The organism is Ornithinibacillus contaminans (assembly GCF_001038425.2).
Lineage (GTDB): Bacteria > Bacillota > Bacilli > Bacillales > Amphibacillaceae > Ornithinibacillus > Ornithinibacillus contaminans.
Map to the genome: position 1 here is coordinate 115,344 of NZ_LDPV02000050.1, position 57,671 is coordinate 173,014.

The 57,671-nt window shown below is 40.0% G+C and carries 62 protein-coding genes, 1 pseudogene and 1 riboswitch (1 of these 64 only partly in view); of the genes and pseudogenes, 20 read left to right on the forward strand and 43 right to left on the reverse strand.

Annotated features, from left to right (window positions below; genetic code table 11):
* Window positions 1-5: 5 nt before the first annotated feature.
* Together JF53_RS13760 and JF53_RS13765 are read right to left on the reverse strand one after the other, a co-directional pair.
* On the reverse strand, window positions 6-1,001 hold the full coding sequence (locus JF53_RS13760) for an ABC transporter ATP-binding protein (protein ID WP_047980324.1): 996 nt from the start codon (window positions 999-1,001) through the stop codon (window positions 6-8).
* Window positions 998-1,996: an ABC transporter ATP-binding protein gene (locus JF53_RS13765; RefSeq protein WP_047980323.1), complete on the reverse strand. Its 999-nt coding sequence runs from the start codon at window positions 1,994-1,996 to the stop codon at window positions 998-1,000. The genes JF53_RS13760 and JF53_RS13765 overlap by 4 nt, the downstream gene beginning before the upstream one ends.
* Before the next feature lie 259 nt (window positions 1,997-2,255).
* Here JF53_RS13765 and JF53_RS13770 point away from each other — a divergent pair, with 259 nt between their 5' ends.
* Window positions 2,256-3,503, forward strand: a complete 1,248-nt coding sequence (locus JF53_RS13770; RefSeq protein ID WP_047980322.1) for an MFS transporter — start codon at window positions 2,256-2,258, stop codon at window positions 3,501-3,503.
* Between the two features lie 164 nt (window positions 3,504-3,667).
* Here the strand turns inward: JF53_RS13770 and JF53_RS13775 are convergent, their stop codons facing one another.
* The 3 genes from JF53_RS13775 to JF53_RS13785 are packed head-to-tail and all read right to left on the reverse strand — an operon-like array spanning window position 3,668 to window position 4,727.
* Window positions 3,668-3,958 carry a hypothetical protein gene (locus tag JF53_RS13775; RefSeq protein ID WP_047980321.1) on the reverse strand — a complete coding sequence of 97 codons (291 nt, stop codon included), beginning with the start codon at window positions 3,956-3,958 and terminating at the stop codon, window positions 3,668-3,670.
* An 8-nt stretch (window positions 3,959-3,966) separates the two neighbouring features.
* Entirely contained in the window at window positions 3,967-4,350 is a 384-nt protein-coding gene (locus tag JF53_RS13780) for a hypothetical protein (protein WP_047980320.1), read from the reverse strand.
* Between the two features lie 14 nt (window positions 4,351-4,364).
* Window positions 4,365-4,727, reverse strand: a complete 363-nt coding sequence (locus JF53_RS13785) for a DUF2089 domain-containing protein (RefSeq protein WP_047980410.1) — start codon at window positions 4,725-4,727, stop codon at window positions 4,365-4,367.
* Window positions 4,728-4,929: 202 nt separating this feature from the next.
* Between JF53_RS13785 and JF53_RS13790 the strand changes: the two genes are divergently transcribed.
* Together JF53_RS13790 and JF53_RS13795 are read left to right on the forward strand one after the other, a co-directional pair.
* A complete protein-coding gene (locus tag JF53_RS13790; RefSeq protein WP_047980319.1) occupies window positions 4,930-6,744 on the forward strand; it encodes a LysM peptidoglycan-binding domain-containing protein in 1,815 nt (604 codons plus the stop codon).
* Between the two features lie 135 nt (window positions 6,745-6,879).
* Window positions 6,880-8,571 carry a methyl-accepting chemotaxis protein gene (locus JF53_RS13795; protein ID WP_047980318.1) on the forward strand — a complete coding sequence of 564 codons (1,692 nt, stop codon included), beginning with the start codon at window positions 6,880-6,882 and terminating at the stop codon, window positions 8,569-8,571.
* An 80-nt stretch (window positions 8,572-8,651) separates the two neighbouring features.
* On the opposite strand, the gene pstB is transcribed toward JF53_RS13795, so the two are convergent.
* The 4 genes from pstB to JF53_RS13815 form a co-directional block, all read right to left on the reverse strand.
* Window positions 8,652-9,452, reverse strand: coding sequence for a phosphate ABC transporter ATP-binding protein PstB (pstB, locus tag JF53_RS13800; protein ID WP_330218291.1), 801 nt, complete (start codon window positions 9,450-9,452; stop codon window positions 8,652-8,654).
* An 81-nt stretch (window positions 9,453-9,533) separates the two neighbouring features.
* Window positions 9,534-10,418 carry a phosphate ABC transporter permease PstA gene (gene pstA, locus JF53_RS13805; RefSeq protein ID WP_047980316.1) on the reverse strand — a complete coding sequence of 295 codons (885 nt, stop codon included), beginning with the start codon at window positions 10,416-10,418 and terminating at the stop codon, window positions 9,534-9,536.
* Between the two features lie 2 nt (window positions 10,419-10,420).
* Window positions 10,421-11,377 carry a phosphate ABC transporter permease subunit PstC gene (gene pstC, locus JF53_RS13810; protein WP_047980315.1) on the reverse strand — a complete coding sequence of 319 codons (957 nt, stop codon included), beginning with the start codon at window positions 11,375-11,377 and terminating at the stop codon, window positions 10,421-10,423.
* Between the two features lie 105 nt (window positions 11,378-11,482).
* Window positions 11,483-12,472, reverse strand: coding sequence for a PstS family phosphate ABC transporter substrate-binding protein (locus JF53_RS13815; RefSeq protein WP_201777911.1), 990 nt, complete (start codon window positions 12,470-12,472; stop codon window positions 11,483-11,485).
* Window positions 12,473-12,737: 265 nt separating this feature from the next.
* Here JF53_RS13815 and JF53_RS13820 point away from each other — a divergent pair, with 265 nt between their 5' ends.
* Window positions 12,738-13,316 (forward strand): YpjP family protein, encoded by a 579-nt coding sequence (locus JF53_RS13820; protein WP_047980313.1) that lies wholly within the window; start codon window positions 12,738-12,740, stop codon window positions 13,314-13,316.
* A 206-nt stretch (window positions 13,317-13,522) separates the two neighbouring features.
* Here JF53_RS13820 and JF53_RS13825 read toward each other — a convergent pair whose 3' ends face one another.
* The 5 genes from JF53_RS13825 to JF53_RS13845 form a co-directional block, all read right to left on the reverse strand.
* On the reverse strand, window positions 13,523-13,702 hold the full coding sequence (locus JF53_RS13825; protein WP_047980312.1) for an H-type small acid-soluble spore protein: 180 nt from the start codon (window positions 13,700-13,702) through the stop codon (window positions 13,523-13,525).
* A gap of 16 nt (window positions 13,703-13,718) precedes the next feature.
* Entirely contained in the window at window positions 13,719-13,907 is a 189-nt protein-coding gene (locus tag JF53_RS13830) for an H-type small acid-soluble spore protein (RefSeq protein ID WP_047980311.1), read from the reverse strand.
* 152 nt (window positions 13,908-14,059) lie between these two features.
* A complete protein-coding gene (locus JF53_RS13835; RefSeq protein ID WP_047980310.1) occupies window positions 14,060-15,202 on the reverse strand; it encodes a glycosyltransferase family 4 protein in 1,143 nt (380 codons plus the stop codon).
* A gap of 26 nt (window positions 15,203-15,228) precedes the next feature.
* Window positions 15,229-15,777, reverse strand: coding sequence for a phosphatase PAP2 family protein (locus JF53_RS13840; RefSeq protein WP_047980309.1), 549 nt, complete (start codon window positions 15,775-15,777; stop codon window positions 15,229-15,231).
* Window positions 15,778-16,023: 246 nt separating this feature from the next.
* Window positions 16,024-16,422, reverse strand: a complete 399-nt coding sequence (locus tag JF53_RS13845; RefSeq protein WP_047980308.1) for a hypothetical protein — start codon at window positions 16,420-16,422, stop codon at window positions 16,024-16,026.
* 152 nt (window positions 16,423-16,574) lie between these two features.
* Between JF53_RS13845 and JF53_RS13850 the strand changes: the two genes are divergently transcribed.
* The 3 genes from JF53_RS13850 (at window position 16,575) to JF53_RS13860 (ending at window position 19,463) form a co-directional block, all read left to right on the forward strand.
* Complete coding sequence (locus tag JF53_RS13850; RefSeq protein ID WP_047980307.1) at window positions 16,575-17,057, forward strand: GyrI-like domain-containing protein; 483 nt, start codon at window positions 16,575-16,577, stop codon at window positions 17,055-17,057.
* A 104-nt stretch (window positions 17,058-17,161) separates the two neighbouring features.
* On the forward strand, window positions 17,162-18,673 hold the full coding sequence (gene dacB, locus JF53_RS13855) for a D-alanyl-D-alanine carboxypeptidase/D-alanyl-D-alanine endopeptidase (protein ID WP_047980306.1): 1,512 nt from the start codon (window positions 17,162-17,164) through the stop codon (window positions 18,671-18,673).
* A 229-nt stretch (window positions 18,674-18,902) separates the two neighbouring features.
* Window positions 18,903-19,463, forward strand: coding sequence for an NADPH-dependent FMN reductase (locus tag JF53_RS13860; RefSeq protein ID WP_047980305.1), 561 nt, complete (start codon window positions 18,903-18,905; stop codon window positions 19,461-19,463).
* A 64-nt stretch (window positions 19,464-19,527) separates the two neighbouring features.
* Here the strand turns inward: JF53_RS13860 and JF53_RS13865 are convergent, their stop codons facing one another.
* The 11 genes from JF53_RS13865 to JF53_RS13910 all read right to left on the reverse strand — a co-directional run bounded on the left by JF53_RS13865 (window position 19,528) and on the right by JF53_RS13910 (window position 27,322).
* Complete coding sequence (locus JF53_RS13865; protein WP_047980304.1) at window positions 19,528-19,710, reverse strand: H-type small acid-soluble spore protein; 183 nt, start codon at window positions 19,708-19,710, stop codon at window positions 19,528-19,530.
* Between the two features lie 28 nt (window positions 19,711-19,738).
* Window positions 19,739-19,858, reverse strand: coding sequence for a DUF4023 family protein (locus JF53_RS17550; RefSeq protein ID WP_157052529.1), 120 nt, complete (start codon window positions 19,856-19,858; stop codon window positions 19,739-19,741).
* A gap of 193 nt (window positions 19,859-20,051) precedes the next feature.
* Window positions 20,052-20,360, reverse strand: a complete 309-nt coding sequence (locus tag JF53_RS13870) for a TFIIB-type zinc ribbon-containing protein (RefSeq protein ID WP_047980303.1) — start codon at window positions 20,358-20,360, stop codon at window positions 20,052-20,054.
* Window position 20,361: 1 nt separating this feature from the next.
* Window positions 20,362-21,609 (reverse strand): hemolysin family protein, encoded by a 1,248-nt coding sequence (locus tag JF53_RS13875; protein ID WP_047980302.1) that lies wholly within the window; start codon window positions 21,607-21,609, stop codon window positions 20,362-20,364.
* 112 nt (window positions 21,610-21,721) lie between these two features.
* On the reverse strand, window positions 21,722-22,888 hold the full coding sequence (locus JF53_RS13880) for a TraB/GumN family protein (RefSeq protein WP_047980301.1): 1,167 nt from the start codon (window positions 22,886-22,888) through the stop codon (window positions 21,722-21,724).
* Window positions 22,889-23,149: 261 nt separating this feature from the next.
* Window positions 23,150-23,566: a Spx/MgsR family RNA polymerase-binding regulatory protein gene (locus JF53_RS13885; RefSeq protein ID WP_047980300.1), complete on the reverse strand. Its 417-nt coding sequence runs from the start codon at window positions 23,564-23,566 to the stop codon at window positions 23,150-23,152.
* Window positions 23,567-23,608: 42 nt separating this feature from the next.
* Window positions 23,609-23,896, reverse strand: coding sequence for a hypothetical protein (locus JF53_RS13890; protein WP_083443639.1), 288 nt, complete (start codon window positions 23,894-23,896; stop codon window positions 23,609-23,611).
* 24 nt (window positions 23,897-23,920) lie between these two features.
* Window positions 23,921-24,352: a DUF5392 family protein gene (locus JF53_RS13895; protein WP_047980299.1), complete on the reverse strand. Its 432-nt coding sequence runs from the start codon at window positions 24,350-24,352 to the stop codon at window positions 23,921-23,923.
* 17 nt (window positions 24,353-24,369) lie between these two features.
* Window positions 24,370-25,053 carry a zinc metallopeptidase gene (locus JF53_RS13900; RefSeq protein ID WP_047980298.1) on the reverse strand — a complete coding sequence of 228 codons (684 nt, stop codon included), beginning with the start codon at window positions 25,051-25,053 and terminating at the stop codon, window positions 24,370-24,372.
* A gap of 240 nt (window positions 25,054-25,293) precedes the next feature.
* Entirely contained in the window at window positions 25,294-26,655 is a 1,362-nt protein-coding gene (locus JF53_RS13905; RefSeq protein WP_047980297.1) for a sensor histidine kinase, read from the reverse strand.
* Entirely contained in the window at window positions 26,648-27,322 is a 675-nt protein-coding gene (locus JF53_RS13910) for a response regulator transcription factor (RefSeq protein ID WP_047980296.1), read from the reverse strand. The genes JF53_RS13905 and JF53_RS13910 overlap by 8 nt, the downstream gene beginning before the upstream one ends.
* 170 nt (window positions 27,323-27,492) lie before the next feature.
* Between JF53_RS13910 and JF53_RS13915 the strand changes: the two genes are divergently transcribed.
* A complete protein-coding gene (locus tag JF53_RS13915; protein ID WP_047980295.1) occupies window positions 27,493-28,239 on the forward strand; it encodes a CAP domain-containing protein in 747 nt (248 codons plus the stop codon).
* Between the two features lie 166 nt (window positions 28,240-28,405).
* Window positions 28,406-29,470 (forward strand): helix-turn-helix domain-containing protein, encoded by a 1,065-nt coding sequence (locus JF53_RS13920; protein ID WP_053071855.1) that lies wholly within the window; start codon window positions 28,406-28,408, stop codon window positions 29,468-29,470.
* 164 nt (window positions 29,471-29,634) lie between these two features.
* Here JF53_RS13920 and JF53_RS13925 read toward each other — a convergent pair whose 3' ends face one another.
* A complete protein-coding gene (locus JF53_RS13925) occupies window positions 29,635-30,384 on the reverse strand; it encodes a class I SAM-dependent methyltransferase (RefSeq protein ID WP_047980294.1) in 750 nt (249 codons plus the stop codon).
* A gap of 138 nt (window positions 30,385-30,522) precedes the next feature.
* On the opposite strand from JF53_RS13925, the gene JF53_RS17555 reads away from it, so the two are divergent.
* The 3 genes and pseudogenes from JF53_RS17555 (at window position 30,523) to JF53_RS13930 (ending at window position 31,664) form a co-directional block, all read left to right on the forward strand.
* On the forward strand, window positions 30,523-30,696 hold the full coding sequence (locus tag JF53_RS17555) for a hypothetical protein (protein WP_157052530.1): 174 nt from the start codon (window positions 30,523-30,525) through the stop codon (window positions 30,694-30,696).
* Between the two features lie 152 nt (window positions 30,697-30,848).
* Window positions 30,849-30,959 carry a putative holin-like toxin gene (locus JF53_RS17900; protein ID WP_236686957.1) on the forward strand — a complete coding sequence of 37 codons (111 nt, stop codon included), beginning with the start codon at window positions 30,849-30,851 and terminating at the stop codon, window positions 30,957-30,959.
* Between the two features lie 220 nt (window positions 30,960-31,179).
* Window positions 31,180-31,664 (forward strand): annotated as a pseudogene (locus tag JF53_RS13930) (tetratricopeptide repeat protein).
* Window positions 31,665-31,711: 47 nt separating this feature from the next.
* Here the strand turns inward: JF53_RS13930 and JF53_RS13935 are convergent.
* From JF53_RS13935 to JF53_RS13965, 7 genes are all read right to left on the reverse strand, one after another.
* Window positions 31,712-31,909 carry a hypothetical protein gene (locus JF53_RS13935; protein ID WP_047980293.1) on the reverse strand — a complete coding sequence of 66 codons (198 nt, stop codon included), beginning with the start codon at window positions 31,907-31,909 and terminating at the stop codon, window positions 31,712-31,714.
* A 20-nt stretch (window positions 31,910-31,929) separates the two neighbouring features.
* A complete protein-coding gene (locus JF53_RS13940) occupies window positions 31,930-32,451 on the reverse strand; it encodes a GNAT family N-acetyltransferase (protein ID WP_269083307.1) in 522 nt (173 codons plus the stop codon).
* A complete protein-coding gene (locus tag JF53_RS13945) occupies window positions 32,420-33,718 on the reverse strand; it encodes an NAD(P)-binding domain-containing protein (RefSeq protein WP_047980292.1) in 1,299 nt (432 codons plus the stop codon). The genes JF53_RS13940 and JF53_RS13945 overlap by 32 nt, the downstream gene beginning before the upstream one ends.
* Window positions 33,719-33,730: 12 nt before the next feature.
* Window positions 33,731-34,093, reverse strand: a complete 363-nt coding sequence (locus tag JF53_RS13950; protein WP_047980291.1) for an ArsR/SmtB family transcription factor — start codon at window positions 34,091-34,093, stop codon at window positions 33,731-33,733.
* Between the two features lie 257 nt (window positions 34,094-34,350).
* Entirely contained in the window at window positions 34,351-35,142 is a 792-nt protein-coding gene (locus tag JF53_RS13955; protein WP_047980290.1) for a FixH family protein, read from the reverse strand.
* 13 nt (window positions 35,143-35,155) lie between these two features.
* Entirely contained in the window at window positions 35,156-35,734 is a 579-nt protein-coding gene (locus JF53_RS13960; RefSeq protein ID WP_047980289.1) for a DeoR family transcriptional regulator, read from the reverse strand.
* 101 nt (window positions 35,735-35,835) lie between these two features.
* Window positions 35,836-36,564, reverse strand: a complete 729-nt coding sequence (locus JF53_RS13965) for a cytochrome c oxidase assembly protein (protein WP_047980288.1) — start codon at window positions 36,562-36,564, stop codon at window positions 35,836-35,838.
* Between the two features lie 184 nt (window positions 36,565-36,748).
* Window positions 36,749-36,927: riboswitch (cobalamin riboswitch) on the forward strand.
* A gap of 191 nt (window positions 36,928-37,118) precedes the next feature.
* Between JF53_RS13965 and JF53_RS13970 the strand changes: the two genes are divergently transcribed.
* A complete protein-coding gene (locus tag JF53_RS13970; protein ID WP_047980287.1) occupies window positions 37,119-37,583 on the forward strand; it encodes an acyl-CoA thioesterase in 465 nt (154 codons plus the stop codon).
* A gap of 282 nt (window positions 37,584-37,865) precedes the next feature.
* Here JF53_RS13970 and JF53_RS13975 read toward each other — a convergent pair whose 3' ends face one another.
* Together JF53_RS13975 and JF53_RS13980 are read right to left on the reverse strand one after the other, a co-directional pair.
* Window positions 37,866-38,246, reverse strand: coding sequence for a hypothetical protein (locus JF53_RS13975; protein WP_047980286.1), 381 nt, complete (start codon window positions 38,244-38,246; stop codon window positions 37,866-37,868).
* A 404-nt stretch (window positions 38,247-38,650) separates the two neighbouring features.
* Window positions 38,651-40,051: a SpoVR family protein gene (locus JF53_RS13980; protein WP_047980285.1), complete on the reverse strand. Its 1,401-nt coding sequence runs from the start codon at window positions 40,049-40,051 to the stop codon at window positions 38,651-38,653.
* A gap of 156 nt (window positions 40,052-40,207) precedes the next feature.
* Between JF53_RS13980 and JF53_RS13985 the strand changes: the two genes are divergently transcribed.
* The gene (locus JF53_RS13985) at window positions 40,208-41,467 is read left to right on the forward strand and encodes a metal ABC transporter solute-binding protein, Zn/Mn family (protein ID WP_047980284.1); all 1,260 of its coding nucleotides are present in this window, start codon (window positions 40,208-40,210) and stop codon (window positions 41,465-41,467) included.
* Window positions 41,468-41,507: 40 nt separating this feature from the next.
* Here the strand turns inward: JF53_RS13985 and htpG are convergent, their stop codons facing one another.
* A complete protein-coding gene (gene htpG / locus JF53_RS13990) occupies window positions 41,508-43,394 on the reverse strand; it encodes a molecular chaperone HtpG (RefSeq protein ID WP_047980283.1) in 1,887 nt (628 codons plus the stop codon).
* Window positions 43,395-43,585: 191 nt separating this feature from the next.
* On the opposite strand from htpG, the gene JF53_RS13995 reads away from it, so the two are divergent.
* Window positions 43,586-43,942 (forward strand): hypothetical protein, encoded by a 357-nt coding sequence (locus tag JF53_RS13995; RefSeq protein WP_047980282.1) that lies wholly within the window; start codon window positions 43,586-43,588, stop codon window positions 43,940-43,942.
* 63 nt (window positions 43,943-44,005) lie between these two features.
* On the opposite strand, the gene yhbH is transcribed toward JF53_RS13995, so the two are convergent.
* Window positions 44,006-45,172 (reverse strand): sporulation protein YhbH, encoded by a 1,167-nt coding sequence (gene yhbH, locus JF53_RS14000; protein WP_047980281.1) that lies wholly within the window; start codon window positions 45,170-45,172, stop codon window positions 44,006-44,008.
* Between the two features lie 262 nt (window positions 45,173-45,434).
* Window positions 45,435-47,330, reverse strand: coding sequence for a PrkA family serine protein kinase (locus JF53_RS14005; RefSeq protein ID WP_047980280.1), 1,896 nt, complete (start codon window positions 47,328-47,330; stop codon window positions 45,435-45,437).
* 837 nt (window positions 47,331-48,167) lie between these two features.
* On the opposite strand from JF53_RS14005, the gene JF53_RS14010 reads away from it, so the two are divergent.
* From JF53_RS14010 to JF53_RS14015, 3 genes are all read left to right on the forward strand, one after another.
* A complete protein-coding gene (locus tag JF53_RS14010) occupies window positions 48,168-48,884 on the forward strand; it encodes a YebC/PmpR family DNA-binding transcriptional regulator (protein WP_047980279.1) in 717 nt (238 codons plus the stop codon).
* Window positions 48,885-49,087: 203 nt separating this feature from the next.
* On the forward strand, window positions 49,088-49,243 hold the full coding sequence (locus JF53_RS17560) for a hypothetical protein (protein WP_157052532.1): 156 nt from the start codon (window positions 49,088-49,090) through the stop codon (window positions 49,241-49,243).
* Window positions 49,244-49,444: 201 nt separating this feature from the next.
* Window positions 49,445-50,668, forward strand: a complete 1,224-nt coding sequence (locus JF53_RS14015; protein ID WP_047980278.1) for a DUF346 domain-containing protein — start codon at window positions 49,445-49,447, stop codon at window positions 50,666-50,668.
* Between the two features lie 172 nt (window positions 50,669-50,840).
* Here the strand turns inward: JF53_RS14015 and JF53_RS14020 are convergent, their stop codons facing one another.
* A complete protein-coding gene (locus JF53_RS14020; RefSeq protein ID WP_053071854.1) occupies window positions 50,841-51,614 on the reverse strand; it encodes a tyrosine-protein phosphatase in 774 nt (257 codons plus the stop codon).
* A 222-nt stretch (window positions 51,615-51,836) separates the two neighbouring features.
* Between JF53_RS14020 and JF53_RS14025 the strand changes: the two genes are divergently transcribed.
* Window positions 51,837-52,886, forward strand: a complete 1,050-nt coding sequence (locus tag JF53_RS14025; RefSeq protein WP_047980277.1) for an ATP synthase beta subunit C-terminal domain-containing protein — start codon at window positions 51,837-51,839, stop codon at window positions 52,884-52,886.
* A 35-nt stretch (window positions 52,887-52,921) separates the two neighbouring features.
* On the opposite strand, the gene JF53_RS14030 is transcribed toward JF53_RS14025, so the two are convergent.
* From JF53_RS14030 to JF53_RS14045, 4 genes are all read right to left on the reverse strand, one after another.
* On the reverse strand, window positions 52,922-53,590 hold the full coding sequence (locus JF53_RS14030) for a GNAT family N-acetyltransferase (protein WP_047980276.1): 669 nt from the start codon (window positions 53,588-53,590) through the stop codon (window positions 52,922-52,924).
* 13 nt (window positions 53,591-53,603) lie between these two features.
* Window positions 53,604-54,461: a carbon-nitrogen hydrolase family protein gene (locus tag JF53_RS14035; RefSeq protein WP_047980275.1), complete on the reverse strand. Its 858-nt coding sequence runs from the start codon at window positions 54,459-54,461 to the stop codon at window positions 53,604-53,606.
* 196 nt (window positions 54,462-54,657) lie between these two features.
* A complete protein-coding gene (gene nhaC, locus JF53_RS14040) occupies window positions 54,658-56,073 on the reverse strand; it encodes a Na+/H+ antiporter NhaC (RefSeq protein ID WP_047980274.1) in 1,416 nt (471 codons plus the stop codon).
* Window positions 56,074-56,330: 257 nt separating this feature from the next.
* Entirely contained in the window at window positions 56,331-56,981 is a 651-nt protein-coding gene (locus JF53_RS14045) for a YjbE family putative metal transport protein (protein ID WP_083443641.1), read from the reverse strand.
* 248 nt (window positions 56,982-57,229) lie between these two features.
* Between JF53_RS14045 and JF53_RS14050 the strand changes: the two genes are divergently transcribed.
* Window positions 57,230-57,671 carry the 5' portion of an amino acid permease gene (locus tag JF53_RS14050; protein WP_047980273.1) on the forward strand. 944 nt of this gene lie beyond the right edge of the window, so the window shows 442 of its 1,386 coding nt (coding positions 1-442); its start codon is at window positions 57,230-57,232; the stop codon falls past the right edge of the window.

Consider the following 57,671-nt stretch of genomic DNA (forward strand, 5'->3'; position numbering starts at 1 on the left):
GTTTTTTACGAAAGTTGTTCCTGTAAGATGACTTCTTTGACAAAGTGACATGCAGCCAGTTGTCCGCCTTCTGAAACAGGCTTTAGCTCCGGTTCTTGAAGCCGGCAAATTTCCTCAGCAAATGGGCATCGCGTATGAAATTTACACCCTGCTGGCGGATTTGCTGGAGATGGTAGGTCTCCTTTTAATATGATTCGCTCTTTTTCCAGCTGTGGATTCGTTTCCGGCACGGCGGATAAGAGTGCCTGGGTATAAGGATGTTTCGGATTACTATAAAGCTCCTTCGCTTCTCCAATCTCCACAATTTTTCCTAAATACATTACCGCGACACGATCACTGATGTGGTGAACCACACTTAAATCATGGGCAATAAACACATAGGTTAACTGAAATTCCTCCTGTAAATCCTCCATTAAATTAATCACTTGCGCTTGAATGGATACATCTAGCGCGGAAACTGGTTCATCACAGATGACTAGCTTCGGCTCTAATGCCAGTGCCCGGGCAATCCCTATCCGTTGCCGCTGACCACCACTAAACTCATGTGGATAACGATTTTTATGATAAGAGCTTAAGCCCACCACATCTAGCAAATATTCCACGCGTTGCTTTCGTTCTTTTTTTGCCATGCCGAAGATTTTCATTGGTTCGGATAAGGCTTGTTCAATCGTTTTTCGTGGATTTAACGAGGCATACGGATCTTGAAAGATAATTTGCATTTCCTTCCGAAGCCTCCGCAAGCTTTCTCCCTTATAGCTTGTGATGTTTTTACCCTCGAACCAAATTTCGCCTTCTGTTGGTTCGAGCAGCTTTAATGCTAACCTGCCAGCAGTAGACTTCCCACAACCACTCTCACCAACTAATCCAAGAGTTTCACCAGATTGCACGGCAACAGATATGCCATCAACCGCTTTTAAAACTGGCTTTTCACGGGTTAGAATCTTATCGCTTTTTAATGGAAAATGTTTTTTGACGTCTTTAAGCTCTAACAGCGTACTCATGTCGTTACCGCCTTTTTCACTTCTTCGTATAATAAACAACGTACTAAATGATTTTCATCAACTTGGATAAGGGTTGGATCTTGACTCAGACAGCTTTCCATTGCATGCTTACATCTCGGGGCAAAGCTACAACCCGCCGGCAAATTACTCAAATTAGGTGGTAGTCCTGTAATCGGGTTTAGCTTTTCTTTATTCGGTGAAATTTTCGGAATGGAGTTCATTAACCCTACTGTATAAGGATGTTTTCCATTATCAAATAACTTCTTTGTTTCGGTGAATTCTGCTGGTTTTCCAGCATACATGACCATGACACGATCACAAACCTCTGCCACTACCCCTAAATCATGCGTGATCATAATAATGGCCATATCTAGCTCCTGTTGCATTTTCTTAAACAGCTCCAATATTTGGGCTTGGATGGTGACATCTAATGCAGTAGTTGGCTCATCTGCAATTAGAAGCGATGGATTGCAGGATAGCGCCATCGCAATCATGACACGCTGCCTCATTCCACCACTGAATTCATGTGGATAATTTCGAATCCGCTTCCTAGGGTCTGGTATCCCAACCAAATTTAATAATTCGATTGCCCGTTCCTTCGCCTGTTTTTTGGTTAAATCTTCATGGGTCATGATCGTTTCCACTAATTGCTTTTCCACGGAAAAGACGGGATTTAATGAGGTCATTGGATCCTGGAATACCATTGCGATTTCCTTACCTCGTATACCACGCATTTGCTTTTGACTTTTCTGCAGCAAATCCTCACCCTTATAGAGAATTTCTCCATCCACTATCTTTCCAGGTGGTGATGGAACTAGTCCCAAAATAGACAAGGCTGTGATACTTTTGCCTGATCCGGATTCTCCTACGATCCCAAGTGTCTCCCCTGGCTTCACATCAAAATTAACGCCATCAACTGCTCGAACCACTCCAGTCTTCGTAAAAAAATGCGTATGTAAGTTCCTCACCTCTAACAGCGGCCTTACCGACTCCATTCTGTATCCCCCTTCGATGGCTTATAAAAATTACCAGATAAATACGAATTATATACATTATACATATCATTTCCAAAATTTATATTTTTTCTCTTATTTCTCAAAAGCGGTGCCTGTCACCACCCGAAATATGTCGAATCAGAGGGCTTTGGAAGACTTGTTGGTCGATTTTAGGATAGTTGTAACTTCCTATTTACAAGTAATCTATTTGATTGTACTATTGCTTAGGGACACGAAATATTAAAGGCGGAGAGACAACATGACAGTATTCATCCATGAATGGTCAGCACAATTAAAGACGTACAATACGAATATTAAGCTAGCAATCTGGGCCAATATTTATTCGCAAATTGGTTTGGGTATGTTTATGGTAATTTACAATATTTATATACAAGAACTTGGTATGAGTCATGAGGTCAATGGTCAAGTAATTGCCCTAACCTCCCTTGCAACAGCTATTATTCTCGTACCTGCAGGGATACTTAGTGACAAACTAGGAAGAAAGCGCATTATGTTCTATGGGGTTATTGCTGCGGGTATCGTTTTACTCTTACGTAGTGTTGTGGAGCTTCAATCACTTCTATTAATCGCGGGGTTTGCCACCGGGATTTTTACTGCGTTCTTACAAGTGTCGTCAATTCCATGGCTAGCGGAGAACTCGAAGCCAAAGCAACGTGTGCACTTGTTTAGTCTGCATGCTGCGATTATGACGGCAGCTAGTGTGATTGGTAGTTTGCTAGGTGGAACTTTAACCGATTTCTTTTCACTGTTTACATCAGAGCTAACCAGTATTCGGTACACGTTAATCATTGGGAGTATTTTCTATTTAGTTGCCTTTATTCCGATTCTAAAAATGGAAGAACGAGCAAAACCAAAACAAGAGACAGCGAAGAAAATACCGTTTAGAGAATTTTTTCAATCCAATAAAACCGGTTTTAAAGTCATTGCCTTATTTGCGGTAGCACAGCTTCTCATCGGATTTGGTAGTGGACTTGTTATTCCATATCTCAATCTATATTTTGCCGATCGTTTCGAAGCAACCAACTCGGTCATCGGACTAATTATTTCCTTAGGGCAAGCGGCAACTGCTGTCGCAATGTTCATTGGGCCTCTCGTCGTGAAAAAAGTAGGCGAAGTAAGGGCTGTTGTTTACTTACAGCTTTCCTCACTCCCATTTTTATTGTTGACGGCTTACACCGAAAACCTAGTCCTTGCAACGATTGGTTTTCTATTTAGACAGGCGTTAATGAATGCAGGAAATCCAATTCAATCATCGCTGATGATGTCAAAAGTGGATGACTCTGTTAAAGGGTTGGCTAATTCAATCAACCAAATGGTATTTCAATTAGGATGGGCATTTATGGGACCTATCTCAACAGCAATTGTCATGTTAAAAGGAGCTTACTGGGGATATGCACACGTCTTTACCATTACGGCAGGATTGTATTTAGTAGGATCCTTGTATTTCCTTATCGTATTTAGATCGTTGAAATCTAGCGATCAATAAGGTAGATAGGACATAAGTGACTTTATCGAAGAAAATCCGAACTAACTATAACTTTGGGGTGCATATAACTTCGTATATTCCCTACCCTAAATTAGTGCTTTAATAGCATCTAAATTTTCTTTCGTCCCTTTACTTACTCATTTCACTTATGTCCCAACCTCTTCTTATAACTTAATAGAAACCTTCGTACCGTCTGATGCTTGTAGATTCAATATTGTTGTTCCTCTATAATTCTGGAATTCTTTAATGGTAATCTTTAGAAGTGGTTTAATTAATTGCTTATTAATCGGAGGATATATTCTAGTTGTGTCCATCGTAACGTTATCCATATTTCTTGTTATTCGTTTCCATACATAATTAGAGCAAATTAAAGAACTAGCAAAATATAAGGAAAAATACGGTAATAGGATTGTTAATTTAATTGAATTCTCCAATCTAATTTTAACCTTTATCATCTAATCACCTATTCAACAAATATGGAGATTTTATCACCATTTCCAGAAGTGATATCTACAATTTGCCCCACAAGTTCTTGATCAATTGCTTCGATAATTAAATCAACATCTAGGTCCTTGACATACTTTTCTGCCTGCGGAATATTGCCAGCAATGCCATGCCCCGTCTTTAAAATGACTTGAAAAAGTCGGATTGGTAAATTAACGTTTACATTATCGTTCTCTTCTGACGTAATACGGACTTTTAGAGTCTTATCAAGATAACTCTTGGATGAAGAAGATTTAACATTTCCTTCCTTTTCCTTTAATAGGGATATTAGTTCTGCAGCCTTATCCGCATCAATCTTTCCTTGCTCCATCATGCTTAATACTTTCGCAATTTCTTCCTTCATATTCCCTTCCTCCTCTATTCTTTTAACATCGCTATTGCTTCTTCAGGAGAAATTTCTCCTCTTTCTAACATACCAACAATTTTACGCTCGTCAGTAACCTGTTTTGGCTTTGTATCATGTCCAAGGCCTTCAATAATGTCATTCAACTTGCCTCGTACAGTTGGATACGAAATACCAAGCTCCTTTTCAACCTCTTTAATGTTACCTCGGCACAATAAAAATGTTTCAATAAATTGAAGCTGTTCTTTCGATAGTAAAGATAGATTTGAAAACGAAAATTCATTTTCAATTGTTGTATCACAGTGATTACATTGTAACCTTGTGACAGTAAGTGTGTTTTGACAAACTGGACAATTCGTTAATAATGGGTGCGGCATACCAATTCCCTTTCCTTCTTTTGCTATCATTATATAATCAGTCACACGGAATGTAAACAATATTTTAAAATATTTAATGATTTAGTTGTCGTATGTCAATAAAATTAATTATCTTATTAAAATTATTAAGTTTATTTTCGCGCGAACTTCCTTACTTCTAGGTGAATATCCTATTAAAGCAGTAATTATAGGAGGAATACGTATGCAAACATTCTATACCGTACAACCCGGAGATACATTAAGTGGAATAGCAAGAAGATGGGGAATTCCCCTGAATTCCTTAATCGCTGCCAGTAATGTACAGAATCCAGATAGAATTTTTATTGGTCAACAGCTCGCCATGCCGCCTGGTATTGAACGCTACCGGGTACAGGCAGGTGATTCTCTTTATCTAATCGCAGCTAGCTACCGCGTTCCGATTTCGGTGATAATAGAAGCAAATAATTTAACTGCTCCATACACCATTTATCCTGGTCAGCTGTTAGAAGTACCCCCTGGGGTTTCCTACTATGTTGTACAGCCTGGAGATTCACTTTATCAAATAGGCTTACGGTATAATGTCACAACTGGTGGACGTGTGAATACGGAATTAATTCAGTTACTAAACAATTTAACCTCTACAACAATTTTTCCTGGAATGACCCTAGAAATTCCATATGCCCCGTTAGGCGAACAGGAAATGTTTGCTTATACCGCTGGTGATGCCAATGGCTTTGATATTTGGTTATACAACGGGGCAACTGGTGCAAATCACCTACTGACAACTGGATTAGGAGAATCCTTCTCGGTACCGTATTGGTCTCCAGATCGGGGAAGAATTGCTTTTGTCGGGAAAAATAATATTCTTTACGTTATCAATTTAGGTACAGGAGAAATCGCCAGCATCGATCAGTTTCCTAATGAAGCAGGGATTTTCTTAAACTGGTCACCAGATGGCGAGTGGCTTGCCTATTCAAAAGGAAGTACTATTACGCTCTATAACATCACGACACATGCGGCACATCAAATCAACCAGTCTGGCGCAACTGATGTACAATGGTTCCCAAATGGACGTGAACTAATTTTCCAAGCACATGATTCGAATGGGATTAGTCAATTGTATCGGATTGGTGTAGATGGAACTGGCTTACGACAGCTTACTGCTAATACGGAAGGAAATTTAAATGATGTAAGACTTTCACCAAATGGAAGCAAAGTACTCTACACGACTCCTGGTGCAAGTATCTCCATTATCCACATACTAGACCTATCTACCGGAAATACAATGGAAGTACCAGGTGGGCCATTAGCCAAAAATTACTTCCCAACTTGGTCTCCTAATTCGTCTTCCATCGCCTTTAGCGCAACTGCTTATGAAGATAGAGGCTACTATTCGCTTATTCGATTGGTAACTAACCAAGGAGGAAGGGAGCAAACCGTTGCAATTTCCAACTGTTTTTCGAGTCCTGTTGATTGGTCTCCTCATCAAACGAAACTAGCCTATCTTTCTGGATGTTCCGCTGATGCGGCAGCGAGCGAAATATGGGTTACTGATTTACGACACCCTGCACCAAGACGACTTGTAACACGCAACAATATCATGGCCGTACAATGGGCACCTACAAGCAATAGTACATCGAAAGCAACTTTCCGAAACCCTACCTTTCGCATTCAATTCCAGTACCCAGCTGATTGGATTCATATAACTCCGGAGCGCTTTGAAGGACCTGAAGGATTTTTCCAAATTAGTGCTCTCTCATCTTCCGGTTCACTTGATGACGTATGTCAAAGTGATGCTTACCATCAGTTAATGCCATATGGCTCCAACCCTACCATTACAAGAATTCAAATTCAATCACAGGAAGCATGCTTTATTTACCCATCTGACGACCAGCCACAGCTAATGAATAATCAGGCGTCCATCATTATACGGTACCCAACTCCAGTTGTAATTGGTGGTAACACCTATCAATTCTTTGTTCTTTGGGCTGATAAATACCATATTGAAGAGATTGCTTCGACTATTCAATTTCTCTAAAATTCCAGGAGGCGCAAATTCCCTACCGCCTTCTTTTTTCTATTCCCGCTCTACTCAAACTTCACACTAACTTAACAGTAGGTTTACAATCCGTTGGTATAATTTACTATATATACTATCGGTGGAGGTTAAAACTTGAAAAGCTCGGAAAAGAAAATACGTCGCAGCAAACGAAATATCAGTCTTCGGAGTCGCCTTTTAGGCATCTTTATCACACTACTTACGATTTCTATTACAGCTGTTGGAATAAGTTCCTACACGCTTGCACGAAATGCCACAATTGAATCCATTGAAAACCGTCTCGTTCGTGAAGCAGAGCTTATGGGTTACATTGCTGAAAACCTAAAATTCCTGTATGTCAGTGATGATGACTACTTTATGCAACAACTGGAAAGTAATATTCGCGCGCAAAAAGAAAAACTTGCAAGTGATGGGATAACTTCTGACTATTTCTACCTCACCGGAGATAGTGTTGCAGCATTTAATGTTAGTACTAATTCCTTACCAGAAATCCCTGAAACCCTCGTCCAAACCATTAGCGAAATGAAAAAAGGACTGCTACAGCACACAATTGATGGTGAGGAATATACGTTAAGTTTTCAAGAAGTGGAAGGTATTGATGGTATCTATGTTGTACTAGTTCCAAACGCTTCCTATATGGCTACTATCAATCAAATGGCCTACTACATAATTGGTATCATCTTGATTAGTATTAGCATTGCAACGGTTGTCGTGTTATTTTTTGTTCGCAGTATAACCAAACCACTTGGACTCTTACGGGAAAAAATGAAGCAAATACGCACTGGTGATTTGCGTGTGGATTCCAATGTGATTCAAACAAAAATACCGGAAATATCCTCATTAAGTACAAGCTATCAAGCCATGATCACCAATATGCGAGCGATGCTACATCAAATCAAGGATACAACCGCTAACTTAGAACAGACCGGTCAAGAACTACAGCAAGCTTCTAATGGAACACTTGCATCTAGCCAGGATTTAATCGATGCCATTCAAGCCGTTAAACAAGGAGCAGAACAAACAGCAAGTAGCTCAGAAGGGAGTTCAGAATCCTTTAGAGCGATGACAGTAAAGATTGATGACATGATGAAAAGCATGGAAACGATCTTTTCTAGCTCCTATGACATGAACGCCTCTGCTAAACACGGTGAGCAAAGCATGGCGGAATTAATCAATACGGTACAAACCTTCCGAGATGATTTCGACCATTTAACCAAAACAATTAAAGATGTTCAAAACTATTCTAGTTCCATTAATAAGCTAGTCGATTTGATACAAGGGATTGCCGAGCAAACGAAACTACTCTCTCTAAACGCGTCAATAGAAGCAGCACGAGCTGGTGAGGCTGGAAAGGGATTTGCGGTTGTTGCTAACGAGGTTGGAAACCTTGCTCAACAGTCATCCAGTGCAGCAGTTCAAATTACCGAGTCGATTATGAATATGGAAGCTGTTACCCATACCGCTACGAAGGAATTTGAGCAAATGTTAGACAAGACGAACACAACATTAAAAAAATCAAATGAAGCTAAAGTATCGCTTGATGATTTATTACAAGAAATTAAAGTTGTCAGCACAGAGCTTCAAGGGGTACAAGGAGAACTAACAGACCTAGAGAACATTTTACCAACGTTGGAAAAGGAATCCCTCGGCTTCCTTTCCGTGTCACAGGAAACCCTTGCCAGTGCAGAAGAAATGCTAGCTACAAGCGACAATCAATTGAAGCAAGTAGAACAGACACATGCTATCGGATTAAAATTAACCGATCTCTCCAAATCATTAACCGAAAGCACCAAACATTTAAAATAACAAACTAAAAAAGACTGTGCTCGCTGAACACAGTCTTTTTGTATCATCAATTTTTGGGGGGGGAGATGAAATTTTAATTCTTAACCGAAACGTCCAGAAATATAATCTTCTGTACGAATATCGGTTGGGTTCGTAAAAATCGTATCGGTCACATCAAATTCTACTACTTCACCGTCCAAGAAGAATGCCGTACGATCTGAGATACGAGCAGCCTGCTGCATATTATGCGTGACAATAACGATGGAATAATCCTTCTTCAATTCCTGTACTAAGTCCTCAATCTTCAAGGTAGACTTCGGATCCAGTGCAGAGGTTGGCTCATCCATTAAAATAACATCCGGCTCGATTGCTAGTGTCCGGGCAATACATAGACGTTGTTGCTGTCCACCTGAAAGTCCGTAAGCATTTTCCTTTAACCGATCCTTCACTTCATCCCAGATGTAAGCACCACGCAGACTCTTTTCTACGATCTCGTCTAGTATCTTTTTGTTACGAATACCATGAACTCTTGGGCCATAAGCAATGTTATCATAAATCGACTTCGGGAATGGATTTGGCTTTTGGAACACCATGCCCACATGAGTTCGTAAATCCTCTACTTTAAAGGATTTATCCAAAATACTTCTTCCTTTATACGTAATCTCACCGGTCGTACGTACAGTAGGAACTAATTCAACCATGCGATTTAAGGTTTTTAAATAAGTCGATTTTCCACAGCCTGATGGACCAATAATCGCCGTAACCTCTTTCTCATTAATAGCAAGGTTGATGTCCTTTAGCGCATGTGTATCTGCATACCAAAGATTTAAATCCTTTGTATCAAATACTACATCATTTGGTTGTGCTGTTGTGATTGTATCGTTGTTAGTGTTGGTTTCCATTCTTATATTCTCCTTAACTGTTAAAAGACTCATGAATATCCTCCTTCATATTAGTTAGTAACGAGGATGCCTAAACAATGATTAGAAACGTTGTTGGAATTTATTCCGGATTAAGATTGCTGCTGAATTTAGTACAAATAATAGAATGAGTAAGACTACAATCGTTGCAGCTGCAAGATTTGCATATTCGGCTACTAATGATGAATCAAGTGTCCAGTAATAAATTTGCATTGGCAGTGCGGTAAATTTATCAAAAATCCCACCTGGGAACGGAATAATCAACGCTGGTATTCCAATGACAGTAAGTGGTGCTGTTTCCCCAATCGCACGAGAAAGGGCCAAAATCGCACCAGTTAGAATACCTGGTAAAGCTGCCGGTAAAATAATGTTCTTAATCGTTTGCCATTTGGTTGCCCCCATACCGTAGGAAGCTTCACTTAGAAATTGTGGTACCGCACGAATCGCTTCCTGTGCAGCCACGATTACAATCGGCAAAATTAATAGTGATAATGTTAGTCCACCAGCTAAAATGATATTGCCCATCTCCATAGCACGAACAAAAATAGTTAAGCCTAAAATTCCGTACACAATCGATGGCACCCCAGCAAGGTTGGCAATATTGGTCTGGATAATTGCTTGCAGACGACCTTTTTTAGCATAAAGTTCTAGATAGATTGCTGTACCAATTCCCAAAATAAGCGTAACTGGTGCAACCACGACCATCATCCATAGGGTTCCAAGTACCGCTCCCATAATTCCAGCCCGATCAGCACTAGTAGATAATCTTCCAGTTAGAAAATTCCAGTCAATCCAGCCAAGACTATCGGCCACAACGCGATAAATTAATATAGCTAAGACTATTAGTCCAAATAAGGTAGCAAGAAAGAATAGTGCTTTAAGGATATTATTTTTAACAATTCGTCCCGTCATACGTTTGGAAACTTGTTCTGCATCGATATATTTCATGATTAGTATTCCTCCCTGAACTTACGAGAGACATATCTGGCAAGTAAATTCATGATTAGCGTAAATACAAACAATGTCATCGCAACCGCATATAAGCTGTAATAAATCGTGGATCCGGCCGCTGCTTCTCCACCAGATACTTCTACTATATAAGCCGTCATCGTTTGCATGGACTGGGTAATATCAAAGGTGAAATTTTTGGAACTACCACTGGCAATAGTAACAATCATGGTTTCCCCAATGGCACGAGATATCCCTAATACAAAGGAAGCAATAATACCAGATAATGCGGCTGGTATAACCACCTTGAATGTTGTTTCTAGCTTGGTAGAACCTAAGCCCAAGGCACCTTCACGCATTGCGTTTGGCACAGATGTCATGGCATCCTCTGATAGCGAAGCGATCATCGGGATAATCATAATCCCCATCACAATTCCCGGACTCAAAATATTCGTTGCTTCTACTTCTGGCCAAATTGAACGAATGAGTGGCGTCACGAATGTAAAAGCAAAAAATCCATATACAATCGTCGGAATCCCGGCAAGAATTTCTAGCATTGGTTTCAAAACTCTTCTCACTCTATCGGAAGCATATTCACTTAAATAAATTGCCGCCATAATCCCGATTGGCCCTGCCACAAGCATTGCAATTAAGGATGAGATGATAGTCCCATTAATAAGCGGCAGTACACCAAATTCTGGGTTTTGACTAAGTGGTTTTAAAACCGTCCCCGTAAAGAATTCCCAGATTGGTACTTGTTTAAAAAATTCAACTGTTTCTGATAGTAACGTTACAACAATTCCAACGGTTGTTAATATCGAAATGATAGCAAACAAGAAGAGCAATATTGGTATTACTTTCTCTGTGACACTCGTTATGCTCTTGGATTGCTTGTTTTTTTGAATCATCCCTTTAACATCAACACCGTTTTTCTCGTTTCGCTCGATGTTTGCTGCCATACGGCGCGGCACTCCTTCCAAATCTAAAAAGTCACAATAAGATGAGAGCATATACGCGCCCTCATCTTATGGTATTTTAAGTCTTTTGTTCTATGATATATTCAATTATTGAAGAGCTTTTAATTCGTCAACTAGTGCTTGCGCTTCTTCATCTGGAATTGGAGCGAAACCTGTTTCACCTGCAAAGTCATTTGCATTTTCCATCACATAGATTGCATAGTCTAATACTTGAGGTTTTTCTTTTGCTAGGTTTACGTTCAAGTACGTGAATACTGGGCGTGTGAATCCTGCATAGTCACCATCTTCAGCGATTGTGTCAAGAGATGGAATAACTGGGCCTTCACCAAAGTCAATTCCTGTTGCTTGAACTTTTTCTTTGTTAGAGTCATAGTAACCAAAGCCAAAGAATCCAATGGCATTCTTGTCTTCAGAAACTAATGTTACTAATGTTGAGTATTCTTGTTGAAGATTAATACCTTCTACTAGATCTTGCTCTTCTAAAATTGTTTCATAGAAGAATTCGTAGGTTCCATGATTTTCGTTTGGACCATACGTTTGGATTTTTTCACTTGGCCAGTCCGGATTAATGTCAGACCAGTTAGTGTATTCGCCAAGGAAGATTCCTTTTACTTGATCAACCGTTAATTCTGTAGCCCAATCATTTGCTGGGTTAGTTACGATCGTTAAACCATCTAGTGCAACTTTTAATTCTTTTACTTCTATTCCAAGTTCTTCCGCTGCTGCTTTTTCTTCATCTTTAATTAAACGAGATGCATCATTAAAATCAGTTCCATTTTCTTGTAGGAATTTTTCAAATCCTGCAGAAGTACCTGCGCGGCTTACTTCTACTGATACTCCTTGTTGTTCATTAACCATATATTCTTCTGCTAATCGTGACATTAATGGATAAACCGTACCAGATCCATCGATTACAACACTGCCTTCTAGTTCTGCTGAAGCCTCATCGCCACTTCCGTTATCTGTGTTTTCAGAAGCGTCATCCCCTGTGTTATCTTCTGCGTCATTCCCACATGCTACAAGCACTACTGCTAGCGCTGCAACGAATAGGAACATCAAGTACTTTTTGAATTTCATCAAAATTGTCCTCCCCAAAGTGCAATTTGTATTTTTTGGTTTTTGTCTTACAAGTTAAAGTATAGGAGAGGAATATTAAGTAAGTATGTTGAAATTGTAAAGGGTTTGTAAATTCTAATAGAATACAAGCACAAACTTTTTTACTATTAATACATGGTGGGGTTGTAAGTCTATTTTCCTATTAATAGCGGTATACCGAGAATATAGTAGACAACCGCAAAAAAAGTGGTAGAATTTAAACAAGTCAGAATAAGGGGTAATTCTAATGAACCTGTGGATGAGAAAATTAATCGTTGCACTTATCGCCATTTTGACCCTTGGATTATATACGCCTACTTATTTAATTCCGGACGAGGATAATAATGAGGTTGTGTCTCCAGAGGTCCGTGGACAAAGCAGCTCGACTGCGCTCATTTCAGCCGAAGAAACACTTGATGAAACGGTTGAAGAAACAGATATTCTTAGTACCTTTACGGAAAAAGCGAAGTACCAAAGCTTGACCAAATTTGGCCCAAAAATCTCCGAAAAAGTTGTAGATGAGTTCACACAAGTGATTTTACCAAATATGGAACTTGCGTTAGCTTCAATTATAGAAAACGAAGATAATACCTACCTTGCAATCACAGAGGAGCCATCGGATGGGTATGGGGAACGGATATTTAATGTAACAAATTCCCTAACCAACGAGGCAATTGCTAAATTTCACGTCAGAAGAGAAAACAGACCACTTGATGGTTACTGGTTTAACTTCCATTATCACGTGAAGGCCGATAACTTCGAGAAGCATCATACTCTAGGTGAAATCTACTGGGATAAAAACACACCACCGAAATGGATGGCATAACTAAAACATTAAGGACCTCCTGTGATTAGGAGGTTTTTTTGGTGTTATTTTTTCTGGACCAAAAATACATGATGAAGAAAGCGCTCTTTAGCGGAGGAAATGTGCGAAGACTCCTGCGGGAGAAAGGGCCTAGGCGTGGCCCCGCAAGATCATGCACCTGCGTCTACTAGTATCGCTACGAAGAAGGTTTTCTCGGTGCAAGGTTTTTACATTTGCTCATATAAATTCGTTAGCTGCACATCTATTTCTTGTTGTGGATCATCTAATGGAAAAATACGAGCGGTGTTATTTTCATTAACCTGCTGGATATAGACGGCTTTTCCATTATACGTGACATGCTTCATCTCGGGTGATTGTGCAATCTCTTCTGCACGCATTCGATGCATTCCATTCTCCTCCTTATTAAAGAATAATCGGCCCTGTCTCACTTAATCCCTCTATATCGACCTCTTGTACGTGATTCATGGCGTCAAGCGGGAAAATTTTTGCTACGTCTTCTTGAACCGCTTGTAAATAAACCGGAATACCGTGATAGGTTACATTGACAAATACATCGGCATCGATAATTTCTTTAGCGCGATTTGGTTCCATTTTTTCCTCTCCTTTTGCTTTTCTCATATACCTATTGTCATCTTTTCAATTGGTTCTATGTGTGGCGAAAAAGGGGTTATTTGAAACAAATTTCCAATTGCCAATGCCAAGGTCCAAAAAAAAGCCCAATCAAGCGCTAATTCATCGCGCTATTAGGCAAGTATTCCAATTTGCTTTTCTTCTAACGATGCCTCGTATTCCTTCAAAAGGGTTTCGAATATGGCATTCCATGATTGGTTTAGGGCATGCTGTCTTCCGTTATACCCCATTTCTTTGCGCATATGATCATTGTCCACCAGCTCGGTTATGGCTTTTGCAAATTGCTGTGTATTATTGCGTTCGCACAACAGTCCTGTCACACCATTGTTTACAATCGATCGTACTCCACCCTCATTTGCACAAACTACCGGTGTACCACTTGCAAGGGATTCTAACACCACATTGCCAAATGTTTCGGTTGCCGATGGGAATACGAATAATTCTGCAGCGGCATAGACATCTGCTAGCTCCTCTCCATTCAAAAAGCCCGCCAATGTCATCTGCTCGGGTGCTTGTCGCGCTAACGCTTCTTTTTGTGGTCCATCTCCTACAACAATCCAATGAACATTTTCTCGGATATGTGCTGGTAATTGTTCATGGATGAGCGGTAGCAGCATAACATCTTTTTCAGGGGCTATTCGGCCAACATATAATAGGATATGCTTCTTGGTGATATGGTATTGTTCGCGTATCGCTACTTGCTGATTTCGATTCGGATGGAACAGTTTGCAATCAATTCCTCTCGACCATATCGCTAAATTAGTAAATCCATGCCGTTGTAATTGTTGCATCGTTTCCTTAGACGGGACAAAAATTTTACGTAATGGGCGATGAAACCAGCGCATATAACGCCATAATAGTTTTTTCAAAAACGGTACCTCATAATAGTCCAAGTACTTGTCAAAATCCGTGTGATAGGATCCGACTACTGGAATTCCTAACTTTTTGGCATAGTACAACCCACATAAGCCCACATTAAATGGTGTTGCAACATGAATGAGATCTGGTTGGAATTGTTGCAGTTCTTCTTTCACATGCAGCATATTGGGAAAAGCCATCCGACATTCTGGATAGAGAAAAAATGGCAAACTCTTCATGGCATAAATTTCACTGGTAAAATGTTGACCAGCGCTTTTTGGTGCAAACACTCGATAGTCAATCCCTTGTGCTTCCAAATAATCAATCAAGCGTTTTAATGTCATCGCGACGCCATTTACATCTGGTGCAAAGGTATCCGTAAACAAAGCGATTTTCATGTGCATTTCCCCCTACCGTTGTTTTTTTATAAAAACAGAAACAGAAAGTTATGCTTGATGATCAAAAACGAACTAATACCTGCAAATGAACCGAGTAGACTTCCAACAAGAATGTCGGTTGGATAATGTAAGCCTAAATAAACACGAGAGATTGCTACAATTATCCCTACTGGTAATAATAGAAAGGCTGTTAACGGATTCCATAACATAAACGGTATAATGACGGAAAAAATGGCTGTTGTATGACCAGATGGGAATGAGCAATCAACTAATGGATTATCGGTGACTTGACTGTTCTGTACTACTAAATAGGGTCGTTTACGTGGATACACTTTTTTCACAACCGCAACTGGAATATGGCTCACCGTAAGAGAAGCTGCACTTGCTAATGCAGTAAACTGCATTGCACCCTTAGTGAATACTAGTAATGCTAGTACAATGGAAATCATTAAACCCGCACCACCAAGATGGGTAGCATAGCGCAAGAATGCATTTAACCGCTTGTGATCAAAATACTGATTGATACATCGAAAATAACGACAATCTAATTCATACACTTGCTGAACGTATTTCATCACAACTCCTCCATTGGGGTTAGTAGGTAATGTAAATCAAGATGGCAGATAAGCAAACCGTTACTTTCATCAGTAATTTCATGTTCGCACCTCCACATTTTCTGTCTTCCTACCCCCAGTCTAGAGCAAAAAGATTAAGGAACTACAAACAGAATGTGAATTCCATGTAAATTTCCGAGGAAAAGATAGGCGTGTTTCCTCCCAAAAAAATAAACCAGCTATGATTATAGCTAGTTTTTTACATGACTATCGGTTAAAGGTTTCCCGAACAACTATTGTTTGCGTTATTTTTTCCTTTTTCACAGCAGCAAAATCACTTTCTTCTACTAAACCTAACTTAATCGCTGATTCTAATTTTTCGGTATCCGGGATTTCTTTTTCAATAATAAACTCTCTTAAATTTAGTTCAGCGAGCTTGGCGATTGTTCCTTGGTCATCGTAGGAGGTTGTGGTGCGGATCTGACGTTGGAGCTTATAATTCCCGCGCTGAATTTCTCCTTTTTCTTGTTTTCCAAACGACGTATCCAGTAATGCATGAAACTTCTTCTTTAATTGGGTCATTTCTTCCTCTACTGCTTTCTTCTGTCTATTCAATTCATAGTATCGCTTGATTTCCTCTTCCGTTACCGCTAGCACTTGTTCCATTTCGTAACTCCTTTGCATTTTAGTTGTTTATTCATTTCTATGAAAAAGTGCACGTCTTCATGCTAGAAATGGACAAGTTGTACGGAAGAAAAGGCGCATATTTTTCAGAATTACAGAATACAAATGGTGGATAAACAGTGGAGGTGGTCGGTGTGGGTCCAAAGATTATAAAGCGAGAATCATTTCAGCTTATTGGCTATCATCTGTTCACAAACCTAAAGGAAATGGCGGAGAAAAACGTTACCGAAGAGACTATCGCTAGGCTAATGGAAGTTGCCGGTACGATAGAAAATCGTGTTAGTGATCATATCTATTTGCTACAAATTTATCCGATGATGGAGGAATTCAATCCGTTAGAGGATCGGTATAGCCAAATTATTGGATTTGTGTCCGAGAATTGCAGGGATTTACCAGATACTACTATTCGTTACCACGTAGAAGAAAATCTGTATGTTCACTGGAAACATGATGGCGCCAAAGCAGATAGCTATAAAAGCTATGACTACTTGTATAATCAGTGGATGGTAGAAAATCGCTGTATTCCATTGGGATATGAAATAGAAGTCTGGAACCCCAAACAGCAAGATGCCCCCGTGGATATTTATATCGCCATCAGCAAACTAAATGGCGTCTAACATTTCTGTTTATAGCCCTTCTTGCCATGGTAATACTACTAACAACAAAGATACATCGAATCGCATTGCAATAGATCTTTACATTATGATAAGGAGTGTTCCAAATGAAAACACATCCCTACTGGAAGCTGGGTTTTTTCGCTCTCTTAGTTGTCTTACTCGCATTCCTACTTCTCACTAACCAAGAACCGACCGCAGTTACTGCCACCAATGAACCGGCAGAAACAACAAATTTATCAAATAAGCTGACAGAAATACTAGATGACCCCTTACTTGATGGGACAACAACCGGTGTTAGCGTACGGGATGCAGATACTGGTGCGCTTTTATTTTCCCATGCTGGTGATCATCGCCTACACCCAGCATCCAATATGAAACTACTAACGACCGTCGCAGCACTTGAGAAGCTCGGACCGGATTATCAGTTCACCACCGAGGTTTTAACAGATGGCAAACTGAAGGGCAATGTGTTACAAGGCAATCTGTATTTGAAAGGAAAAGGCGATCCCACACTTCAAAAAACCGATCTTGATCGCCTAGCTGCGGATTTAAATGCAGCCGGAATTAAAACAATCAAAGGAGACTTAATTGGGGATGATTCTTGGTATGATGATGTACGACTTTCCCAAGACTTGAATTGGTCGGATGAATCGTTTTACACTGGTGCACAAGTATCAGCACTTTCCCTTTCCCCGAACGAGGATTATGATGCGGGGACAGTGATTGTTGAAGTTTATCCAGGAGAAAAGCCTGGGGAGAAGCCGATTGTAAAGCTGATACCTGAAACAGATTACGTTACCATCGCTAATAATGCGAATACCGTTAACACAAATCATAGCAAAACAATAAACATCGAGCGGGAGCATGGCTCTAATACGATTGTCATCGATGGCGAAATCCCATTGCAAGGCTCTAGAGCACGTACTTGGATAGCGGTTTGGGAGCCAACTGGTTATGTACTAGATGTATTCCAAAAGTCACTTGCCCAACATGGTATGACGTTCTACGGCAATTCCACCACTACCATCGGAAAAACGCCAGCGAAAGCTACCGTACTCACATCTCGGAATTCCATGCCATTAAGCGATTTACTCATTCCATTTATGAAACTTAGCAATAATGGACATGGGGAACTATTAACGAAGGAAATGGGCAAGGTGATTTACGGCGAAGGAAGCTGGGACAGAGGATTGCAGGTCATTAAGGATGTGGTGACTAAATTTGGAGTAAACGGAGAATCTACCCTGTTTCGTGATGGCTCTGGAATGTCTCATAAAAATTTAATTCCAGCCAACAACCTATCCTATTTGCTGTATGCAGTTCAAGAAGCCGATTGGTTTCCTGATTTTAAACAATCATTACCAGTGGCCGGTAATGCCGAGCGAATGGTGGGCGGCACATTACGAAATCGGATGACAGATGGGTTAGCTGCCAATAATGTACTAGCCAAAACAGGATCCTTAACCGGCGTCTCCTCCCTATCTGGCTATGTGACCACGAAGGATGGCAAACGACTAACATTTTCCATTTTGATAAACAACTACTTAGGCAATTCCAGTACCATCACCGCAATAGAAGATAAAATCGCAACAGTATTAGCGAATCATGAATTTTGACCGACAAGATGATCCATTTGGGTCATCTTTTTTATCCCTATCCCGTTACTTTTTGTAACTTTGTATTAAAAAACAATCAATAGTAGTTGCAAATAAAACGGAGAGATGCTACTATATTCATGTTGAATTAAATTATATTGAATTCGAGATATATTATTTCGATTTTTACGAATAGCGTGTATCTTATGAATTCAATCGACTAAGAAAAATACAGAGGAGGAAATACAATATGTTAAAAATAGGTATTGTACTAGGTAGTGTTCGTGAAGGACGTAATGGGGAAGCTGTTGCAAAATGGGTTTTAGACTTCGCAAAAAACCGTAATGATGAAGGAGTAGAATACGAGCTAGTAGATCTTGCAAACTACAACCTTCCATTCTTAGGTGCTCCTTTAGCTGAAGCACAACAAGCAGACGCACAAGCAGCAATTAAAGGCTGGTCTGAAAAAATGGCTTCATTTGATGGGTACATCTTCGTAACACCAGAATACAATCACGCTGTAGGTGGCGCGTTGAAAAACGCATTGGATTTCTTAAATCCAGAAGTAAACAACAAAGCTGCAGGTTTTGTAGGATACGGAAGTCTTGGTGGCGTTCGTGCTCACGAGAACCTTCGTTTAATCTTAGGTGAGCTACAAGTTGCAGACGTACGTACTGCAGTAACCTTCTCCCTAATGGCTGACTTTGAAAACTTCAGCGTATTCAAACCAGCTGCTTACCATGCAGATAATGCGAATGGCATGCTTGATCAAGTAATCAGCTGGAGCCGTGCATTAAAAACAGTACGTTAAGTAAACGATTAAAAATCGCAATGCTGTCGACAGCACTGCGATTTTTTTACTTTCATATTTTACTTTAAGCTCGTTCTTTTAAATTCGTAATCTCTACCTCAAACTCACGGTGAAGATTATCCAGTGGAAATACCCTAGCCCTGTTATGAATTGGATCAACTTGTTGTAAATAAACCGGGGCGTCCTTATAATTTACAGCAATCAAATCTAGCGACTGAACAATTTCCAATGCACGTTTTCTGTCCATCTATAGCCTCCTTCATGTCATTTACGATTTAGTGCCGCTTACTCGGTAGCTGTTTCGTACGATTCGCACCACTCTGTCTTCGCCGATTTTGCTCATCCTTACGCTTACGTTCATTAAAGCGCGCAACAAAGGTAGATGTATCCTCCAAGAATATTCCTCCTTTTAAAATTTTCGTTAGTATAAACCTATGAACAGGAAAATATACGTGTAACTGAGAAATATTGCTAATTTTTTATGAATGTTTGAGTATGAAGTGCTTGTATCTGCGTAACCCATCCCCTCCGAAACAGAAGCTAATAATAAAAAGATCTCTCTGCACATGTGCAAAGAGATCTTTTCCCTTAAAATAAGTCTTCAAATACGTCAAACATGGTTTTCTTTTTCTTTTTTTTGTAGCCGTAATGACCATTTTTTGAATCATAGCCCTTTTGATAGTCATTTGGTCTGTGGTCAGGGCGATTTTCGTAATGGCGGTCATGGGAGTTAACTGTTTCTTCATAATATTTCCGGTCGTCTTTGAGACCTGCAGTGATTTTTTCTAATTCACCACGGTCTAGCCAGACACCTTTACAGCTAGGACAAATATCAATCAGAACATTTCCTTTTTGTACTTCTTTCATTCGTACATCATCACATATTGGACAATTCACATTAACCCTCCTCGAGTTCAAGTACATTTTCTTTTATAATTTGAATTTGTTTCAGACTTCTACCATCAACCTCTAACACCTTAAATCTCAGGTTTTCGCGAGCAAGCACATCCCCTTGCTGTGGGAACTGCGTGAATTCCGTTAGAAGATAACCAGCTAGCACATCCTCTTCCTCTGGAATATCCGTATCAAATATGGAATTCAGGCGATGCAAGGTAATTTTCCCATCACAGATTATTTCTGTTTCGGTTAATTTTTCAACTAGCTTTTCACTTTCTAAATCCATCTCATCTTCTATTTCTAACCCGATCATCGCTTCGATGATATCTTCGTGTGTTAGAATTCCTTCCGTTCCACCATACTCATCTAAGACAATCGCTAAATGCTTACGCTCACGGGTCATCTGTCGAAAGACCATCTCAATCGAATGAAATTCAAAGAACACCATTGGATCTAAGTCACAATACGATTCCAATCGTTTCTCTGGTTCAATCGACCAGCTAAGTAAATACTTCGAATGAAACACACCAATAATATTATCGATATCATCATCATATACTGGATATCGCGTATATTGGTTCTGTATAACAATGTCCCGCACTTCTTCATAGGTTGCATTGTGGGGTACGGCTACGATATCCATCCGTGGCGTTTTTAGAACGTCCTTTACATTTAAATTCTGAAAATCAAGTACTCCCTTGATGCGATAGGATTCTTCCTGTTTGAAAGTTCCTTCTGTACCCGCAATATCCACCATTGCTCGTAAATCCTCTTTGGAAATGGAGACATTTTCTTCCTCATCTTTTGATAAAAGCTTGATGATTAAACCTGTTAAACCATTTAAAAGTAATGTAAATGGCTTGAAAATAATGGTAAAAAATCGGATGACAGGGTAAACAATATAAGCAATTTTATCTGGAAATGCCGCAGCAACTGATTTTGGCAATACTTCTGATAACACAATAATTGTTACCGTTAAGATTGCCGATGCAATCGCCACATTCACACCATAATCCAGTGCCACCATCGTTACTAATGTTGGCAGGATGATATTTGCTATATTGTTCCCAATTAAGATAGCTGTGATAAATTCACTCGGTTTCGAAACCAAGTTCAATAGATTTTCTGATTTTTTATCATTATTATTCGCTTTTGTTTGTAATTTCATCTTATTGGCAGCTGTCAATGCTGTTTCACTACCCGAAAAGAAGAAGGACACAAACAATAATAAGATGATCGCAATGATCACTAGATAGTTCCCCCTTAAAATTTTACAAAACCTTTATATTATGGTTACTTCCATTGTATAAAATATAGAACTCGATTACACGTCACAACCTTTAAAATGGGCGAAAAATTCCTCAGAGATGCTCAAAGAACATGCGAATAACATCTGCTCCGCCAACAAAGGTTCCGATCGAACTACCGATGTTGGAAAAAATAACAACAAGTAGAACACGGGTAACTTTATTGTTCCAAAATCCTTTGAAGCTATGGACGTCCTCGGATAATGTCTCAAAATCTCGTACGCTAGGTCGCTTAAAATAGGCTTGTACAAACCCAGCAAACCAACCGGCTGCAAGAAATGGCTCGAGTGACGTAATCGGTGCCGCTATAAAAGCCGTGAGTACTGCTAATGGATGCCCAAATGCAATTAAAGTTCCAAGTGCTGACAAGGATCCATTCCACAGCACCCAGCTCATAATTTGCGCAACTCCAGCCTCTGCATTGGTCATTAGTGTGTACACAATTAGTCCAATAATAAGGATTGGAATAGCCCAGCCAATTAGTTTTGGTGCTTTCGATTTAGGTGGAAGCTTTGCCAATTGTTTTAAATCGTGGTCCTTTTTGATTTGCTCTTTAATACCAGGGACATGGGCTGCACCTAACACAGCAACTACTTTATCTCCTGGCGCTTGCTTAATTTTCTGGGCTAAATATTGATCACGTTCATCAATAAGTGGTTTTTTTAACTTCGGGAAGCTCTCGGTAAACTCCTGCAGCATGGAATCAATCATGTCTTGAGACTTCATTTTTTCTAATTCTTCTTCACTAATACTTTCTTTTGTGAATATCCCAGCTATTACTTGTGTTAACAGCATCGCTTTACCCTTTAACCCAATTCCACGCCATATCCGGGAAAATGTCACTTGAATGTTTCGATCGGCCAAGACGAGATTGGCATCTATTTCTTTTGCAGAATCAATTCCTTGAATCATTTCTTGACCAGGGTTTATTCCAAATTGGCTAGCCATCCGCTTTTGAAAAGAAGAAATGGCAAGGTTCATTAATAGTAGTGTCGCTTGTTTGTTTTTGATTACCTTAAAAATATCGGTATCTCGCCACTTACTGCCTTCGGTAATAGATTTATAGCGTTGCTCGTCCAATTCCACGCAAACTGAATCAGGCTGTTCTGCTTCGATTACCGCTTTTACTTGTTCCGCACTGTTTTTCGATACATGTGCAGTACCAATTAAGATGATTTCTTTCCCATCCATCTCTAGCCTTGATATATTCTCTTCCGACATAGCGTACCTTCCTTTTTGTAAACATCTATAGGTTAATAATAAACTAGTTTGGAATAAAATAGAATAACTTTAACATTATATGCAAAACAGACTAGGACATAAGTATTTTATCAAAGGCAAAATCCGAACAAACTATAGTGTGGGTGCGAATACCCTCCTCGGGAATATACTTCGCCAGGGTAGTGCTGTTCGGTTTTCAATTAATTGATTGATATACTTATTATCCCAGCCTGTTTCTCTTGGTTATTACATAATAGCCTCTTATTTTACAATCTCTGTCATCGGAAGGTAGTTCATGCGCCATTGTAGCCACTGACGCTCTCTTGTTTTCCTCGGTAAAAATTGTCTAATGTCATCAATGTGAAAGCCTACTTGAAGTCGTTTTTCATCAACCATTATCGGACTTCTCAGTAGCCTTGGATGTTGATGAATTAATTCCAACAGCTCTTGTAATGGTAAGGAATCAATATCCACATTTAAATCTTTATACACTTTGGAACGAGTGGAAATAATCTCTTCTGTCCCATCAACTGTACGACGTAAAATTTGTTGTAATTCTTGTACGGTTAGTGGTTCTTTAAGAATATTACGTTCCACAAATTCTATATTATATTTTCGAAACCATTCTTTTGCTTTTCTAGTAGATGAACATGCTGCTCCATAAATCATAACAGTCATTGACCATTCCCCATTTCAATTCAAATTTGAAAACTTAGTGTGCTACTGTTGCACATGTTTTTTAAAGGTTTCAATAAAATGCATTGGAGAAGATTTCACAGTATAGGAGTAAACCCCTCTAATCGTATGTAGGTAAAGAAGACCTGCACCTTCTTCACCAATTTTCCGATAGGATATATCTAGTACTTTTTCGATTGGAAACTCACGGTGCTTGCTCGTGATTTTATCATCATATAGATGCAAATAGCGTTTATGCTCAATATCCATTTGTTCTATGCTTGACACCTTTCGTTCCATCTTTATATATTCCTGCTTCGCTAGCAATCCCACGAAATCCCTCCAGCTATTTCAAGCTTATTCATCATCCATAATGCGATTCTCTTCTTCTAAGAATCGAATAAAATGATTCATCGAAAGCGCTGGTTGCGCTTTTATCGACTTAATGTAACGTTCTTTTGTTGTATCTGTCACAATGTCACTTTTTGATATTCGTTTTACAATGAGCGCTTCACTTACCTTGACTAGTTCTCTTCGCTGCAGCTTCGCTTCCTTTGATAATGCGAAACCAAATGCTCCTAATATCGCATATAGAATCAGCGCAACGGTTGACTTCGTCTCTGGCATAATCACGAGCATTAACACCAAATTAATGAGTGAAAATACGATTAGCGGAAATGACCAGAACGAATACTTCGATACTTTTTTAATAAAAGGTGATAATGCTTCATTTAGCTTATCAACTTCCTTTTTTATAGAATTCGGCATATCAGTTATGGGTAAATTCATTTTCAGTCCCACCTTTTTTAATGTTGTCTTTCACGAAAAATCATAATGTATTTGATTAGCTCCAGTAGTGCAATCAAGGTGCTTGCAACATATGTTAGTGCTGCTGCATTCAGCACTTTCCCTACGCCTTTTTCTTCTTGATTGGTAATCATCCCAAGTTCCAGTAGCTTATCCTTAGCACGCCTGGATGCATCAAATTCAACTGGTAATGTCACAAGTTGAAATAACACCGCTGCAGCAAAGAGAATGATACCTATGCCAATTAGATTTGCCCACTGTAGCAAAATGCCACCAATAAGTAAGAATGGCGCTAATTGGGAGCCAATATTCGCAAACGGGACTAGTTTATGACGTAGCACTAACATCGAATAGTGATTAGCATGCTGAATGGCATGACCAACCTCATGCGCTGCAACCGCAAGTGATGCTAACGAGTTCCCGCGATAAACTGGCTCTGATAAGCGAACTACTTTGGCAGTGGGATCATAGTGATCTGATAAGGCACCTCTTCGAGTAAGTTCAATTCGAACATCGGAAAGTCCCTCATGATCCAATATTTTTCTCGCAACTTCTACACCCGTCATACCAGACGATGCGCTTAACTTAGAGCCTTTACGAAAATTCCCTTGTACTCTCGATTGTGCCCACATCGCAAGTATAAAGGCGAGTATGATTAGAAAATCCATTGGATGAAAGAACATGTTGTATTCCTCCTAGATGTTGCATGCTTCCAGTATTGTTATAAGGCTAACCATTACCATCCCATTTTTATACACCTAGTCATGGATGTTTATAGTAATACGAATTAACCTTGTGTTTTGTTGCACAAATTACTAACTATTTTTGGATAGTTTTCTTATTATAGGATTAGTATACAAATGAATTATGAACTGAATATGAACTAAAAAAGGACCACCAACAAAATATTGGTAGTCCGTACATTATTGATTTATTGGGATCTTTACGGTGAAGCAGGAGCCTTCTCCCTCTTCGCTTTCGACATCGATACTGTATCGATGTATCGTAAGGATTTTTTTCACAATCGATAAGCCTAATCCGTTTCCATCAATCGACCGGTTCCTTGAGCGATCAACCTTATAAAATCGTCCAAAGAGTTTTCCAATTGCTTCTTTAGGAATTCCAATGCCATTATCTTTCACAAGCACACGAATCCGACTGGTTGAAATTCGAAGCGCAACATCAATTGTTCCACCGTTATCGGTGTATTTTATGGCGTTTGTTAGTAAATTTAACCACACCTGTTCCATTAAATCCTTGTCTGCAAAAATTTCTACCGGTTCCAAATCAAGATTTACGGTAATATTCTTCTTATGCCACTGTGGCTCTGTTGTTAAGACCGATTTACGAAGTTGTTCATCCAGTCGATACGAAGTTGGGTGGTATGGATGGTGCTCTGAATCAAGGGAAGCAATACGTAATAAATTATCGCTAAGACGCGACATCCGCTCGATTTCCTGATAGATAATCGTTAAATATTCCTGTTGATGCTCCTTTGGAATCACATCATCCATAATAGCCTTAGTAAATCCCTTGATTGACGTTAGCGGGGATTGTATTTCATGGGAGACATTGCTCACGAAATCCGCACGCATTGCATCAATTTTTTCAATTTCAGCCGTCATATGGTTAAAGCTATCAATTAACTCGCCAACCTCGTCCTGGTTTTTCCCGGGCTTTCGTTCAACGCGCACGGAAAAATCCCCTTTCGCAATTTTTCGTGCTGCATGTGTTAATTTTCGAATCGGATTAACCAAATAAGTGGACGCTAAAAAGATAAGCAAGCTTCCAACGACTAGAACCAATACTAATGACATAAAAATTCCTTGGCGGACATCCTCGTACTCGTCCTCATAATCGATTCTGGTCAACAACACGTACTCTTCACCCATGACCACCACTGGAACTCCGACAATTCTTGCTGATTCTTGCTGTTTATCCACAAGCACGACTGGGTCTTGGAAGGAGTGTCGCATAATTTCTTCCAAGTCTGATTGATTCACCTCAATCTTTGTCCCTGCTTTTTTTTCATATAATATCTGTTCCCCATTAGTTATCATGACATCAAAGTCAACATCTTCAAAATCATTCATGAGCTTCGGGATATCTTCTGGACCAACCAGTTGAACAATTTCTGCTAATCCAATAGATATTTTCGATAATTCCTCTTTAAAGATTTCCTCCTGCTCCAAGGAAAATGGTGTTAGGATATAGGAAAAGCTAATACTGACAAGCACAACTCCGATGAATGTTCCTACAATTTTTAAATACAAGCTTTTAACCATGAATTGCCTCCAAACGATACCCTAATCCCCTAACCGTCGTAATCGTCATCTCTTCAAAGATTTCCAATTGCTCTCGCAGTCGTTTAATATGGACATCTACCGTACGTTCATCCCCCTCATAATCATATCCCCAAATCTTCTCGATTAATTGGTTGCGCGTGAATATTTTTCCTGGTGAGCTTGCGAGCACTGATAGTAATTCACATTCTTTCTTTTTCAACGAAACCATCTTGTCCTCTGCTCTAACGGTGAGCTGATCTTTATCGATTGTAATTGCACCTAATTTAATCACATTTTCTGTCCCTATGCGGTATCGCTTTAGTAGCGCCTCCACCCGCAGAATAAGTTCAACAGGGTCAAAAGGCTTTACCACATAATCATCCGTTCCCGCCCGGAATCCCTTTACTTTATCTTGTGATTCTCCTTTTGCGGTTACCATTAAAATAGGAATATCCAGAAAAGACCTGATATCCTCCGTTAATTCATACCCATCCATCTTCGGCATCATTACATCCACAATCGCTAAATCTGGTGAATACTTTTCCAATATCGTTAAGGCTTCCTCGCCATCCCCTGCTTCTAACACATTGTAATGACTATTTTCTAAGTACAGCCGTATCAATTTGCGGATATGGCTATCATCATCAACTACTAAAATAGTGGTCATGTCACACTTCACGTCCTTTATACAGTAAGCATTTCTAAAATCAGTTTAGCGTAGGAATACCCCACCGTAAATCCACAACTCTTATCTTGTCATATTTCATTAAAATAGCATCAATATTTTTCCAGATAACAACTAATACTATGAACAAATAACAGAAAGAGGTGACTTACATGAAAAACATCTTTGTAAAATTACTAGTTGCGATTTCCTTGTTACTTGTACTTGCAGCTTGTAACACAGATGATGCCAATAATGATAAGAATACAAACACAAATACAGACGATACCATTTCTAGCATCAGCACCGACCAATCTAGTGGAGATTACCCACATACACAGCCAATCAAGACACAGGATGCCAAGTATAAATTTAAAGCAGTAGAAAAAGCCCCAAATCAAGGGCAACAAAATCAAGGTAATTTCCAAATTCCGCTCGGTGATCATACACCAAATACAAACAATACACCGAATACCCAACAGGGGAAAGGTCAACAGCCTCAGCAAGGGCAGCAACAACCTCAGCAGCAAGGAGATTATTCGTTAAGCGAATTTGAAAACGATGTTGTCACATTAACCAATCAAGAAAGACAACAAGCAGGGCTATCTATTCTACAGGTTGATAACAGCTTAAGCGGTGTTGCAAGGGAAAAATCAAATGACATGCAGCAGAAAGGCTATTTCTCCCACACAAGCCCAACATACGGTTCTCCGTTTGATATGATGCGTGACTTTGGCATTACCTATCAATCCGCTGGTGAAAATATTGCGCAAGGACAACAAAGTCCTGAAGAAGTGGTCCAAGCCTGGATGAATAGCGAAGGGCACCGTGCCAATATTTTAAATGGTGATTTCACGCATATTGGTGTTGGATATGATCCAAGTGGCCACTATTGGACGCAAATGTTTATACGAAAATAGCTGCAGGAGAGCACTTCTTGAGAGGTGCTCTTTTTGTTCGGTTTCAACCAGTAGTTGAATTTAGTGAATGCCCGATTCAACCAATAGTTGATAGGCTTACGGTAATCTCCTATGCTATTCTTAATGTAACAGGGCGCACTGTTCATTCTAATGTGGAGGTTATGGTATGTTAAATACGCAATTAATCGGTTCATATATTTCTAAATTACGTAAAAGAAATGATTTAACACAAGTAGAATTAGCAGAAAAACTAAACGTCAGCCACCAAGCTGTTTCCAAGTGGGAAAAAGGTGACTCCATCCCCGATGTTGGGACATTGATTGCATTATCAGAGGAATTTAATTGCTCGGTTGATGCCATTCTTAACGGCGGCGAAGAAGACTCTACCCTAAAAAATATAGGGGCATTGGTTCACAAAGTAGCAGCTGAACAATCCGATGAAGCCGCAGAACTCCTCAATAATGGCGAGACAGATATGGAGGGATTGGTTTCCATTGCTCCTGTTTTAAAATCAAGTTCAATTGGAAAAATCACGAGAAATCTTGATGAAATTTCATGGGAATATGTCACACGACTTGCTCCTTTTCTTGATGAAGAGACCTTAGAATTATTGTTCCAAAAAATTAGTACCGATGATGCTTACTCGTGGGATCATATCGTTCAATTAGCTCCGTTTCTCAATCGGGACTCACTTCTCCAATTAATAATGGACCAAAAAGAATCCATTAGCATCGACCAGATTGCGCGGCTTGCACCGTTTCTTGGCAGAAGTAGAGTTGATGAAATAATTAACCAAACACCAGTAGAGGATATTCCTACAAAATTATTAGTTCGACTTGCTCCTTTTGTTTCTAGAGAATTGTTACACGGTCTGCTCGATAAACTAACTGATGAACTGTCACTCGAAAAATTTCTAGCGCTTGTGCCATTTCTTGGTCGGGAAACCGTTGACAAGCTGTTGAAAGAACAGGATATCACGAAAATTGATTCCAAACGCTTAACGCGACTCGCACCATTTGCAAGCAGAGAAGTCATTGGGGAAATTGCAAGCACTTTGGAAATTGACGATGCATCCTTACTGAGACTCGCTCCCTTCCTAGATCGTGAAACATTAGGTGCTATGGTGGGAAAAGCAGATTTGGAGAACATTAGCCCATCTGCCATTGCACAATTAGCACCATTTTTAGATAAAGAAGCATTAGCAAATTTAATTCGTACGATCGCTAAATAGCCGAAGAGCCAGGGGCATAAGTACTTTTGACAAGATAAAATCCGGAATTGCGCGTAGTACCTTCTTCGGGAATATACCCCGCTGAATTAGTATACTGTTCGTAATTTTATCTTTTCATTCTACTTATTTCCCAAGCTCTTCTTTTTTTCAAAAGAATACCCTCATCATTTCTTCCTCGCCTTGATAATAAATGTAACGGGAACTAGTTTTGCTTTTTCCACAGAGTACCATTTATAGCGATCTCCCTCTGGAACAACCTCTGGTAATGCGACATCATCGATAACACGTTCCATTTCAAATCCCGCTTCAATAAGTGTATTGATATACGTACTTAATTTCCGGTGGTGAATGATTACTGATTTATGCCATGCTTCATTATATTCCGGTCCTTCTGTTACATAAGACTGCTCAAAGCGATACCCCGAATCTGTTGGTTTAACACGGTCATGCATCGGATGCTCCCAACTGAAAACCAATCGTCCTCCTGGCTTTAAATAACGATGTATATGAGTCAACGTTTTAGCTAAATCGACTGTCCATCCAAGTGCATAAATAGAATAGGCAATATCAAAGTAATCAGATGGAATGCCTGGATTTACTTCCATCGGTGATTCAAATAGTGTTACTGGAGGCGACTGACTATGTAATACTTCACGGGCTGTCTCAATCTGTTTCGTGGTTAGATCTAGTCCCCAAAGCTCCTTAGCACCTTTATCTCCCATGTATTTTAATGAATGGCCGCTCCCACAGCCAATATCCAACACCTTCTTATCCTGAATTTCGCCAAACAATTTAAGTTCGTCCTCAGTCGGAGCAAATGGACCGAATTCAGGAAGTGCCGCTCTTCCGAAAAACCGTTCCGCGCTTTGCTCCCAACTTGCTTTATTCATCGATAGAATCGCTTTTGTATCCATTTCTATTCCCCCAAATAATTTGTCATGACGTTTGCTTGAATTATGAAAATTATAATTTTTATGAAGCCAAATTACAATGGGATTCTTACTACTAGTAGTACTTTAAATTATAGCAACACAAATGTGAGGAGGGGGATTTTGGGAGGATTTAATTTTGGCGATATGCTTGTACAATTAGTTTTTCTCGGCATTATTATACTAATTATACTTGTAATCATTGGACTTATCCGTTCGAGTATAGAGAGAAGAAAACAGATATGGCGGATGGAGGAAAAAATCAATTCGCTGACTAAACATGACCCTAAGGATTAGGTATAAGTTACCATTTGTACAACCTATGACTTTCTGATGATTACTGCTTAGCAATTATAGGCTACAATAATACTATGCATGGTGAGTCGTTAGGGTGGGATTTTCACTTTCCCTCTGGATACCAATTTCTATTGGTGAAAGGGGGGATGCCATTGGATTTTGTGATATCAGTTTTGATGTTGCTGTTAGCAGCAGGATCGTTTCTAATATCGTTGCTCGAGTTCATTCGGCAGTTAATTCAGGACATGATTAACAAGAAGTGAACCCCCACCCGTGACGGCTAATCACATTTTGGGTGAGGGTTCTCTGTTCATATCTACTTGTTAGATGTTCAGAGGGAATTCCGCGCCTGAACTTCTTAACCATGCAGGCCGGGGATGTGTAAAGCATCCTCGGTTCATATTATGCTATTTTGGGATTTATTATACATCGTGTGTTAGGTGCTGTCTACCTATGATCCGATCATTATTGAGGAGAAAATAGATGAACAAAGAATTATTAAAAGCAATCCAGTTACGAGAAAATGGAATGTTAAAGGAAGCTAACTCCTTACTTCTAGAATTAGTTCATACCTATCCAAGCGATGCCGAGATTCACTATCACTGTGCATGGAGCTTTGATGTGCTTGGGGAAGAAACGAAGGCAGTTCCTTACTATGAGAAAGCTATTGCGCTTGGACTATCCGATGATGCATTACAAGGTGCACTTTTAGGACTGGGTAGCACGTATCGAACAATTGGGGACTACGTGAGTTCAAAACGAGTTTTGAAAAAGCGTTGGAACAATTTCCAAGCAATCGAGCATACCACGTTTTCTACGCCATGACACTATATAATCTTCATGAACACGCAAAAGCAATGGAGCTACTACTAAACAACATAGCCGATTGCACCACAGATTCCAATATAAAATCATACGACAAAGCCATTCGATTTTATGCGGATAAACTTGATACCGTTTGGAAATAAAAGCAAGAGCCACTTGTTACATCGTACCAAGGTAGCTCTTGCTTTATTTATTTTACGAGCGATTCAGATGCCATTAAAAACCTTTGATAGCTTTCTTTCCCTAGCGTTTCTGGATTATTCCGAAAAAGCCGCTTAAACGTAATCTCCTTGGCCTCGTTAGCTGGACAGCTTTTGGCATTCATAATTAATTTCATATACGCTACGAAGTATTCCTCACTAAGTGCTCCTCCGCGATTTAGAATCATAATAATCCCTACTTTCTAGCTTAAAATCGTTTCTCGAAAAGAACCACGTCGCGCCAAATGCCGTCTAGTTGGCCGATTTTTTCTCGATAGCCAACTTCCCGAAAGCCAAATTTCTTATGCAATGCCATACTTGCCTCGTTTTCTGGAAAAATGCCGGATTGGAGCATCCAAAATCCACGTTCCTTTGCTTCATGAATAATGCAATCCATCAGCTTAGAACCTATTGCCTTTCCAGTAACAGCTGGATCGATATACACACTTACCTCGGCAACGCCGCGATAGACGGCACGTTTTGAATAAGCAGATAACGCTGCCCAGCCGACTACCTGTTCATCTATAACTGCCACAAAGCGACCATGCGCTAGATGGTTCCGGTTCCACTCTTCCCAAGTAGGGGCACTAGTTTCAAACGTCGCATTTCTTGTTTCCATTCCTTTTTCATAAATGCGAAGAACCGCTGGCCCGTCTTCTGCTTCCATCACGCGAACATTCACCTGATTCATCATACGGTTAGCATCCACAGCAGCTGTTGCTACTTCCATTTGAAGTCACGCCAATAATTTGAAACTCCTTTGGTGTTGGACTTACTTTACAAACACCTGTTTCCGGTAGCTTTAATTGAACCTTCGTAGCCGCTTCAATATCTCCGGCTAAATAAGCAACAATCGATCGAACTTGTTCATAGCCTGTCGTCAGTAAGAATGTTGGCGCACGTCCATAGCTTTTCACCCCAGCAATATAGAATCCTGGTTCCGGGTGCCGCAATTCTTTTTCACCATGAGGTCGCACTGTTCCACAGCTGTGAAGATTCGGGTCGATTAATGGTGCGAGTAACGGTGTGCTTTCTACTGCCGGATCATTGTCTAATCGTAATTCACTTACGTAAGAAAAGTCAGGTCTTGCCCCTGTATTCACAATAATTTCATCCACGCTCACTACTTCCGAGCCTTCTGTTGAACGGATTGTAAAGCTATTACCTTCCTCTATAATATCTTCCACATAAAATCCGGTGTAAGTCTCTACAATTCCATTATCTACGAGTTGATGTGTTTTGGTCCCGAGCGCACCACGTGCTGCTAGTGCATCGGCTTCTTCTCCACCAAACGCTTCTTGAACCTGTTGTTTTCGTACAATCCATGACAGCTTCGTTTCTGGATAGATTTCCTTTATTGCTGTTAAATCAATTAACGTGTTCAATGCGGAGTGTCCACTACCAATCACGGCAACATGTTTATTTTTAAATTTGTCTACTTCTTCTTTCACATTCGGGATAATCGTGGTTATGCGCTCTTTCCATTCATCCATCCGCCACACACCATCGGCAAATGGTGGGTTCGGGTTACTCCATGTTCCGCTCGCATCAATAACTGCCTTTGCCTCAACCTTTGTTACCTTACCATTTAATCGGTAATAAATAACAAACGGCGTTTCTTCCCGGAAAGTCGATTTCATCTTGTCTTTATTTTTTCGGGAAACTGCCATAACTTCTGCTTGATAGAGAATTTTCCCGGTGAACTGCGGAAGAGCTGACAGCGGCTCTAAGTAATCCTCCACTAGCTCCTTACCAGTAGGAAGCTTCTCTAGTTCTGGTTCTGTCCAGTCCGTTGTTTGTAACAGTTTCTTAGCTACGGCATCGATGTTAAATTCCCATGGTGAGAACAATTGCACATGTCCCCATTCGCGTATATGACTTGCTGCTTTCGTACCTCTCTCTAGTACGAGAAAATCTTCATTCCGATCATAAAGATGTGCAGCCGCTGCAAGCCCAACTGGCCCAGCACCAATGACAACAACAGGTAAATTATTCATCCAATACTCCTCCTAATTTGCACAACCACAAGAAGGGCGTGCCGTCTTTTTTGTATCCGCTTTACGGAATAAACAACATAATTCTTCAGACAAGATGCTATTCATCACTTCGTTGTTTATGGAATAGTAGTGCCATGTACCTTTCTTTTCCTGCAAAATAAGATTTGCCTGCAATAGGATTTTCAAGTGGTAGGAAAGCTTTGATTGCGCCATCTCCATTGCATCCATTAAGTCACATACACAAATAGCGTCTTCTGGTGAATCTGCCAATAAATTAAGTAGCTTTAACCTTTTTTCATCAGCCAGTGCTTTGAAAGTCTTTTCGTACTGTTTAAACGTAGATGTTATATCTGCCGATGCTGTTTGTGTAATCATGAAAACATCTCTCCTTTACATCAAACTTTTTTGATATTTTGATTATATATCAAATAATTTTGATATTCAAGTTAAACATCAACTTTTTTTGATATATTTTTAAAAAGGTCATTTTATACAACTGAAGAGCCAGGAACATAAGATAAAATCCGAATTTACGCGTACTACCCGCTTCGGGAATATACTCCGCTGAATTAAGGCATTGTTCGTAATTTTATCTTTTCATTTTACTTATGTCCAAGGCTCTTTCTCAAAGATTATTCAACTGTGATGACTGTCTGCTTATGTTCATGCATGTCATCTTTTCTAAAGTGAAGCTGTAGATTGTAGTCACCAGGTTCAGGGAATGTATAATCGACCGTATATTCCCCGGCTTCAGCTTCCGAAGCATCAACATATTCGTGCTTCTCTGCTCCTTCTTTCCAAATTTCGAATTGGACTTTTGCATCAGATACAGGTTCATCATTTAGTTGGATATGACTTGTTAACGTAACCTCTTCGTTTACCGCTACTGTTTCATCCGCCATGATATGGAGAACTAAGCCTTCCACAGAATGATGATGGTCATGTCCGGAATCTGCTTCACTGCCATGATCATGCTCTGCGTGCTCCTCGTGAGTTGCTTCCTCTCCGCCAATCACGAATTCCGTTTGCGGCATAACATGCATCTCTCTTGCGGTTACATGGGCAATTACATAGTAAGTCCCTGCTTCTTCTACGGTCTTTTCAATGGAATAAATCCCATCCGCTTGGAATTCACCCGGAATCAGTTCGTGCTCCTCATCGGATTGGCCCTCTTTCCAAAATTCGAATTCTACTTCATCGGCGTCGTTAACATTTTCTGATCCTTGCGTTACCGTAGCACTTATCGTAAATGTGTCCCCAAGCGCTATTTCGTCTGTCTCGGGGTCAAATTGAACGTCAACGTTTATCATTTCTGGAACATCATCACTCGACTCATCCGTAGCATTCGTATCTTCTTTTCCACATGCTGCTAACAACACGAGGATTAAACTGATAAGTAACAAACTAATATACGATTTTTTCATGTGCTTTTTCTCCTTATTTTGTCTGTTTTGAACAACAGACTTCATTCATGTTTTGTGATAGTACGCGAATTACTTCATTAAAAGAATACAATTCTCCACCGAATCCCTTTTGGAATCGCAAGGCCCTATCTTTTGAATCAAAAGCAAGAAGCTGTGGTTTACAACATTGAATATCTATTTCGGAATCCATTAAATAGACGGCTGTTTTAGCACTAATGGTTGTCCCGAGTAAAAAATCGGTACAGATGATTTGTGAAACACGATCGGAAACAGCCTCATATCGTAGCAATCCACAATGTGCACAACAGGCTTGCTCCACAGATTGATCATTCATAATCAGGTGAACATTGTGCCGCGTCTCAACCGTTTTAAAACAATATGTACATCGATTTGCTGCAATAGCAGGTGCTGTTGACGCAATCGCAATACCTTTAGAGGTTTTCGTTATCTTATTTTCTTCAATTAGCGGCTTAATATCGCGATATATCGTCATTTCGGAGACTTCGAGTCTGGAACTAATTTCCGATACACGAAGCGTTCCTTCTTCTTCTAACCAGGATAATAGCTGCTGTTGTCTTTCAACCGGTAACATGATTCCCCTCCATTTCCTACATTAATAACGCTTACGTCTATTAAATCATATCGACTATGAAAAATGTGAAAAAATGTTACTGTTTAACAAATCCGTCACATCTAGTCTTTGTATATGATACGGTTCACCATACCAAGACTACCTTTGTGACAGCCAATCATAATAAAGGCTGCTATTCCTTGATCAATACGAGGGGGTAAGATAACACTTGGGATATCCACAAATGTCATTCCTGTAGGCAAGCAGAAGGACAGGCTATAGGTTGAAACTATGCTATTAATCGGAGAAAAGAAGGCATCGAACAAAAGGAACGAACAGGCCGGCACTAGCACGTACATGCTTAAGTGTACAAACTTTTTTAGATTCCGTTTATGGGAATGAATAAGCGGGCGCCACATGTCCATTGCAAGAAAAAACATGAAGCCATGCAAGGAAGAACTAGTAAGCTGTAATTGTTCAAAGAGTTTAATTCCATACACACTATGTTCCAGTGTTAAAAGCATAGCAAATAGTATTAATGAGAGATAGGGAGTTAGTTGAAGAAGCAAATGAAAAGAAGGACGTTTAAATGCTTTTACGTTCACGTTAGGTAGGCCGAGCAATAGTAATGGGGGGATAACGAAAAAAAGCACGCTTATCTCAAGCATGTGGACACTGTAGACTAGCGGATACTTTTCTGTTAATGGATGCACAGCTATCGTGTATAACAGACTAATTCCAATGAGAAGGAACATAACTTTTTTGTACCAATTATGATACGTATAGCCATACTGAATGATAATGCTAGCGTAGGTACACATGAGCCTTGTAGTGATATTCTTACGATGCAATTACTCTCACCCACTTTAATCGATTTTGGAAAGAATCACATCATTTTATGAGCGCACACGGTTAATTATTACTTTTTGGAAGGAGAACAACTAGTGAGCAGGTTCGTTTATAGTTGTCAGAATATAAAATCCATATTACATTTATACTAGGACAGCGCCTTGCATTGTCCACACAACTTCATATCGGTTTACCGGTAAAAATGGTGTCTTTCATAGACTTAATAGGGAATCTGGTGAAATACCAGAACTGTACCCGCAACTGTAAGTGCTGATGAAATAAGAGTTATCCACTGTCTTAGGATGGGAAGGCTTAAAGTAGGATGAAGCACAAGTCAGGAGACCTGCCTTTTTATTTCGCATGATCTTCTTCGGGAGCTGAGAGGGTTAGTTAGTAGGTGTGTTTGTTAAACGATAGGTGATTTTTTATGGTCCATTATTCCCTGCGTTAGCTTATCTAACTATACGTCCAGCCTCTTTAGAGAGTGCTGGATTTTTTATTGGCCGCGAAGCTTTTGTATGAAGTCAATACGATCACTAATGAAAGTAGGCGTGTTATGGAAAGCTTATCAACCAATGTTTCACGAACCATTCAAACAAAACTTGTACTACCACCCGATACGAATCATTTAGGCACTATTTTTGGCGGAAAGGTTTTAGCTTATATTGATGAAATTGCGGCTATTGCAGCTATGAAGCACAGTCAGTGTGTCGTCGTTACCGCCTCCATTGATACTGTGAATTTTTTATCATCAGCACGGGTTGGCGATATTTTAACCTTGGAGGGTGTTGTTATTTCAACCGGAAGGACTTCAATGGAAGTGTATGTAAAAGTAGAATGTAAACACCTCGATACTGGTGAAACGAGTCTTACAACTACATCATTTCTAACAATGGTAGCAATTGACCAACAAGGTAATCCTGTTCCTGTTCCAGGTGTAGTTCCTGAATCAGAAATGGAAGAGGAATTATTTCAGCAGGCAACTAAACGGCGCAAGGAACGATCACGAGCGACTAGATAGAGTATCCGAAAAAATAAGAGGCTTGAGAATAATCTAATGGGATCTAGATAATTCCCATAGTAAATCACAACCAAAAACACAAAAAATCACATGATAATTCACAACAAAAGGAGCTTATTTAAATCAAGCCCCTTTTGTTATTTAGATACTATTCGTTTACATTATTTGATTTCCTAGTCAGTTTAAAAAGCAAATAAGTTGAGAAAAACAAGATAGTCCCCACCTCATTAAACTATATATACCTTTACTATTTCCGCAATAGAATTTACAGGATAAAAACCGCTAAGAAGTAGAGTTGGAAAAACCATAATCAGCAACATTACCTCTAATTATATTTTTCAATTTAGGGAACTTTAACACTCCAATAAGGGTTTGCAAAACAATAATAGATACCGATCCTAAAGTTTTATATTCAAAATTAATCAATTCAAACCAAAATATACTTAATGGGAACGTAAGAAGAATAGTTAACAAATAAGGAAAAGCTAAAACGATGTAGTATCCTATTCCTTTTCTATAAGTAAAAAAAGACTTCCACTTCGTTTCGTTCATATTAAAGACTTTTTTGATAATCAATATAAACAACAGAATTATACCAACAAAGAACACGGAAAATAAAGTTGCTATTAAAATGTATGATAAGATAAAGACAAGTAAGTCCAAGTTGCTGCCCCCTCTTTTTATAAAGAAAATTCCCTTCCATTAACAAAGAAAGTCATACTTCCGTCTTATAGTAAAGCACCCGTTACTTTAAATACAATTCTTCACAATATCTACCATTATTTTATCATATGATTCAGATAAATTTATTAATATGTCCTAACATTTACTTTCATTAGTTAAATTCATAACTTCATTCACAATGTTTTCGTACTATGATTCATATACAATATAGTTATTTCATTCTATGTAAATGGAAGTAGTGCTCCAATCTATTTAAAACCTTGTCATAATAAATAGCACCGTGAATCGGAATGAGAATCACCGTGCCATTTATTGTGTAAATGATAATATGTGCACCTCTAAACAGAGCGGGTCCCTTTAAGTATCAAGCCCTCTAATTCATCCTACCGCTTAAACACCCGGTCCCCATCATAACTATAAACCGTCAACTTATCATCCACATACGTCTCCATATAAACCTTCCTACCCCACAGCTGATAAATGTAAGGAAGCACATTTTCGAGATAATGTAGATCTAATTCCGTCCCTTCATACCCATGCACCAAATATAATTCCCCATTCCGCATGTAATCGCCATCCTCTACCGAGATATAAGGGAAACCACCATTGACACGCATGGAAACTAATTGGTCGCGAATATTTTCATAGTCCTTATCCGAAATCCGGTAATATGCCCCTTGTTTTTCAAAGAGGTACATATCCTCCTGCTGGACTAAGTCCTTCGTGAGGTAATTACGGATAAAGGAAATGTCGGATTCAATTTCGCGTACTTCAAAAATTTTATCACGACCAGAACCTGATTTCACACCTCGCAGCAGCATTTCTTCTGATGGGTTATTGTAGCGTTCTTCAATGTCCTCAAATATTTTCAGTCCTAAATAATATGGATTAATCTGTTGTTTCGATGGTTGGACGACAGCGGAATTTAGTTTAGCAAACTCGACTGTTTCATCCGAGGTGAGGTCTAGTTCCCGCATGATGCGTTGATGCCAGTAGGAAGCCCAGCCTTCATTCATGATTTTCGTTTCCAGTTGTGGCCAAAAATACAGCATTTCCTCCCGCATCATGGTGAGGATGTCACGTTGCCAGTCCTCTAGCTCTCTTGAGTAGTGCTCAATAAACAAGAGCAAATCCTTTTCCGGTCGGGGCGGGAATTTTTTCTTCTTCTTTGCCCTTGGTCGTGATTCTTCCCGTACCTCATCCATATCCCAGAGGTCATCATATGGCGACTGTGGTTTTTTCGTTTCTTCTTCCTCTTCATCCCACACATATTCTGGTAATTTGGGACGTACAATCGAAGGATCAATATGCTCTTGAATAGCTAAAACTGCATTCAAAAACTCTTCTACTTCCTCTTTTCCATGAATTAATTCATATTGCGCGATTCGCTCGGCAGTTGCTGTCATGCTTTCGACCATATCACGTCTCGTATTGGAGAAGCGAATATTATTCTTAAAGAAATCACAATGCGCAAGAACGTGCGCGATAATGAGTTTATTTTGAATCAAACTGTTTGTATTCAATAAAAAGGCATAGCAAGGATCGGAGTTAATAACTAACTCATAGATTTGGCTTAATCCTAAATCATATTGCAGCTTCATGCGATGAAATTGTTTACCAAAACTCCAATGCGAGAAACGAGTGGGCATCCCGTAAGCACCAAAGGTATAAATGATATCGGCAGGACATATCTCATAACGCATCGGATAAAAGTCTAAACCAAACCCGCTCGCGATTTCCGTTATCTCCTCAATGGCTTTGTTTAGCTCCTTTGTATCGGTCAACCTGATCCCTCCAATTTAGCTTTTTATAGTTTATGAGAAAAATAGAGAATGATGAACGGATAAAAGGAATAAACATAAATCGTAACGATTACTGTTTACAAATCGTAATCATTACGATATAATTCAAATTATCTTGAGAAAGGGAGAGATTTACCGTTGAAAAAAATTAGTATCATTATTGGGTTATTCGTTTTGGCCATCATTTTGAGCGCTTGTAATTCAGAAAGCACAACTTCCAGTTCGGATAATTCCAAAGGGGAGGACGTATTAACCATTTATACGTCCATTTATCCATTGAAGGATTTCACAGAAAAAATAGGTGGCGATTTTGTCCAAGTGGAAAGCATTATTCCTCCGGGTGCAGATAGTCATACATATGAACCGACTTCAAAGGAAATAATCGCTATCGCTAAAGGAGATGCTTTTATTTATAACGGTTTAGGTATGGAAGCATATGCAGAGACGATTCAAAGTACCCTTGAAAAAGAGGACATCCTAATGGTAGAAGCCGCCCACGGTGTCGAGACTATCGAACATACGCATGATCACAGTCATGGGGAAGAAGGTCATGATGAGGACGCTACTTCTGAAGAACATGACCATGATCATGAGCATGGTGAGGACGCTACTTCTGAAGAACATGACCATGATCACGAGCATGGTGAGGACGCTACTTCCGAAGAGCATGACCATGATCACGAGCATGGTGAGGACGCTACTTCTGAAGAACATGACCATGATCACGAGCATGGTGAGGACGCTACTTCCGAAGAGCATGACCATGATCATGAGCATGGTGAGGACGCTACTTCTGAAGAACATGACCATGATCACGAGCATGGTGAGGACGCTACTTCTGAAGAACATGACCATGATCACGAGCATAGCCATGGTGATAAGGATCCACATATTTGGTTAGATCCATATCGTGCCATTACACTTGCTGAAAATATTAAAGACGCACTAATTGAATTAAAACCAGAAGAAAAAGATACATTTGAGAAAAACTTTGAAACTTTGAAAGCTGACCTGGAAGCATTAGATTCTGAGTTTCATACCGTAATAGATTCAAAGGAACATCCAGAAATGATTGTTTCGCATGCTGCTTACGGTTATTGGGAACAAAGCTATGGCATCACGCAAATTCCAATAGCTGGTCTATCGCCAAGTGAGGAGCCATCACAATCCGAGTTAACTGAAATTGTTCAGCTAGCAAAGGATCACAACATTGGCTATATTATCTTTGAATATAATGTAACGCCAAGAGTGGCTGAAATCATTCGCGAGGAAATTAATGCAGAGCCAATGTACTTGCATAACTTAGAAACATTAACTGAAGATGACATCGCAAATGATGAAGACTACTTCAGTTTAATGAAAGCTAATCTTGAAACACTAGACAAAGTCTTGCAATAGGAAAAAAGCATTTGGAGTGCGTCTCCAAATGCTTTTTCCTTTAAGCTGATGTAACCATCACTTTACACATATTATTTGTAAACTCAACTGGATCCTCAATCGGAAGCCCTTCTATTAACAAGGCCTGATTAAATAGAATATTCGTGTATAGATTTAATTTGTCTTTATCTGATTCAAAGGCATCCTTCAATGTTTGGAAAACCTCATGGGATGGATTAATCTCAAGCACCTTGTCCGCCTTAATGCTTTGATTATCTGGCATCGCGTTGATGACTTTTTCCATTTCAATGGAGATTTCACCATCTGCCGTTAAGCAAACAGGATGTGACTTCAAGCGTTTCGATACGCGAACTTCTTTTACCTTGCCAGCAAGTTGTTCCTTCATATAGTCGAATAACGCTTTATTCTCTTCAGTTGTTTCTGCATCGGCTGCTTTTTCATCCTCAGATTCAATTCCTAAATCATTGCTTGATACGGATTTGAATTCTTTTTCGTCATAATTCATTAGCACTCGAATTGCGAACTCATCAATTTCCTCTGTGAAATATAAAATTTCATAACCTTTATCCGCTACAAGCTCTGTTTGTGGTAGCTTTTCAATGCGTTCGATGGAGTCACCTGTTGCATAATAAATATACTTTTGATCCTCTGGCATTCTCTCCACATATTCTGCCAAGGTGACAAGCTTCTTGTCTTTGGAAGAATAGAACATCACTAAATCTTTCAAGACATCTTTATTAGCACCAAATTCGTTATAGATACCGAATTTTAATTGTCTGCCAAAGGCATTATAGAATTTTTCATAGTTTTCCCGTTCGTCTCGCTGTAAGTTCAGTAGTTGCGTCTTAATTTTCTTAGTGATATTTTTTTCGATTAGCTTCAGCTGTCTATCATGCTGCAGCATTTCTCGGGAAATATTTAGCGACAGATCTTCAGAATCGACAAGCCCTTTTACAAAGCTAAAGTGATCTGGGATTAGGTCAGAACATTTTTCCATGATCAACACGCCATTCGAATAAAGCTCAAGTCCTTTTTCATAGTCTTGTGAGTAGTAATCAAATGGACGGTTTTCCGGAATATAAAGGATCGCATTGTAACGGATTGTACCATCTACACTTAAGTGAATATGCTTTAAAGGCTTATCAAATCCATAGCGTTTTTCCCGGTAAAAATTCTCATAATCCTCATCGGTTAGTTCACTCTTATTCTTCTTCCAAATTGGAACCATGCTGTTAATGGTTTCTTCTTCGATGTAGTCGACATAGTCGTCACTGTCTTCTTCTTTCTTGCTCTTGGTAACATCCATTTTGATTGGATAACGAATAAAATCGGAATATTTCTTCACGACTTCTTTTAATCGATATTCTTCTAAGTACTCGTCATACTGCTCGTCTTCGGTATTTTCTTTCAGTTTAAGTGTGATTTCGGTTCCAACGGTTGCCTTTTCCGCTGGCTCGATTGTATACCCTTCTGATCCAGTGGATTCCCACTTAAATGCTTCCTCGCTTCCGAGGGCTTTGCTGACTACTGTCACAACATCAGCTACCATAAACGCAGCATAGAATCCAACACCAAATTGCCCAATTATATCATGGCCATCTTTAATTTCATTTTCGCTCTTAAAATTAAACGATCCGCTCTTGGCAATCGTTCCTAGGTTTTTTTCAAGCTCGTCCTGTGTCATACCGATACCAGTATCAATAAGTTTCAGGGTCCGGTCAGCCTTGTTCGGGACAATTTTTATATAATAATCCGCTTGATTAAATGTTAACGAATCATCGGTTAGTGCTTTGTAGTAGATTTTATCAATCGCATCACTTGCATTGGAAATCAACTCACGCAAAAATACTTCTCGTTGTGAGTATATGGAGTTGATCATTAGATCCAATAATCGTTTGGACTCCGCTTTAAACTTCCTTTTTCCCATGTAACCCATCTCCTTTAGTCCTGATTTTCTTATATGCTTATTCTCATTTTAGCACTCTGTCATATAGAGTGCTAATCTCTATCATTTTTTTATCATATCTATTTTGGTTGTGTCAATTGGAAAGCTAATAGACCTAAATGCCTCGCATATTTCCCGTCAAATATGGAAAATGTAAAGGCAGGAGGGATGATATGGACCATCAGTTTTTATCGGTTGAGGAATTTAACGCTTTATTTCAGCAGTGGAGCGGACAAAAGGTAAAAATCACAAAGCACGAAATGGATGATATCGATCAAACCATTATGACCCTACAGCAAATATCCTATGACCAGAACACAAGAAGAATTGATGACTATGTACCGAAGCATAGCTTGCTGTTACATGGTGGTGGGCAGATTGAGACATTGGCAGCCATGAGTGAACAGCCGCTTCCATCACCAGTCTATGAAATACCACTTCAAGACAGTACGCTGTATGAATATGATGGGCAGAAATTTTTCATTACAACAGAACGTGGTGTATATAAAATCGAGCTCGCGAATTCATAATGAGCACAAGAAAATCCCCAATGGTTGTAACTATAACACAACCATTGGGGATTTCTTCTACACTTACACAACGGCAGCTTCTCGCTGGAAAAAGTTTTTCATTGCGTGATAGACGTCGCGTTTTTCCTTTAAAATAAAATGGCGGAATTTCGGATCTTCAATGGAATGATAAGCGCGCATCAGGGTGGAGTGGCGATTATAAATGTTGACCTCTGCATAGCCAAACATATTGGATACATCCATAATGTCGCTAACCAGCCGGATACATTTCGGATTGTCAGACGTAATATTTTCACCATCTGAGAAATGAAATGGATAAATATTATAGCGGGATGGATGATAGTGTTCATCGATTAGCTCGATTGCTTTGGCATAGGCCGAGGAGCAAATCGTCCCTCCGCTTTCTCCTTTTGAAAAAAATTCTTCTTCTGTTACAACTTTTGCTTCTGTATGATGAGCAATAAAAGCAATTTCCACCTGTTCATATTGGGTTTTTAAAAAGCGCGTCATCCAGAAGAAGAAGCTTCTTGCCATATATTTTTCAAATGAACCCATTGATGCGCTTGTATCCATCATTGCCAGTACGACTGCCTTCGATTCAGGCTTGATGACTTCATTCCACGTTTTGAACCGTAAATCATCATTGTAAATCGGCGTGATTCCTGGTCTTCCTTCTCGTGCATTTCGCTTAATGGCCGTTAGGATGGTTCGTTTTTTATCGATATTTCCCATTAAGCCTTTTTTACGGACATCATTAAATTCCGTATCCTCGGTTATAATTTCTGCTTGTTCTTTTTCTTGTAAATCCGGTAACTCCAGTTCTTTAAATAGGGCTTCCTCTAGCTCTGCTAATGATACCTCCGCCTCATAGTAGTCACTTCCAGGCTGTTCTCCTGCCTTCTTTCCATCGCCAGGGCTTTTGTTTTGTCCCTTCGCATTAGGATCTCTTCCGACTACATCTCCTACTTTACTGTCTCCGTTTCCTTGCCCTACATGCTTCGATTTGTTGTAATTATAACGAATCTTATACTCATCCAATGAACGGATGGGAATCTTTACGACATCCTGCCCATTCGACATCACGATGCTTTCTTCACTGATTAAATCAGGTAAATTGTTCGTAATGGCTTCCTTTACTTTGTCCATGTGACGTTGTTGATCTTGAAAGCCTTTGCGATGGAGGGACCAGTTTTCCTCGGAGACAACAAAGCTGTGTTTACCTTCCTGCATACCTTCCCCTCCTATACAGTTTTTTAGAAAAACGCCCATTCGCTAAGTGCTAGCGAGTGGTTAGTTTTCCTTATGCCAGCAGGAAAGTTGTTATGCTTTCCTATTGGCTAAACATGTCGCAGCCTTTGTCAGAAGATTACGATACGTTTCTCTATCATATGCAGCTAGGCGCATAATATTGCACTTTCCTTTGAAAATTGGGATTACAAAAAAGTAACAAGATTAGCATTTTCACTAATCCTGTTACCCTCAATTTGTATAATTATCGATTCAGCAAACTACCGACATATCGCAACAACTCATTCGCCGAAACCGAATTATAGCCGTGTTCATCTATCAATCTAGCAATGACTTCATTAATTTTCTTCAGCTGTGATTCATCCGGTGTCTTGGATGAGGTTGTAATTTTGACAACATCCTTTAAATCTGCAAATAATTTCTTCTGAATTGCTTCGCGTAGCCGCTCGTGTGAGTTGTAGTCGAATCGCTTCCCCTTCCGTGCGTAAGCAGAGATTCGGATTAAAATTTCTTCCCGGAAGGATTTCTTCGCGTTTTCTGAGATGCCAATTTGCTCTTCGATGGAGCGCATTAGTTTTTCATCTGGGTTCATTTCTTCCCCAGTTAGTGGGTCACGTAATTTATTTTTATTACAGTATGCTTCAACGTTATCTAAATAATTGTCCATAAGTGATTTGGCTGATTCCTCATAGGAGTAAACAAATGCTTTTTGTACTTCTTTTTTCGCAATGTCATCGTATTCACGTCTTGCGATGGCAATATAATTCATATATTTTTCCTTATCTTCGTCAGAAATCGAGGCATGCTGATCTAGCCCTTCTTTTAAGGAACGCAAGACATCTAACGCATTAATGGAAGGCACTTCTTTCCGGATGATCGCGGACGAAATACGGTTAATCACATACCTCGGGTCAATTCCGTCCATCCCCTCAACCGGGAATTCCTTCTTCAATTCCTCCACATCGAGCTGATTAAAGCCTTCTACACTTTCCCCGTCATAAAGCCGCATTTTTTTAAGAAGATCCATACCTTGTTTCTTCGAGTCTTCTAGTCTCGTTAAAACAGAGAAGATCGCTGCGACTCGAAGGGCGTGAGGGGCAATATGAACATCGGCAATATCGCTTTGCTTGATCATTTTTTCATAGATTCGTTCTTCTTCACTTACGCGTAAATTATATGGAATGGGCATCACAATAATTCGAGAGTGTAACGCTTCATTCTTTTTATTGGAAATAAAAGAGCGATATTCGGATTCATTCGTATGGGCGATGATAAGCTCATCTGCTGAGATTAGCGCAAATCTTCCCGCTTTAAAGTTCCCTTCTTGGGTTAGGGAAAGCAGATGCCATAGGAACTTCTCATCACACTTCAGCATCTCCTGAAACTCCATCATCCCGCGATTAGCTTTATTTAATTCGCCATCAAAACGGTATGCCCGTGGATCGGATTCCGATCCATATTCGGCAATCGTTGAGAAATCAATACTCCCGGTAAGGTCAGCAATATCCTGTGATTTCGGATCTGATGGACTAAATGTTCCAATTCCGACTCGTTTATCCTCGGAAAAAAAGATACGTTCCACCATAACATCCTCCACACGGCCTCCATAATCCTTTTCCAGTCTCATCGTATTTAATGGGGATAGACTTCCTTCAATGCGGATGCCGTATTCATGATAGAAATCCTCACGCAAATGCTGCGGAATGAGGTGTAGGGGGTCTTCATGCATTGGGCAGCCCTTGATGGCATAGACAGCACCTTCATCGGTTCTTGAGTACTGTTCCAGTCCGCGCTTGAGCATGGTTACGATGGTTGATTTACCACCGCTGACAGGTCCCATTAATAATAGAATCCGTTTCTTCACATCCAGCCTTTTCGCTGCCGGGTGAAAATATTCCTCTACCAATCGTTCAATCGCCTCTTCTAATCCAAAAATCTCTTCCCCAAAAAATTGATACATTTTCCTATTATTTCTCTCTGTGACGCCCGCAGCTTTAATCATATTGTACATACGTGAATGTGCTGTTTGGGCAACTTCTGGCCTTTCCTTCACGATTTCCAGGTACTCCGCGAATGTACCCTCCCACTTCAATTGTTTCTCTTCCTCACGATAGCTTTTTACCTTATTTAGAATATCCATGTTTGTCTTCCCTCCATCTAGGACGCGGTTTATATAGCTTATGCGTGAGGTCGCATCGTGATGCCGACAAGTTTAGACGTTGCATGGATGCAGCCAGTCCCCCGGGCTTCTATGGTACATTTTGTGTTGCTGTTTTGCCTGAAATGTCCTTGATAGAGGTTCTATGGTACATTTTGCGCTGCTTTTTTGCTTGAAATGTCCTTGATAGTGGTTCTATGGTACATTTTGCGCTGCTTTTTTGCTTGAAATGTCCTTGATAGAGGTTCTATGGTACATTTTGCGCTGCTTTTTGGCCTGGAATGTCCCTGAAAGTGGTTCTATGGTACATTTTGCGCTGCTTTTTGGCCTGGAATGCCCTTGAAGGAGGTTCTATAGTACACTTTGCGCTGCTTTTTGGCCTGGAATGTCCTTGATGGAAGTTCTATAGTACATTTTGCGCTGCTTTTTGGGCTGAAATGTCCTTGATAGAGGTTCTATGGTACATTTTGCGCTGCTTTTTGGCCTGGAATGTCCTTGATAGAGGTTCTATGGTACATTTTGTACTGCTTTTCACTCGTTAATGTCCCTGAGCGATGTTATCAGGGACATTCTGCATCACTTTTTAATCGATAATGTCCTTGAGGAGCATTCTCTGAGACATGTCATCATTATTTCTCCCTCCATCTGTACCAGAGGGCCAAGGCAAAACCCTAAGGCATGCCCATCCAACGGATAGATACTATTTTTCTAAGAAAATTTTTACCAGATGGTGTATAATAGAAACGGTTATATACTGAACTGGTATTGTGGAATGCCTTATAAATATTTAGTACCAAGTAGAAAGTGAGCGATTTTTTCATGGGACGTAAATGGAATAATATTAAAGATAAGAAGGCAGAAAAGGATAAAAACACGAGTCGAATTTATGCTAAATTCGGTCGTGAAATTTATGTTGCTGCTAAGCAAGGGGAGCCTGATCCGGAGGCAAACCAAGCATTAAAAGTTGTCTTAGAGCGTGCTAAAACATACAGTGTGCCAAAGCATATTATTGAAAAGGCGATTGAAAAAGCAAAAGGTGGCGGCGAGGAAAGCTATGACGAGCTTCGTTATGAAGGATTCGGACCAAGTGGCTCCATGATTATCGTGGATACGTTAACGAATAATGTGAACCGCACCGCTTCTGAAGTACGTGCTGCTTTCGGTAAAAATGGCGGAAACATGGGTGTGAGTGGTTCTGTTGCCTATATGTTTGATTCAACTGCCGTATTTGGTGTTGAAGGAAAATCAGCTGACGAAGTATTAGAGCTTTTAATGGAAGCTGATATTGATGTACGTGACGTACTTGAGGAAGATGAAACGGTTATTGTTTATGCAGAGCCAGATCAATACCATGCCGTACAGGAAGCATTTAAAAATGTTGGCATTACCGAATTCTCAGTTGCTGAGTTAACGATGTTACCACAAAACGAGGTAGCACTTGATGGCGATTCACAAGCACAATTTGAAAAGCTAATCGATGTATTAGAAGACTTGGAAGATGTGCAACAGGTCTACCACAATGTAGATTTAGCGTAAATACTATTAATGGAAGCAGTCCTTGTGGAAAATGGACTGCTTTTTGTTTGGGAAAATACTCCTATGCATTACTAAAAAAATAGTGCTGACGCACCCCGAATTGATAAATTATTCTGATAACAATTAACATTCCCTTCACACTCGCTTAACGATAGGTCTGTACAATAAAAATCGTAGTAAATAAATCAAGCGAGGTGATTGTGTTGAAGCTTAAAAAATTCTTATTAACATTGTTATTAATGGTGCTTTCAACAGGAGTATTGTTTGGATGTGCAGCAGATGACGAAGAGGATCCAGCAACAAACGATGACTCTACCGAGCAACAAGACACTGGTGATACGGAAGAAGATCAAGAATAAGTACATGAAAAGAGCCTTCCTTGGAGGGCTCTTCTTTTAATCGTGATTTGTACGAATGCGCTAAAAAACAGAACGTTTTACAGGGTTTTATAGCCTACTCGTAAATCCTTACTATTTTTCCAATTAATTAAAATGGGCTTACCCTTACCGCTCAAGTGACAAACCTCTGGCATACTCTAGTTAAAAAGCGGAGGAATGCACATGTTTTATTACCAATATTATGTTCCACAATTTGTACCGGTACCTGTCCCATATTACGGGGAGCCATTATATACCGATATGAGACAACGACCTACGACCCAGCAAGTATTACAGACGATTAACTCACAGCACAGCAATCTATATACCCAGCTTACAAATGCGGGGATGAATCGGCAGGTTGCGCAATATATCTTTTCCCTTATGGTGAACTATACGCTCACACAGGCAAATACGAATCAATCTGCAGCGCAAATCTATAGTCAATTCCAACGACAGGTTCCTTGGTTTAACGCTATTTTCGGGCAAGCGAATGTCTCTCAAAGCGTTGCCGACCAAGTAATGCGAAGGGTTATCCAGGTTGTATTAGATCTATTAGCTGGCGGAGGCACAACTCCTGCACCAAGTCCTAGTCAAGGCTGGTCTAGCTGGGAAGACTTAGGTGGTACGATCACAGGAGCACCCGCTGTTTCCTCTTGGTCCGCGAATCGTTTAGATGTATTTGCTCGTGGTACCGATAATGCGCTTTACCACAAATGGTGGGATGGCTCTCGTTGGAATGATTGGGAAAACCTTGGTGGCACCTTAACGAGCGCACCTGCAGCTGTCTCTTGGGGACCGAACCGGATTGATGTGGTTGGCAGAGGAACCGATAATGCACTTTACCATAAATGGTGGGATGGTTCCCGTTGGAGTGATTGGGAAAATCTTGGCGGCACCTTAACTAGTGGTCCAGCTGTCTCCTCGCGCCGGGGAAATCAGTTAGATGTTTTTGTTCGCGGAACTGGAAATAGACTATATAAGCGGACATGGAATGGTACCCGTTGGGAGGATTGGGAAGATCTTGGTGGAAACTTAAACTCTGAGCCTGCCGTTGTTTCCTGGGGACCAAACCGGATTGATGTGTTTGCAAGAGGACAAAGTAATGATCTCATCCACAGATGGTGGGACGGCTCTCGTTGGAGTAACTGGGAAAGCCTCGGTGGTACTTTAACTAGCGCACCAACTGTTTCCTCACGCCGTGCAAACCAATTGGATGTTTTTGCACGTGGTAGTGGTAATCGATTGTATAAGCGGACATGGAACGGCTCTCGTTGGGAAGACTGGCAAAACCTTGGCGGGAACTTAAACTCCGCACCAGCCGCGGTTTCCTGGGGTCCAAACCGAATTGACGTCTTTGCAAGCGGACAAAACCGGTCGCTAATCCATTCTTATTGGGGTAGATAATCGTTATACCTCGTAAAAAAGATCTGTTTTATAAAAAGTGAACCCCACCCTTTTGTGGACTAAATCAAAAGGGTGGGGTTCTTTCCTCGTGTTCAGGAGGTAATCCACCCAACCACCAGTAGTATTCCAAACCGGGAATGTTCACGCATTCTCGATTCTACCATCAAATCACTTATTCTAAATAATGATCTTTCAGTAGCTCAATCTCTTCCTCTGATAATCCAATTCCATCTCTTATGTAGGAGTCAAAGGTATCATATTGACGCTCGATTTCATGGAATAACTCCCGGATGTATTCGATTCGTGCTTCATATAATGCCGCTACAATTTCTTTATCAATGACATCTGGTAACGTATATCCGATTGCTTTAAATCCTGCCTCAACTTCAGCTAACACGTTATTGGTCATGAGATAATCTTCCTCTATTATTTCACGGGGTACTTCTAGTAAACTAAGTAATAACGCCGCGAACGAGCCTGTTCTATCCTTTCCTGCCATGCAGTGGAACAGCATCGGCTTTCCAGGAGAATCGAGCAATACTTGAAAAATCTTTCGGAAACCTGTTGTATTAGAAACTAACTTCCGGTTTAGGGAGAGCAGCATTTCCCCGGGCTTACTATTTAAAAGCTGCTGTTCAAAATGATTAAGATCCCCTGGTTGGCGCACGACGCCCTCATCTTGAATTAAAGAAATGTGATGCCACTTTATTCCTTCCATTTCAGGGTCCGGATGCCTCGACACTTCATCAAGGTCTCGCAAATCACAAATATTCTTAATCGCTAATCCCTTTAAAACTTCTATATCCGCTTCTGTTAACCGACTTAAATTACCCGCTCGAAACAGCATTCCCTTTTTTACACGGCGTCCAGAAGCTGTTTCGTATCCGCCTAATTCACGAAAATTAAAAGTACCCGCTAATTGTGTCGCTTGTAAAACTTGTTTCATCTCATCTCCCCATTCCCTTGATACTTGTTTTCCATTATACAAGATTAGCAGATGAAATGGCTTAAAGAACTATCTTCCGTTATAAATCCATAGACCAAATTTCTGTTAGAGATATTCCTCCTCAGAGAGCTGTTAGTAATTTAAATTACTCTAAAACGTAACTATTAGTTGCTTTGGAACGTAATATATATTATCATACAAAGTAAGGAGGTGAAGAAAATTATGGAAACTATACGGTTGAATGTATCGTTATTACGCAGAAGAGTACCAAATTTAACGAGTGCAGCGAAATCAATTGGTTTACGTCCCGCTACCGTTTCAAATCTTTGTACTGGAAAAATCCCAATTGAACGCGCTGAAGTCAAAACCTTAGTAGCACTTGCAACACTCGCGAAATGTAGTTTGGATGAACTAATTTTAAGAGGGGAGTCTGTGGAAATGATTGAAACCAAAATTAAAACAGTTGATTTATTTGCACCTATTTCCAAAGGTGGAACAGTTGGCTTGGTAGCCCGTCCAGGAATGGGGCAACTTGTTTTGTTACGTGAATTATTTTATCGATTACAAGATGAAGGCTATTCCATCATTCTATTAAAACCTGAGGGCAATCATCCTGAATTGAATGATTTAACAACATCAGCATCCGTCACCGTTGTTGATTCTATCGAAAAAGCGTATGACGAAATTATTAGAGTCGGTGTTGAAAAGGAGATTATCTTTACTGCCGATCGGTCACATGTTTTAACTGGTGACATATTTGAACTACAAGACCAACTCCAAAACTACGACATAAAATCCATCACGACGTTCTTACTCGACTTAAAAGGTGCCGTAGTAGATGAAGACTTGCCATATGGCCCATTAGAAACATTGCTATACTTTGATGCAGACCTCTCAGCAAGACATAGCTTCCCTGCTATCAACCCAATCTTTTCTACTTCTTCTGTTTTAGAGGGCGCTCACCTAGATCAAAACCATTTATTCACACAGCAACGCGCTAGAAAATTATTACGTCGTTATCGAGAGCTGCGTTCCATTGTAACGGTTCGTGGACTGGATAAAATCCCTGAAGCAGATAGAGAGATTTATCATCGTGGGGAACGTTTAGAAGCCTATCTAACCCAACCATTCTTTGTCGCAACGGAATACTCGGGAATTGAGGGGGAAGCAGTGGATTTAACGACCACTTTACATGATGTACGGAAAATATTAGACGGCGGAGCTGACTCGCTTGATACGAAGGAATTAACCTATATCGGTAACCTTTCTTAATTTTAAGCAGGAGGTGTTACATTGCATAACACCTCCTACCGTTTAAACGGATTCCTCCACTCCATTAGCGCCGCATAATTTCGGGATTCCTCATCCTCTAGGTAATTAGCCACAACCCCAACAGGTGTCCTGCCAGCATTCAGTAAAAAGGTAATCACAGGATCCTTTATCACTCCATCAACAACAGCAGCAAGGTATTCTTCAGCCGTCATTTCACCTGCATACTTATGAAATCCTGGCATCCTACCGCCGCCAAGCAACCGGTTAAGCCCTTTTTGAACCACCAGTTCATACATGGATTGCATCAATACTTTCCCCAGTGCAAGCTTCCGAAAAGATGAACGAATACAAATATCAACTACATAGAGCGTGTTTCCAGCCGGATTATGATTACGAATATAGCCGTTATCCGTAATCTCCTCCCATGTGTGAACTGGATGTGCCGGATCAAAATTTACCATTAAGGCAGTCATCGAACCCGCTATAACGCCATCCACTTCCACACATAATGCCCCCTCCGGAAACAAGGTCACATGATTCTCCAATTGCTCCCGATTCCACCAAAGCTCTGACGGAAAAGGGGGCGGGAAGCTTTCCATTTGAACCCGAATTAATTCATCGAAGTCTGCCCGCTGATAATTCCGTACCACCGCTTGAACAAAGCCATCATTACTTTTTAAATATAATTGTTTTTGGTAACCCATCTACCCCATTCCCTTACGATTTACTTAAGTCAGGATATAAATCTAACCGTCTATCGTTCCATGTTGTAACCGAACCCGCTTCCCTTACGTCATATAAAAGGGCTAAATCAAGATCTGCGGTAATCAGCATATCATGGTTAAATTCACCTTCCATTAAAATTCCGTTTTTCGGAAATGGAATATCATTTGGCGTAATAACAGCAGCCTGCCCATAATTAGCACGCATGAAATCAACATTACGCAATGCCCCAACGGTTCCAGTTGTCACGACATAGACTTGATTTTCAATCGTTCGCGCATGACATGTATACCGAACACGATGAAAGCCATGCAAATCATCGGTACAAGACGGAGCAAAAATAACGTCCGCACCCATTCCGCGCACCATCCGCACGATTTCTGGGAATTCCATATCGTAACACGTTAATAGCGCAATTTTTCCCTTTACCGTTTCAAATATTTGAATCGATTCACCCGGTGTAATATTCCAATCCTTTTTCTCAGTTGGTGTCATGTGTAGCTTCGCCTGTTCCGCCACACTTCCATCTGGGTAAAATAAATGGGCCGTGTTATATAGGTTGTCCCCTTTTCTTACCACATGTGTCCCACCAATTAGATGCATACCGGTTTCCTTCGCTAATCCAGAAAACAGGTCTATATATTGATCCGTAAACGCTGGCAGCTCATCTACACGATTGATCGTGCTACCTGTCATCGACAAAAGCTGTGTGGTGAAATACTCAGGAAAAAGCACGAATTCCGAATCGTACTCCGCTGCGGTTCGTACATAATGCGTCACCTGTGCGGCAAAATCATCAAAGCTATTAATGGTCTCTAACTGATATTGAACTGCTGATACACGTAATTTCATCTATGAAAAACTCCTTTTACTCGTAAAATTCATCTATTCTACAAGTACTATATGGTATTACCACCAACAATTCAACCTAATATTTCTTGATTTCAAGCTACCACGCAAAACACTGCCAGCATTTTAAGAAAAGCTGTGAGACCAAATAAATCCCCCTATACCAAGCAAATGGAATAGAGGGACCTATCTGGTATGCTTATACTACTTCACTAAAGTCCTCATCTCCTGTTTCGTCCATTTCCTTCATCGCAATCCCTGTAATTCCATAGAATAGGGTAACAATCGGTGTTAACATCGCTAAGAAACTAAACGGCAAATAAACTAATGAGGAGGAAACGCCAAGTGTCGCTGCCGTAAATAGGCCACTGGCTGTCCACGGAATAATTGGCGCACTCTGTGTCGCCGTATCCTCTAGCACCCTCGATAAATTTTCCGGATTCAAATTAAACCGTTCATAGAGTGGTTTCATAATTGTACTCGTCATAACAGCTGCGAATGAAAAGGAACCACCAATCCCTAAGGAAATATAGGAGGCGATCATCGATACAAAGACAAGCATCCCCCTACTTTTAATTCTGGCTGTGACGGACAGGATAATTGACTCCAAGATGCCTGATTTGTGAAGCAAACCACCAAGTCCTAGTGCAAATAAGAATAACGCAACGAGCGGTAGCATGCTCAGAAAGCCACCACGCTGCAATAACGTATTGACACTCTCAATAGTTGATTCCACATAATAACCATCATAAAAAATGGAAAATACCTCGTTGATGGTGACACCCTGGTACACCACCGCAACGACAGCACCTGCCAGAGCCCCAATAAAGATGGAGGTAATCGCGGGCTTTTTCGTAATCAGTAACACAAACAAAATAACGACCGGCAGTAATGGAATAATCCCGAGATTGAAGTTATTGGCCAAATAGCTCGTCAACTCATTAACTTCCCCGGAATTAACAGTTCCTCCACCATAATTTAACCCGATTATCGTAAAAATTATCGCTGTTATCGCGTATGCCGGAACCGTTGTCCAAAGCATATGCTTAATGTGTGTGATGAGGTCGGTTCCTACCACTGCAGCAGCCAGGTTGGTTGTATCGGATAATGGTGATAATTTATCGCCAAAATAACTTCCGGCAACAATCGCACCAGCAGTCATCGCGACAGGAATACCCAAGCTATGACCAACACCAATCATAGCAATACCTGCCGTTCCAAGTGTTGCCCATGATGAACCGGTGGCCAAGGAAACTAGTGAACAAAACAATAAAGTAGTGACGAGAAAAAATTGAGGTGAAATGGATTGAATTCCATAGTAGATTAAGGTCGGAACAGTACCTGAGGATATCCATGAGCCAATCAATATACCGACAGTTAGCAGGATAATTGATGGCTGCAGCGCAGGAAGCATTGCTGAAAAAACACTTTTTTCCACCTGCTTATACGTAAATCCAAGACGCATGACGAACGGTATAATCGCTAATAAGGCTAGGAACATCATTAATTGAATCGTTGCACCAAAGGCTAATGTTCCAATAGCAATAATCGCAATTACCATTGTTAGTATCGAAATCGAATAAACCAATGTTGGCTTTTTTCTATCGCTATCCATCAAAACACTCCTTTTGTATTGTTATATGGTATGCACATTAGCTCAGAAAGTTAAAACGTATACTTCAATTATATACAATTTTTAGATAATTTCAAAATCTATTTTTCATGCTTATGTTAGAAAATAGCAATACCTGCAACCATTCTATTGATTTAGTGCCCTATCTCCTATGATTTAAGCCAATAGCTCGAAAATGCTCGGAAATACAAAAAAAACGAATCAGCTAAGGTCAGATGATTCGTTTCTATTCCATACTTTTATCGATACTTCCGGTGGAAAGCCCCAACAGAGAGCGTGATAAATACAATACCGATTAGCATTACCATTTCAATCGTAGCATTTATACGAATATAATCGTGTAGCACTTCTTCCTTCAGCATCATTTCACCAGCTGTCCAAGCAAGCAGTGCTGCCCCGAAATAAACGACACCGGAATACTTTTCCATCAGTCGCAGGATAAATTGACTTGCGTATAACATAATCGGAATGCTTAAGATAATGCCGATGATAACGAGCACCATATTATTATTGGCCACCGCAACAATTCCCAGCACATTATCCAAACTCATCAGTAAGTCCGCAAAAATAATAATAACAATCGCTTCCTGTAAGGAACTTCCGATTTTAATTCGCGTATCCTCTGATTCAACATCAACTAACAATTTATAAGCAACCAGTAAAAGCAGTAACCCACCGATCAAATGAATGAACGGAAGCTGCATGAGATACATAACAATAACGGTAAAGATTATGCGAAATACAACTGCCCCCATCGTTCCGAAAAATATTGCCTTCTTTTTTAAATCATCCCTCAAATTACGACTCGCCATCGCAATCACAACCGCATTATCACCACTTAAAACTAAATTTATCATTAATATTTTCGCTAATGGCTCCAGTATTTCCAATGATGACCCCCCCAACAAATTAACAACCACACCTTGTCCATTACCCTTTTACTAATCTAAATGTATGTAAAACACCCTAGGCACATTACAATTTTATTTGCACCAACCAATCAATTCTTTTAGCCCAGATAACAACAAAAGGATGATTTTTACCCCAATTTCCTTTATGATGGATAGAAACGTTCTAACGAATCATCGTATTTCGGTTATTCGTGTACTACTATTTTGCAAGGGAGTTCCATAACATCGTGAATAGATTACGCAAAAAAAACATCCAAGATTTACTCAATCACCAGAAAGGAGTGCCGTTCAACCGAACACTAGGCGCCTTTGATTTAATTCTACTCGGGGTTGGTGCCATCATTGGTACTGGCATTTTCATCCTACCTGGCACAGTTGCTGCTCTTCATTCTGGTCCAGCTATCATTTTTTCATTTATTATTGCTGCAATTGTTTGTGCCTTTGCCGCGATGTGTTATTCTGAATTCGCATCATCCATCCCAGTAACCGGTAGTGCTTATACGTATGGTTATGTGGTGTTCGGCGAGGTTATCGCCTGGTTTGTTGCGTGGGCACTATTATTAGAATATGGATTAGCAGGGGCATCCGTTGCAACTGGTTGGTCCTCGTACTTCGTTTCCCTATTAGAGGGCTTTAACATCATTATTCCGAAAGCCATTTCTGGTTCTT

Bases quoted from the DNA above. Each gene is read 5' to 3' on its own strand.
- JF53_RS13760 (WP_047980324.1), bottom strand. From the start codon at position 1,001: ATGAGTACGCTGTTAGAGCTTAAAGACGTCAAAAAACATTTTCCATTA.
- JF53_RS13765 (WP_047980323.1), bottom strand. From the start codon at position 1,996: ATGGAGTCGGTAAGGCCGCTGTTAGAGGTGAGGAACTTACATACGCAT.
- JF53_RS13770 (WP_047980322.1), top strand. From the start codon at position 2,256: ATGACAGTATTCATCCATGAATGGTCAGCACAATTAAAGACGTACAAT.
- JF53_RS13775 (WP_047980321.1), bottom strand. From the start codon at position 3,958: ATGATAAAGGTTAAAATTAGATTGGAGAATTCAATTAAATTAACAATC.
- JF53_RS13780 (WP_047980320.1), bottom strand. From the start codon at position 4,350: ATGAAGGAAGAAATTGCGAAAGTATTAAGCATGATGGAGCAAGGAAAG.
- JF53_RS13785 (WP_047980410.1), bottom strand. From the start codon at position 4,727: ATGCCGCACCCATTATTAACGAATTGTCCAGTTTGTCAAAACACACTT.
- JF53_RS13790 (WP_047980319.1), top strand. From the start codon at position 4,930: ATGCAAACATTCTATACCGTACAACCCGGAGATACATTAAGTGGAATA.
- pstB (WP_330218291.1), bottom strand. From the start codon at position 9,452: ATGGAAACCAACACTAACAACGATACAATCACAACAGCACAACCAAAT.
- pstA (WP_047980316.1), bottom strand. From the start codon at position 10,418: ATGAAATATATCGATGCAGAACAAGTTTCCAAACGTATGACGGGACGA.
- pstC (WP_047980315.1), bottom strand. From the start codon at position 11,377: ATGGCAGCAAACATCGAGCGAAACGAGAAAAACGGTGTTGATGTTAAA.
- JF53_RS13815 (WP_201777911.1), bottom strand. From the start codon at position 12,472: ATGAAATTCAAAAAGTACTTGATGTTCCTATTCGTTGCAGCGCTAGCA.
- JF53_RS13820 (WP_047980313.1), top strand. From the start codon at position 12,738: ATGAACCTGTGGATGAGAAAATTAATCGTTGCACTTATCGCCATTTTG.
- JF53_RS13825 (WP_047980312.1), bottom strand. From the start codon at position 13,702: ATGCATCGAATGCGTGCAGAAGAGATTGCACAATCACCCGAGATGAAG.
- JF53_RS13830 (WP_047980311.1), bottom strand. From the start codon at position 13,907: ATGGAACCAAATCGCGCTAAAGAAATTATCGATGCCGATGTATTTGTC.
- JF53_RS13835 (WP_047980310.1), bottom strand. From the start codon at position 15,202: ATGAAAATCGCTTTGTTTACGGATACCTTTGCACCAGATGTAAATGGC.
- JF53_RS13840 (WP_047980309.1), bottom strand. From the start codon at position 15,777: ATGAAATACGTTCAGCAAGTGTATGAATTAGATTGTCGTTATTTTCGA.
- JF53_RS13845 (WP_047980308.1), bottom strand. From the start codon at position 16,422: ATGGAACAAGTGCTAGCGGTAACGGAAGAGGAAATCAAGCGATACTAT.
- dacB (WP_047980306.1), top strand. From the start codon at position 17,162: ATGAAAACACATCCCTACTGGAAGCTGGGTTTTTTCGCTCTCTTAGTT.
- JF53_RS13860 (WP_047980305.1), top strand. From the start codon at position 18,903: ATGTTAAAAATAGGTATTGTACTAGGTAGTGTTCGTGAAGGACGTAAT.
- JF53_RS13865 (WP_047980304.1), bottom strand. From the start codon at position 19,710: ATGGACAGAAAACGTGCATTGGAAATTGTTCAGTCGCTAGATTTGATT.
- JF53_RS13880 (WP_047980301.1), bottom strand. From the start codon at position 22,888: ATGTCGGAAGAGAATATATCAAGGCTAGAGATGGATGGGAAAGAAATC.
- JF53_RS13885 (WP_047980300.1), bottom strand. From the start codon at position 23,566: ATGACTGTTATGATTTATGGAGCAGCATGTTCATCTACTAGAAAAGCA.
- JF53_RS13895 (WP_047980299.1), bottom strand. From the start codon at position 24,352: ATGAATTTACCCATAACTGATATGCCGAATTCTATAAAAAAGGAAGTT.
- JF53_RS13900 (WP_047980298.1), bottom strand. From the start codon at position 25,053: ATGTTCTTTCATCCAATGGATTTTCTAATCATACTCGCCTTTATACTT.
- JF53_RS13905 (WP_047980297.1), bottom strand. From the start codon at position 26,655: ATGGTTAAAAGCTTGTATTTAAAAATTGTAGGAACATTCATCGGAGTT.
- JF53_RS13910 (WP_047980296.1), bottom strand. From the start codon at position 27,322: ATGACCACTATTTTAGTAGTTGATGATGATAGCCATATCCGCAAATTG.
- JF53_RS13915 (WP_047980295.1), top strand. From the start codon at position 27,493: ATGAAAAACATCTTTGTAAAATTACTAGTTGCGATTTCCTTGTTACTT.
- JF53_RS13920 (WP_053071855.1), top strand. From the start codon at position 28,406: ATGTTAAATACGCAATTAATCGGTTCATATATTTCTAAATTACGTAAA.
- JF53_RS13925 (WP_047980294.1), bottom strand. From the start codon at position 30,384: ATGGATACAAAAGCGATTCTATCGATGAATAAAGCAAGTTGGGAGCAA.
- JF53_RS13935 (WP_047980293.1), bottom strand. From the start codon at position 31,909: ATGATTCTAAATCGCGGAGGAGCACTTAGTGAGGAATACTTCGTAGCG.
- JF53_RS13940 (WP_269083307.1), bottom strand. From the start codon at position 32,451: ATGGAAGTAGCAACAGCTGCTGTGGATGCTAACCGTATGATGAATCAG.
- JF53_RS13945 (WP_047980292.1), bottom strand. From the start codon at position 33,718: ATGAATAATTTACCTGTTGTTGTCATTGGTGCTGGGCCAGTTGGGCTT.
- JF53_RS13950 (WP_047980291.1), bottom strand. From the start codon at position 34,093: ATGATTACACAAACAGCATCGGCAGATATAACATCTACGTTTAAACAG.
- JF53_RS13955 (WP_047980290.1), bottom strand. From the start codon at position 35,142: ATGAAAAAATCGTATATTAGTTTGTTACTTATCAGTTTAATCCTCGTG.
- JF53_RS13960 (WP_047980289.1), bottom strand. From the start codon at position 35,734: ATGTTACCGGTTGAAAGACAACAGCAGCTATTATCCTGGTTAGAAGAA.
- JF53_RS13970 (WP_047980287.1), top strand. From the start codon at position 37,119: ATGGAAAGCTTATCAACCAATGTTTCACGAACCATTCAAACAAAACTT.
- htpG (WP_047980283.1), bottom strand. From the start codon at position 43,394: ATGGGAAAAAGGAAGTTTAAAGCGGAGTCCAAACGATTATTGGATCTA.
- JF53_RS13995 (WP_047980282.1), top strand. From the start codon at position 43,586: ATGGACCATCAGTTTTTATCGGTTGAGGAATTTAACGCTTTATTTCAG.
- yhbH (WP_047980281.1), bottom strand. From the start codon at position 45,172: ATGCAGGAAGGTAAACACAGCTTTGTTGTCTCCGAGGAAAACTGGTCC.
- JF53_RS14005 (WP_047980280.1), bottom strand. From the start codon at position 47,330: ATGGATATTCTAAATAAGGTAAAAAGCTATCGTGAGGAAGAGAAACAA.
- JF53_RS14010 (WP_047980279.1), top strand. From the start codon at position 48,168: ATGGGACGTAAATGGAATAATATTAAAGATAAGAAGGCAGAAAAGGAT.
- JF53_RS14015 (WP_047980278.1), top strand. From the start codon at position 49,445: ATGTTTTATTACCAATATTATGTTCCACAATTTGTACCGGTACCTGTC.
- JF53_RS14020 (WP_053071854.1), bottom strand. From the start codon at position 51,614: ATGAAACAAGTTTTACAAGCGACACAATTAGCGGGTACTTTTAATTTT.
- JF53_RS14025 (WP_047980277.1), top strand. From the start codon at position 51,837: ATGGAAACTATACGGTTGAATGTATCGTTATTACGCAGAAGAGTACCA.
- JF53_RS14030 (WP_047980276.1), bottom strand. From the start codon at position 53,590: ATGGGTTACCAAAAACAATTATATTTAAAAAGTAATGATGGCTTTGTT.
- JF53_RS14035 (WP_047980275.1), bottom strand. From the start codon at position 54,461: ATGAAATTACGTGTATCAGCAGTTCAATATCAGTTAGAGACCATTAAT.
- nhaC (WP_047980274.1), bottom strand. From the start codon at position 56,073: ATGGATAGCGATAGAAAAAAGCCAACATTGGTTTATTCGATTTCGATA.